This window comes from Variovorax sp. GW458-11-26-14-LB1, assembly GCF_059423965.1.
In genome coordinates, this window is record NZ_JBWKYW010000002.1 from 1 (window position 1) to 57,671 (window position 57,671).

The 57,671-nt window shown below is 67.1% G+C and carries 49 protein-coding genes and 1 tRNA gene (1 of these 50 running past the window's edge); 29 read left to right on the plus strand and 21 right to left on the minus strand.

The genetic code is table 11. The features are described from left to right. The 6 genes from AC07YS_RS01440 to AC07YS_RS01465 form a co-directional block, all read right to left on the minus strand. The coding region (locus AC07YS_RS01440) for an ESPR domain-containing protein (RefSeq protein WP_495275702.1) at positions 1–748 on the minus strand (748 nt) is incomplete at its 3' end. A gap of 351 nt (positions 749–1,099) precedes the next feature. Further along, the gene (locus AC07YS_RS01445; protein WP_495267101.1) at positions 1,100–2,110 is read right to left on the minus strand and encodes a Bug family tripartite tricarboxylate transporter substrate binding protein; all 1,011 of its coding nucleotides are present in this window, start codon (positions 2,108–2,110) and stop codon (positions 1,100–1,102) included. 56 nt (positions 2,111–2,166) lie between these two features. After that, entirely contained in the window at positions 2,167–3,144 is a 978-nt protein-coding gene (locus AC07YS_RS01450; RefSeq protein ID WP_495267100.1) for a Bug family tripartite tricarboxylate transporter substrate binding protein, read from the minus strand. Further along, a complete protein-coding gene (pcaF, locus tag AC07YS_RS01455; RefSeq protein ID WP_062482451.1) occupies positions 3,144–4,349 on the minus strand; it encodes a 3-oxoadipyl-CoA thiolase in 1,206 nt (401 codons plus the stop codon). Before pcaF ends, AC07YS_RS01450 begins: the two co-directional genes overlap by 1 nt. Positions 4,350–4,379: 30 nt before the next feature. Next, on the minus strand, positions 4,380–5,021 hold the full coding sequence (locus AC07YS_RS01460) for a 3-oxoacid CoA-transferase subunit B (RefSeq protein WP_495267099.1): 642 nt from the start codon (positions 5,019–5,021) through the stop codon (positions 4,380–4,382). A gap of 60 nt (positions 5,022–5,081) precedes the next feature. Further along, on the minus strand, positions 5,082–5,783 hold the full coding sequence (locus tag AC07YS_RS01465) for a 3-oxoacid CoA-transferase subunit A (RefSeq protein WP_492686569.1): 702 nt from the start codon (positions 5,781–5,783) through the stop codon (positions 5,082–5,084). Positions 5,784–5,920: 137 nt separating this feature from the next. On the opposite strand from AC07YS_RS01465, the gene AC07YS_RS01470 reads away from it, so the two are divergent. Next, positions 5,921–6,718 (plus strand): IclR family transcriptional regulator domain-containing protein, encoded by a 798-nt coding sequence (locus AC07YS_RS01470; RefSeq protein WP_492697626.1) that lies wholly within the window; start codon positions 5,921–5,923, stop codon positions 6,716–6,718. 27 nt (positions 6,719–6,745) lie between these two features. Here the strand turns inward: AC07YS_RS01470 and AC07YS_RS01475 are convergent, their stop codons facing one another. Then, positions 6,746–7,750 carry a Bug family tripartite tricarboxylate transporter substrate binding protein gene (locus AC07YS_RS01475; RefSeq protein ID WP_307696987.1) on the minus strand — a complete coding sequence of 335 codons (1,005 nt, stop codon included), beginning with the start codon at positions 7,748–7,750 and terminating at the stop codon, positions 6,746–6,748. Positions 7,751–7,955: 205 nt separating this feature from the next. Here AC07YS_RS01475 and AC07YS_RS01480 point away from each other — a divergent pair, with 205 nt between their 5' ends. From AC07YS_RS01480 to AC07YS_RS01555, 16 genes are all read left to right on the plus strand, one after another. Beyond that, complete coding sequence (locus AC07YS_RS01480; protein WP_495267098.1) at positions 7,956–9,128, plus strand: YybH family protein; 1,173 nt, start codon at positions 7,956–7,958, stop codon at positions 9,126–9,128. Continuing rightward, a complete protein-coding gene (locus AC07YS_RS01485; protein ID WP_495267097.1) occupies positions 9,095–10,591 on the plus strand; it encodes a L,D-transpeptidase family protein in 1,497 nt (498 codons plus the stop codon). Before AC07YS_RS01480 ends, AC07YS_RS01485 begins: the two co-directional genes overlap by 34 nt. Positions 10,592–10,964: 373 nt before the next feature. Next, positions 10,965–11,213: a Flp family type IVb pilin gene (locus tag AC07YS_RS01490; RefSeq protein ID WP_493195768.1), complete on the plus strand. Its 249-nt coding sequence runs from the start codon at positions 10,965–10,967 to the stop codon at positions 11,211–11,213. 21 nt (positions 11,214–11,234) lie between these two features. Continuing rightward, positions 11,235–11,735, plus strand: coding sequence for an A24 family peptidase (locus AC07YS_RS01495; protein ID WP_493195767.1), 501 nt, complete (start codon positions 11,235–11,237; stop codon positions 11,733–11,735). A gap of 84 nt (positions 11,736–11,819) precedes the next feature. After that, a complete protein-coding gene (gene cpaB, locus AC07YS_RS01500; protein WP_493195766.1) occupies positions 11,820–12,821 on the plus strand; it encodes a Flp pilus assembly protein CpaB in 1,002 nt (333 codons plus the stop codon). A gap of 47 nt (positions 12,822–12,868) precedes the next feature. Continuing rightward, a complete protein-coding gene (locus AC07YS_RS01505) occupies positions 12,869–14,242 on the plus strand; it encodes a type II and III secretion system protein family protein (protein ID WP_493195765.1) in 1,374 nt (457 codons plus the stop codon). A 41-nt stretch (positions 14,243–14,283) separates the two neighbouring features. Then, positions 14,284–15,567, plus strand: coding sequence for a CpaE/TadZ family protein (locus AC07YS_RS01510; RefSeq protein WP_495267096.1), 1,284 nt, complete (start codon positions 14,284–14,286; stop codon positions 15,565–15,567). A 3-nt stretch (positions 15,568–15,570) separates the two neighbouring features. Next, a complete protein-coding gene (locus AC07YS_RS01515; protein ID WP_495267095.1) occupies positions 15,571–16,887 on the plus strand; it encodes a TadA family conjugal transfer-associated ATPase in 1,317 nt (438 codons plus the stop codon). After that, positions 16,880–17,884 (plus strand): type II secretion system F family protein, encoded by a 1,005-nt coding sequence (locus tag AC07YS_RS01520; RefSeq protein ID WP_495267094.1) that lies wholly within the window; start codon positions 16,880–16,882, stop codon positions 17,882–17,884. The genes AC07YS_RS01515 and AC07YS_RS01520 overlap by 8 nt, the downstream gene beginning before the upstream one ends. After that, a complete protein-coding gene (locus AC07YS_RS01525; RefSeq protein ID WP_495267093.1) occupies positions 17,881–18,846 on the plus strand; it encodes a type II secretion system F family protein in 966 nt (321 codons plus the stop codon). The genes AC07YS_RS01520 and AC07YS_RS01525 overlap by 4 nt, the downstream gene beginning before the upstream one ends. Then, positions 18,843–19,775, plus strand: coding sequence for a tetratricopeptide repeat protein (locus tag AC07YS_RS01530; RefSeq protein ID WP_495267092.1), 933 nt, complete (start codon positions 18,843–18,845; stop codon positions 19,773–19,775). Before AC07YS_RS01525 ends, AC07YS_RS01530 begins: the two co-directional genes overlap by 4 nt. Further along, on the plus strand, positions 19,772–20,191 hold the full coding sequence (locus tag AC07YS_RS01535; protein ID WP_495267091.1) for a DUF3613 domain-containing protein: 420 nt from the start codon (positions 19,772–19,774) through the stop codon (positions 20,189–20,191). The genes AC07YS_RS01530 and AC07YS_RS01535 overlap by 4 nt, the downstream gene beginning before the upstream one ends. Before the next feature lie 9 nt (positions 20,192–20,200). Then, entirely contained in the window at positions 20,201–20,677 is a 477-nt protein-coding gene (locus AC07YS_RS01540; RefSeq protein WP_495267090.1) for a TadE/TadG family type IV pilus assembly protein, read from the plus strand. After that, positions 20,674–21,162 (plus strand): TadE/TadG family type IV pilus assembly protein, encoded by a 489-nt coding sequence (locus AC07YS_RS01545; protein WP_495267089.1) that lies wholly within the window; start codon positions 20,674–20,676, stop codon positions 21,160–21,162. Before AC07YS_RS01540 ends, AC07YS_RS01545 begins: the two co-directional genes overlap by 4 nt. Positions 21,163–21,238: 76 nt before the next feature. Continuing rightward, positions 21,239–23,311 (plus strand): TadG family pilus assembly protein, encoded by a 2,073-nt coding sequence (locus AC07YS_RS01550; RefSeq protein WP_495273939.1) that lies wholly within the window; start codon positions 21,239–21,241, stop codon positions 23,309–23,311. 54 nt (positions 23,312–23,365) lie between these two features. Then, complete coding sequence (locus AC07YS_RS01555; RefSeq protein ID WP_495267087.1) at positions 23,366–24,784, plus strand: sigma 54-interacting transcriptional regulator; 1,419 nt, start codon at positions 23,366–23,368, stop codon at positions 24,782–24,784. A 129-nt stretch (positions 24,785–24,913) separates the two neighbouring features. On the opposite strand, the gene AC07YS_RS01560 is transcribed toward AC07YS_RS01555, so the two are convergent. From AC07YS_RS01560 to AC07YS_RS01590, 7 genes are all read right to left on the minus strand, one after another. Continuing rightward, positions 24,914–26,488, minus strand: coding sequence for a TolC family protein (locus AC07YS_RS01560; protein ID WP_447747066.1), 1,575 nt, complete (start codon positions 26,486–26,488; stop codon positions 24,914–24,916). Further along, positions 26,485–27,780 (minus strand): HlyD family type I secretion periplasmic adaptor subunit, encoded by a 1,296-nt coding sequence (locus tag AC07YS_RS01565; RefSeq protein ID WP_495267107.1) that lies wholly within the window; start codon positions 27,778–27,780, stop codon positions 26,485–26,487. Before AC07YS_RS01565 ends, AC07YS_RS01560 begins: the two co-directional genes overlap by 4 nt. 99 nt (positions 27,781–27,879) lie before the next feature. Then, positions 27,880–29,724 carry a peptidase domain-containing ABC transporter gene (locus AC07YS_RS01570; RefSeq protein ID WP_495267086.1) on the minus strand — a complete coding sequence of 615 codons (1,845 nt, stop codon included), beginning with the start codon at positions 29,722–29,724 and terminating at the stop codon, positions 27,880–27,882. A 91-nt stretch (positions 29,725–29,815) separates the two neighbouring features. After that, a complete protein-coding gene (locus AC07YS_RS01575) occupies positions 29,816–30,109 on the minus strand; it encodes a hypothetical protein (protein ID WP_095948071.1) in 294 nt (97 codons plus the stop codon). Then, complete coding sequence (locus AC07YS_RS01580; protein ID WP_159272919.1) at positions 30,106–33,198, minus strand: glutamate ligase domain-containing protein; 3,093 nt, start codon at positions 33,196–33,198, stop codon at positions 30,106–30,108. The genes AC07YS_RS01575 and AC07YS_RS01580 overlap by 4 nt, the downstream gene beginning before the upstream one ends. 111 nt (positions 33,199–33,309) lie before the next feature. Beyond that, positions 33,310–33,807 carry an OmpA family protein gene (locus tag AC07YS_RS01585; RefSeq protein WP_062479666.1) on the minus strand — a complete coding sequence of 166 codons (498 nt, stop codon included), beginning with the start codon at positions 33,805–33,807 and terminating at the stop codon, positions 33,310–33,312. 89 nt (positions 33,808–33,896) lie between these two features. Next, the gene (locus AC07YS_RS01590; RefSeq protein ID WP_495267085.1) at positions 33,897–38,081 is read right to left on the minus strand and encodes a hypothetical protein; all 4,185 of its coding nucleotides are present in this window, start codon (positions 38,079–38,081) and stop codon (positions 33,897–33,899) included. Between the two features lie 299 nt (positions 38,082–38,380). On the opposite strand from AC07YS_RS01590, the gene AC07YS_RS01595 reads away from it, so the two are divergent. Further along, entirely contained in the window at positions 38,381–38,815 is a 435-nt protein-coding gene (locus AC07YS_RS01595; protein ID WP_062482964.1) for a DUF1841 family protein, read from the plus strand. Between the two features lie 7 nt (positions 38,816–38,822). Here AC07YS_RS01595 and AC07YS_RS01600 read toward each other — a convergent pair whose 3' ends face one another. Beyond that, entirely contained in the window at positions 38,823–39,821 is a 999-nt protein-coding gene (locus AC07YS_RS01600; protein ID WP_495267084.1) for a LysR substrate-binding domain-containing protein, read from the minus strand. 103 nt (positions 39,822–39,924) lie between these two features. On the opposite strand from AC07YS_RS01600, the gene pcaH reads away from it, so the two are divergent. Then, complete coding sequence (gene pcaH, locus AC07YS_RS01605; protein ID WP_062482599.1) at positions 39,925–40,647, plus strand: protocatechuate 3,4-dioxygenase subunit beta; 723 nt, start codon at positions 39,925–39,927, stop codon at positions 40,645–40,647. Between the two features lie 12 nt (positions 40,648–40,659). After that, positions 40,660–41,271, plus strand: coding sequence for a protocatechuate 3,4-dioxygenase subunit alpha (pcaG, locus tag AC07YS_RS01610; protein ID WP_495267083.1), 612 nt, complete (start codon positions 40,660–40,662; stop codon positions 41,269–41,271). Between the two features lie 81 nt (positions 41,272–41,352). Here pcaG and AC07YS_RS01615 read toward each other — a convergent pair whose 3' ends face one another. Then, a complete protein-coding gene (locus AC07YS_RS01615) occupies positions 41,353–42,045 on the minus strand; it encodes a c-type cytochrome (RefSeq protein WP_495267082.1) in 693 nt (230 codons plus the stop codon). Positions 42,046–42,195: 150 nt separating this feature from the next. Here AC07YS_RS01615 and AC07YS_RS01620 point away from each other — a divergent pair, with 150 nt between their 5' ends. From AC07YS_RS01620 to AC07YS_RS01650, 7 genes are all read left to right on the plus strand, one after another. Continuing rightward, entirely contained in the window at positions 42,196–43,050 is an 855-nt protein-coding gene (locus AC07YS_RS01620; RefSeq protein WP_070062691.1) for an AAA family ATPase, read from the plus strand. A gap of 3 nt (positions 43,051–43,053) precedes the next feature. Next, on the plus strand, positions 43,054–43,302 hold the full coding sequence (locus tag AC07YS_RS01625) for a hypothetical protein (RefSeq protein WP_095948065.1): 249 nt from the start codon (positions 43,054–43,056) through the stop codon (positions 43,300–43,302). A 46-nt stretch (positions 43,303–43,348) separates the two neighbouring features. Beyond that, on the plus strand, positions 43,349–43,936 hold the full coding sequence (locus tag AC07YS_RS01630; protein WP_495267081.1) for a GNAT family N-acetyltransferase: 588 nt from the start codon (positions 43,349–43,351) through the stop codon (positions 43,934–43,936). Positions 43,937–43,957: 21 nt separating this feature from the next. After that, the gene (locus AC07YS_RS01635; protein WP_495267080.1) at positions 43,958–45,145 is read left to right on the plus strand and encodes a vWA domain-containing protein; all 1,188 of its coding nucleotides are present in this window, start codon (positions 43,958–43,960) and stop codon (positions 45,143–45,145) included. A gap of 58 nt (positions 45,146–45,203) precedes the next feature. Further along, on the plus strand, positions 45,204–47,135 hold the full coding sequence (locus AC07YS_RS01640) for an autotransporter assembly complex protein TamA (RefSeq protein WP_495267079.1): 1,932 nt from the start codon (positions 45,204–45,206) through the stop codon (positions 47,133–47,135). Between the two features lie 8 nt (positions 47,136–47,143). Further along, positions 47,144–51,250, plus strand: coding sequence for a translocation/assembly module TamB domain-containing protein (locus AC07YS_RS01645; protein WP_495267078.1), 4,107 nt, complete (start codon positions 47,144–47,146; stop codon positions 51,248–51,250). Positions 51,251–51,311: 61 nt separating this feature from the next. Then, positions 51,312–51,386 (plus strand) — tRNA-Arg (locus AC07YS_RS01650). 135 nt (positions 51,387–51,521) lie between these two features. Here AC07YS_RS01650 and AC07YS_RS01655 read toward each other — a convergent pair. Beyond that, the gene (locus tag AC07YS_RS01655; protein WP_492737815.1) at positions 51,522–52,415 is read right to left on the minus strand and encodes an alpha/beta fold hydrolase; all 894 of its coding nucleotides are present in this window, start codon (positions 52,413–52,415) and stop codon (positions 51,522–51,524) included. A 111-nt stretch (positions 52,416–52,526) separates the two neighbouring features. Here AC07YS_RS01655 and AC07YS_RS01660 point away from each other — a divergent pair, with 111 nt between their 5' ends. Then, on the plus strand, positions 52,527–53,411 hold the full coding sequence (locus tag AC07YS_RS01660; RefSeq protein WP_492737813.1) for a LysR family transcriptional regulator: 885 nt from the start codon (positions 52,527–52,529) through the stop codon (positions 53,409–53,411). Positions 53,412–53,731: 320 nt separating this feature from the next. After that, a complete protein-coding gene (locus AC07YS_RS01665) occupies positions 53,732–54,133 on the plus strand; it encodes a hypothetical protein (RefSeq protein WP_206167807.1) in 402 nt (133 codons plus the stop codon). On the opposite strand, the gene AC07YS_RS01670 is transcribed toward AC07YS_RS01665, so the two are convergent. The 4 genes in view from AC07YS_RS01670 to AC07YS_RS01685 are tightly spaced (at most 9 nt apart) and all read right to left on the minus strand, a layout consistent with a single transcriptional unit that may run on beyond the window. Beyond that, complete coding sequence (locus AC07YS_RS01670; protein WP_492737812.1) at positions 54,096–54,815, minus strand: EthD domain-containing protein; 720 nt, start codon at positions 54,813–54,815, stop codon at positions 54,096–54,098. The genes AC07YS_RS01665 and AC07YS_RS01670 overlap by 38 nt on opposite strands. Beyond that, entirely contained in the window at positions 54,812–55,996 is a 1,185-nt protein-coding gene (locus AC07YS_RS01675; protein ID WP_492737811.1) for an NADH:flavin oxidoreductase/NADH oxidase, read from the minus strand. The genes AC07YS_RS01670 and AC07YS_RS01675 overlap by 4 nt, the downstream gene beginning before the upstream one ends. 9 nt (positions 55,997–56,005) lie before the next feature. Beyond that, positions 56,006–56,929 carry a DMT family transporter gene (locus AC07YS_RS01680; protein ID WP_495267077.1) on the minus strand — a complete coding sequence of 308 codons (924 nt, stop codon included), beginning with the start codon at positions 56,927–56,929 and terminating at the stop codon, positions 56,006–56,008. Position 56,930: 1 nt separating this feature from the next. After that, on the minus strand, positions 56,931–57,671 hold the 3' portion of the coding sequence (locus tag AC07YS_RS01685) for an MBL fold metallo-hydrolase (protein ID WP_307637995.1). The gene runs 228 nt beyond the window's last position; only the last 741 of its 969 coding nucleotides appear in the window; its start codon lies off the right edge, out of view; the stop codon is at positions 56,931–56,933.

The following is a 57,671-nucleotide window of genomic DNA, read 5'->3' on the forward strand; positions in this document are numbered from 1 at the left end:
CGGGATCTTCCACGGGGCCGCCGCCACCGCCCTGCGAGAAGGCGTCGCCGCCCTTGCCGCCGGCGCCGCCCGTGGAAGATCCCGTGGCCGTGTAGCTGCCGAGCGGGCCGCTGAGGATCGAACCGTAGCCGCCTGCACCACCGCCGCCCGCTGCCCAGTACCCGTTGCCGCCCGCGCCACCGATGCCGCCGGTGTAGCTGTCGGACGAATTGGCCACGTTGTTGGCGATCGACATGCCCTGGAAGCCACCGCCGCCACCCCCGCCATAGCCGTTCCCGTTGGCCGAGTCACCGGTCTGCGCCTGGCCCGCGCCGCCGGCGTCGCCCTGGAACGCCCCGGGGCCGGTGGGCGTGCTGGCCGCGCCGGCCGCGCCGCCGGTGCCCGGCGTGGCACCACCGAAGCCGCCGATGCTGGCGCTGGCCCCCGCCGTGACGCCGCCCGGCGTGGACGATCCGCCCGCGCCGCCGAAGGCATTGACCGTGGTGTCATTGAGCCCGCCGCTCCCGCCCGTGCCGTCGCTGCCGCCCGTGCCCGCGTTCAGCGACGCGTCACCGACCGGCTGGCCGCCCGCGCCGCCGGCCGCGAGCACCGGCACGACGCAGACCCACAGGGCCGCCGTTGCCGCCGCTGCCGCCACCGCGCGCACGCCGCCCCCACTGCACGATCGCGCGTGGCCGCGCGCGATTTCCGGCGCGGCCACCCAGGTGCCGGCGGTGGGACTCCACAGGGTTCGGAAGATCTTGTTCATGACTCAACTCCCTCTTCGTTCACTGACTGAGCAGGTGGACCTCCGTGTGCAGCAGCAATGGCTTGCTCCTCCCCACGGCGACGATTTCGGATGTGCAAGTCAAAAATGTAAGAACGCGTGCCAGTTACGCGTATCCCTGCAAGGGGCTACCCTGAAACGGGAGCGACCGGCCCCATGCGGGGCCACTCCGCCTCTGTCAGGCCCTTCGGTAGACGGTCTACCCTGTCGCGTATCTATACGTAACATGTGACTTTTGGACAGCACAATCTCTCGCCCTTGATGCAGCGCCCAAAAGAAAAGGCACCCTCGCGGGTGCCTTGTTCGTTGCGGATGCGCCCTGGGCGCGCGCTGTCAGTCCAACGACACGTTCGCCTTGCGGATCACGTCGGTGAAACGCTTCGTTTCGGTCGCCACGAACTGGTCGAACTGCGGGCGCGTGGTGGGGAACGGCTCGTAGCCGAAGCTCTTGAACTTCTCCAGCACGTCGGGTTCGGCCAGGCCCTTCTCGATGTCGCGCTTGATCTTGTCGGTCACCGAAGCCGGCAGGCCCTTCGGCACGGCGATGGCGTTCCAACCGATGACCTCGAAGCCCTTCGGGCCGCCCGATTCGCCCACGGTCGGCACGTCGGGGAAGGCGGCGTTGCGCTGAGGTGCGGCCACGGCCAGGAAGCGCAGCTTGTTGGCGCGCTGCAGCGGGCCGGCGGTGGCGCTGCTGCCCAGTGCAAAGGCCAGCTCGCCGGTGGCGACCGAGGTGTACAGCTGCGTGGTCTCCTTGTAGATCACGTGCTCCATCTGCGTACCGGTGGCCGACTCGAACAGCTCCGAGCCCAGGTGCACCGGGTTGCCGACCGACCACGAGCCGTAGTCGAGCTTGCCGGGGTTGGCCTTGGCGTCGGCGATCAGGTCGCCCACGGTCTTGTACTTGCTGTTGGTCGCGACGGTGAAGAAGAAGTAGGTCTTGAACAGCGGCAGCAGCGCGTCGAAGTCCTTCGATGCGTCGTAGGGCAGCTTCTTGAACAGCGCCGGGTACGCGGCCAGGTGCACGTTGTCGAGCACGATGATGTCGTGGCCGTCTTTCGCACCGCGCTTGAAGGCGTCGATGGCGATGAAGCCGTTGCCGCCCGGACGGTTCTCGACCACCACCGGCTGGCCCCAGGCGCGCGAGAGCTTGTCGGCCACGAGGCGGGCCACGCCGTCCGGGCCACCACCGACCGGGAACGGCGTGATGATGCGCACGGGCTTGGTCGGGAAGGCCGCAGGCTGCTGTGCCGAGGCGGTCAGCGGCAGCAGGCCGCCGGCGGTCAGGGCCAGCACAGCCGCTGCGATGGCGCGGCGCGAAAGCGACGAACGGAAGAAGGACATGAGGGAAGTCTCCGGTTTGATGAATCGTTGATGGGTGGGAAGCGGTGCGTCGCCGCTCAGTCGACCGACGCGCCCGAGGCCTTGACGATGCCGGCCCACAGCGCGCTTTCCTTCGCGATGAGCGCGGCGTACGCGGCCGGCCCGCCGAGCAGCGGCACGGCGCCTTCCACGTCCAGGCGCGACTGGAACTCGGCGCCGCCCGCCACCTGCAGCATCTGCGCCGACAGCGTCTTCACGAACGCATCGGGCGTGCCGCGCGGCGCGAGGATGCCGTAGGTGAGCGTGCTCTCGAAGCCCGCGAGTTCGCGCAGGCCCGACTCGGCCACGGTGGGCACGTCGGGCAGCGACGGCAGGCGCTTCGCACCCGTGACGGCAATGGCGCGCAGGCGCCCGCCCTTGACCAGCGCAAGCGCGGGCGGGATGACGCTGAACATCATCTGCACCTGACCGCCCGCGAGGTCGGTGAGCGCGGGGTTGGTGCCCTTGTAGGGAATGTGATTGATCTTCGTGCCGGTGCGCTGCGCGAAGAGCTCGCCCGTGAGATGGCCGCCTGTGCCGCTGCCGCTCGACGCGTAGTCGAGCAGGCCCGGACGCACCTTGGCCTCCTTGACGAGGTCGGCCACGCTGCGCACCTTCGAGGCTGTGGGCACCACGAGCACGAGCGCGGACGAGGCGAACATGGCCACGGGCACGAGGTCCTTGCGGGCGTCGAACTTCAGGCCCTTGTACAGCGCCGGGTTGATCGACACGGTGCCCGTGTGGCCCAGCAGCAGCGTGCTGCCGTCGGGCGTGCTGCGCACCACCTGCTCGGTGCCGAGGTTGCCGCCCGCGCCGGGCTTGTTGTCGACGATGACGCCCGACTTGCGCACTTCGCCCAGGCCCTTGGCCATCTGGCGCGCGAACACGTCGTTGCCGCCACCGGCCGCGAAGGGCACGACGATGCGGATCGGCTTGGCATCGCTCTGCTGCGCATGCGCAGGCAGGCCCGCTGCGGCCAGCAGGCCCAGCAGCAGCTCGCGTCGGGCGAGCGCCATCAGACGCGTTCCAGGATCACGGCAATGCCCTGCCCCACGCCAATGCACATCGTGCACAGCGCGTAGCGGCCGCCGCCCTTGTGCAGCTGGTTCACCGCGGTGGTGGCCAAGCGTGCGCCGCTGGCGCCGAGCGGGTGGCCCAGCGCGATGGCGCCGCCGTTGATGTTCACGCGGGCGTCGTCGTCCTTCAGGCCCAAGAGGCGCAGCACGGCGAGGCCTTGTGCGGCGAAGGCTTCGTTGAGTTCGATGACGTCGATCTGGTCGAGCGTGAGGCCGGTGAGCGCCAGCACCTTCTGCGTGGCGGGCGCCGGGCCGATGCCCATGATGCGCGGCGCAACGCCGGCCGTGGCCATGCCGACCACGCGGGCGCGCGGCGTGAGGCCGTGCTTGGCGGCGCTGGCTTCGTCGGCCAACAGCAGCGCGCAGGCGCCGTCGTTCACGCCGCTGGCATTGCCGGCGGTGACGGTGCCGTCGGGACGCACGATGGGCTTGAGCTTGGCCAGCGCCTCCAGCGTGGTGTCACGCGGATGCTCGTCCTTGTTGACGATGAGGGCGTCGCCCTTCTTCTGCGGCACGCTCACGGGCACGATCTCGGCGTCGAAGAAGCCGGACTTCTGCGAGGCCACGGCGCGCAGCTGCGAGTTGAGCGCCATCAGGTCTTGCGCCTCGCGCTCGATCTTGTAGTCGGTGGCCACGTTCTCGGCCGTCTCGGGCATCGAGTCGACGCCGTACTGCGCCTTCATGAGCTTGTTGACGAAGCGCCAGCCGATGGTGGTGTCATACACCGCGTTGTTGCGGCTGAAGGCGCTCTCGGCCTTGGGCATGACGAAGGGCGCGCGGCTCATGCTTTCGACGCCGCCGGCGATCATGAGGCCGGCTTCACCGGCGCGGATGGCGCGCGCGGCGGTGCCCAGGGCATCGAGGCCCGAACCGCACAGGCGGTTGATGGTGCCGCCGCCCACTTCGATCGGCAGGCCCGCGAGCAGCGCCGACATGCGGGCGACGTTGCGGTTGTCTTCGCCGGCCTGGTTGGCGCAGCCGTAGAGCACGTCGCTCACGGCCTGCCAGTCGACGTTCTTGTTGCGCTCGATCAGTGCGCGCAGCGGCACGGCGCCGAGGTCGTCGGTGCGCACGCTGCTGAGCGAACCGCCGTAGCGGCCGAAGGGAGTGCGCACGGCGTCGCAGATGAAGGCTTGGGTGGTCATGTGGTGTGTCTCTTGAATGGGTTGAACGGATCAGGCGGCGATCGGAAGGCCGACCAGCGTTTCGAGTTCTTCGCGGCTCAGGCCCTCGACGGCGTCGACGAGCTTCAGGCCCTGCGGCGTGCATTCGAGCGTGGCGAGGTCGGAGTACACGCGCTTGACGCAGCCGATGCCGGTGAGCGGATAGGTGCACTGCTGCACCAGCTTGCTCGCGCCCTGCTTGGTGAGCAGATCCATCATGACCCACGTCTGCTTGGCGCCGATGGCCAGGTCCATCGCGCCGCCGACCGCGGGAATGGCGTCTTTCTCGCCCGTGTGCCAGTTGGCCAGGTCGCCGGTGGCCGACACCTGGAACGCGCCGAGCACGCAGATGTCGAGGTGGCCGCCGCGCATCATCGCGAAGCTGTCCGAGTGGTGGAAGAACGAGCCGCCCGGCAGCAGCGTGACGGGCTGCTTGCCGGCGTTGATGAGGTCGTAGTCTTCTTCGCCGGCCTCGGGCGCGGGGCCCATGCCGAGGATGCCGTTCTCGCTTTGCAGGATGACCTCGCGGCCCTGCGGCAGGTGGTTGGCCACCAGCGTGGGCTGGCCGATGCCGAGGTTGACGACGGCGCCGTCGAAGATGTCTTGTGCGACGCGGGCTGCCAACTGGTCTTTGGTGCGACGGGTGTATGCCATGAGAATTAAGTTCCTCCGCGCTTTCGCGCTACGGTTTTCGCTTTGGGGCGGCCCGGCAGCTCAAGCTGCCTTCTTGAAGCCACCGGCTTGCGTGGCGACACGTTCGATGCGCACCACCTGGTGCACGAAGATGCCCGGGGTCACGATGGTCTCGGGGTCGAGGGTGCCGAGCTCGGCGATGTCGTGCACGGTGGCGATGGTCTTCTTCGCGGCCATGGCCATCACCGGGCCGAAGTTGCGCGCGGCCTTGCGGTAGACCAGGTTGCCCCAGCGGTCGCCGCGCTCGGCCTTGATGAGCGCCACGTCGCCGTGGATGGGGTACTCGAGCACGTACTGCACGCCGTCGATCTCGCGCGTTTCGCGGTTGCCGGCCAGTTGCGTGCCGTAGCCCGTGGGGCAGTAGAAGGCGCCGATGCCGGCACCCGCCGCGCGGATGCGTTCGGCGAGGTTGCCCTGGGGCACGAGCTCGAGTTCGATCTTGCCGCTGCGGTACAGGCCGTCGAACACCTGGCTGTCGGCTTGGCGCGGAAAGCTGCAGATGATCTTGCGCACGCGGCCGGCCTTGAGCAGAGCCGCCAGGCCCGTCTCTCCGTTGCCTGCGTTGTTGTTGACGACCGTGAGGTCCTTGGCGCCCTGCTCGACGAGGCCGTCGATGAGTTCGCCTGGAATGCCGGCGGTGCCGAAACCGCCGATGAGCACCGTGGCGCCGTCTTGGATGCCTGCCAGGGCATCGGCGACCGAGCGCGCGATCTTGTTGATCATGAAGCCTGTCTCCGGGAGTGAAGGAAGAAACCGAACGGTGCGAACACCCTGCCGAATTCACGAACCCTCGCAAACCGCAATTTGTTCGTCTAAAGAACTTTTGTTCGTATAATGAATTTTAAAGAGGATCGCTCGCCATGGCAACCCACCCCGTTTCCGCCAGTTCCGCCACCGACACGCCCGCCCCCGGCGACAGCTACGTGCAGTCTTTTGCGCGCGGCCTGCAGGTGATCCGTTCGTTCAGCGCGAGCGCACCGCACCAGACCCTGAGCGAAGTGGCGGCCGGCAGCGGCCTCACGCGTGCGGGGGCGCGGCGCATTCTTCTCACGCTGCAGACGCTGGGCTACGTGGTGACCGACGGCAAGCTCTTCACGCTCACGCCGCGCATCCTCGACCTGGGCTTTGCCTACCTGTCGTCGATGCCGATCTGGAACCGCGCCGAGCCCGTGATGGAGGCGCTGGTGCAGCAGGTGCAGGAGTCGTGCTCGGCCGCCGTGCTCGACGCGACCGACATCGTCTATGTGCTGCGCGTGCCGACGCAGAAGATCATGCGCATCAGCCTGGGCGTGGGCTCGCGGCTGCCGGCGTACTGCACGTCGCTGGGCCGCCTGCTGCTGGCCGACCTGGACGACGACGAGGTGCGCGCGCGGCTCGAGGCCTCGAACCTCGAGGCACTGACCAAGCACACCGTGACCGACATCGACGCGCTCATGGCCAAGGTGGCCCAGGCGCGCAAGCAGCAGTGGTGCCTGGTGAACCAGGAACTGGAAGAAGGCCTGATCTCCGTGGCCGCGCCCATCGTGAACCGCCAGGGCCGCATGGTGGCCGCGCTGAACATCAGCGGGCAGGCGAACCGCACGAGCGCGAAGGTGATGCAGGAGACGATGCTGCCGGCGCTGATCGATGCGGCACGGCAGGTGTCGGCGCTGCTGTAGCCGCAGCGCGATCGCGCTGGCACTGGCTCAGGCCTCTGAGCGAATGCCCTTCATGAGGATCACGCCGCCCAGCCGCGTGGTGTCGGCGCGCATCCGCTTGGCCAGCGTGTCGGGCGAACCGGGCTGCGCCTGCCAGCCGGTCTTGAGCAGTTCGCCGCTCACCTCGGGCGAACTGATCACCTCGACCAGCGCGGCGTTCAGCTTGGCCACGGCGGCCGGCTTCATGCTCGCGGGCGCGGCGAGCGCGGTCCAGATCTCGAGGTCGGCGCCGCGCACGTCGGCGTCGCGGATCGTCGGCAGCTCGTTGACCAACGGGCTGCGCTCGGGCGAGGTCACGCCGATGGCCTTGAGCTTGCCCGACTTCACGTGCGGCATCGCCAGGCCGGGCGGCAGCAGCGCCAGCTGGATCTCGCCCGCGAGGATGCCGGCGATCACCTGCGGGTTGCCGGTGTAGGGCTTGTGCTGCGCGGTGATGGCCGCGCGGCTCTTGAGCAGTTCCATGCCCAGGTGGCCCACGGTGCCCACGCCCGGCGTGCCGTACTTGCCGGCGCTGCCCAGGTTGCGCACCCACAGCAGCAGGTCGGCTGCAGACTTGCCCGTGGCGCTGCCCGACACCACCAGCACCAGCGGCGCGGTGCCGATCAGGCCGACGGGTGCGAAGTCTTTCTCGGGGTCGAAGTCGAGCGACGGGTTCAGCAGCTTGGCGATCGTGAGGTTGCCGTTGATCAGCGCGCCGATCGTGTGGTCGTCCGTGGCCTTGGCCACTTCGGCGGCCACGAGGTTGCCGCTGGCGCCGGGCTTGTTCTCCACCGTCACCGGCTGGCGCAGGAGCTTCGAGAGCGGCTCCGCGATGGCGCGCGCCGCCAGGTCGGGCGAGGCACCGGCCGGAAAGCCCACGAGGATGCGCACGGGCTTGGTTGGCCAGGCGGCATCGCCGCCTGCTGCGCGCTGGGCCCACGAGGCCGGCGTGAACAGCGAGGTGGCAATGGCTGCAGCGCCGCCTTCGAGCAGGCGGCGTTTGGTGATCTTCAAAACGGACTCCGGAGGGTTGGAAAAATCAGGGTAAACACGTGCATTTTGCTTACGAGACGTTACATGATGATGCTGCAGCGCACAAGTTCGGCACAACTGTGAATAGGGCCATCGCAGGGCTCCGTCAGCTTGGTATCCAGAGGTGACGGGCGCATTTACAATGCCTGCCGCATTCCCCTTCCCCTACCACGAGGTCTTGTCCGCAATGCCCAAGAGCCCCCGGCCTCGCGCCCGCTTCAGCTTCTCCCCCACCGTGCGCGCCCTGTTCCTGGCCGTTGCGGCCTGCGGCGCCGCGCTTCCCGCGCTGGCCGCGACCGAGCACGAAGAGGTCGACCGCCTGATGCAGTCCGGCAAGCTCGACGAGGCCATGACCAAGGCCGAGGCCTTCCTCAAGGACAAGCCGCGCGATCCGCAGATGCGTTTCCTGAAGGGCGTGATCCAGCTCGACACCGGCAAGCGCACCGAGGCCATCGCCGCCTTCACCCAGCTCACGCAAGACGCGCCCGAGCTGCCCGAACCGTTCAACAACCTCGCCGTCATTTACGCGAGCCAGAACCAGTTCGACAAGGCCCGCAACGCCCTCGAAAGCGCCATTCGCACCAACCCCAGCTACGCCACCGCCCAGGAAAACCTCGGCGACGTGTACGCGCGGCTGGCCAGCCAGGCCTACAGCAAGGCGCTGCAGCTCGACCAGAACAACACCGCGGTGCAGCCCAAGCTGGCCGTGATCCGTACGCTCTTCACCGCCCCGCCGGCGGCCGGCTCCAAGGGCTCGACCCTCGTGGCCTCGGCCACGACGACGCCCGCACCGGCACCGGCTGCAAAGCCCGCCCCGGCGCCTGCGCCCGCACCGGTTGCCAAGGCACCCGCTCCGGCACCCGTGCCCGCTCCTGCTCCCGTCGCCAAGGCACCGCCTGCGCCGGCGCCGGCACCTGCCGCCGCGCCTGTTGCGCCGCCCGTCAAGGTGGCCGCAGCGCCCGCGCCGGTCGCCAAGACGCCTGAACCGGCACCGGCACCAGCGCCTGCTGCAGCCCCGGCTTCCAACGCCGAGATCGAATCCGTCGTGCGCGGCTGGGCCTCGGCCTGGGCCAGCCAGGACATGGACCGCTACCTCGCCGCCTACGGCAGCGACTTCGTGCCCGCCGGCGGCCAGAGCCGCAAGGCCTGGGAAGAAGACCGCCGCGCGCGCATCGTCGGCAAGTCCAGCATCAGCGTGAACCTCGAGAACCTCGCGATCAAGGTCGACGGACAGACCGCCACCGCCAAGTTCCGCCAGATCTACCGCGCCGACAACCTCAACATCGCGAGCCGTAAGACGCTCGAGCTGCAACGCTCCGGCAACCAGTGGCACATTCGCAAGGAAAGCGTCGGCGGCTAGTGGCAGACATCGTCCGGCGCGGCCGGCTTCAGACCCTCCCGTTCCCGCTGCGGAGCGGGAAGTTGCTCGCGGCCTTGATGGCCGCTTCTGCGCTCCTGCTGGCCACGCCCGGCGCCGCGCTCGCAGCCAACAACAGCAACAGTTCCAGCAGCAAGTCGGCCACCGCCAAGACCAGCGGCACCAAGGCCGCCAAGGCGGGCGGCAGCCGTGCGTCCGCCAAAGAAGCCAGGGGCGGCAAGGCCAGCAAGACGCAGCTGCAAGCCAAGGGCAAGCGGTCCGCCGTCGCGGCAGACAACGCCGGCGCCACGCGCCCGGCCCGCAAGACCGCCAGAACCGCCGCGCCGCTGCAGGAAGCCAGCGGCGCCGAGGCCCGCCTGATCGGCGTCTACGAACTGTTCGGTCGCGGCAAGACCCGCGAGGCGCTGGCCAAGGCCCAGACCCTCGTGCGCGACCACCCGAACTTCCAACTCGCGCAGCTCGTGTACGGCGACTTGCTCGCAGCGCAGGTGCCGCCGTCGAACGCCATGCCCGACACCGCCGGCATCGCGCGCCTGCGCGGCAACCCGGCCATGGTCGAGCTGCACGAGGAATCGCGCCGCCGCCTGCAGGCCCTGCGCGAACGCCCGCCCGCCGGCACCGTGCCCTCGCAGTTCCTCACCCTCTCGACCCGCAGCCGCTTCGCCATTGCCGTCGACGCCTCGCGCTCGCGGCTGTACCTGTTCGAGAACTCCGACAAGGGCCTGAAGCTCGTTGCCGACTACTACATCTCCGTCGGCAAGTCGGGCACCGACAAGGCCGTCGAAGGCGACGCGCGCACCCCGCTGGGCGTGTACTACATCACCAGCAGCCTCGACCCGCGCTCGCTGAAAGACTTCTACGGCGCCGGCGCCCTGCCCATCAACTACCCCAACCCGTACGACGTGCGGCGCGGCAAGACCGGCAGCGGCATCTGGCTGCATGGCACCCCGCCCCAGCAGTTCGCACGGGCGCCGCTGGCCAGCGACGGCTGCGTCGTCATGGCCAACCCCGACCTCAAGCAGCTGCTGCGCAAGGTCCAGATCGGCGCCACCCCCGTCGTCACCGCACGCAGCCTGCAATGGATTTCGCAGCCGCAGGCCGAAAAAGAAACAAAGAAATTCGCCGATTCAATTGCCGCCTGGAAAGACGCGCGCGCCAGCGGCAATGAAGCGCAATTGAAAAAATTCTATTTGCCGGATTTCCAGCGCGCCAGCCGCAAGCCCGTCGATGCCGATGCGGTACTCCGCGACGAATTGACCTACGCACAAGGTAAACGAGTGCAAATCAAGGACACGTCGTACCTGCACTGGCGCGACACCGAGGACACCATGGTCGCCACCTTCGGCGAGGTGTTCGAGGGCGAGAAGAACGGCCGCACCCGCCGCCAGTACTGGCTGCGCCAGGGCGGCGAGTGGAAGCTCTTCCACGAAGAAATCCTCGGCTGAGCCCACATCACCGAAGGGGTCTCGGCCCCAAAAGTGTGATTTATTGCCCAAACGGAGCCGCCTTGTCGAGTGTTACAAATTGCACTCCTAGGTACCACGCTACGTAACACGTAACGGGCATGTTCCCGTAACGCTCAACGTCCGGACGTTCCCACGCCCGTAACGTGTTCCCCTCGTCCATGCAAGGCTGCATGCGGTTTACAGAGGGAAACGAACATCTCCAGACTGTGAATAAGTGACCTTTTCTGCCCCGTTGTGGGGGCCGAACGAGGCTGGCCGCCTTCCTGCTTTACCCCTCCGAGTAGCACATCCGGGACTCGATCCGGTGTGTTTCTCCTGTTGATACACGGAGTTACGCTGTATAACATCCACCGTGCCAGCCTTTGTTAACACTTCCTTTCAGGAGATCACCATGCTTAGTTCTATTACTCGTTTTCTGCGCGATGAAGAGGGTGCTACCGCAATTGAATATGGAATTATTGCGGGGCTGATTTCTATTGCGATCGTGACTGTTCTGACCACCGCAGATGGCTTGGGCCCACGACTGGCTCGTGTCTTTACGAATATCACCAATGCGCTGCCGGCTGCACCAGCACCGAGCGGCGGAGGTTCTGGCAGCTAATACCCCCCAGAAAAGCGACTGGTGTTCATACAGGCCTGTCTGCTGTGGCTGCTCTTCGTTACTGTCTATGACTTTCGAAAGCGCCGCGTCCCGAATGCTCTTGTGCTGGCCGGGGCTGCTCTGGCCCTGGCAGCCATCGCTTCGGGCTCACAACCTTTTGGTCTCAGTTGGACCGCGGCACTTGTGGGCGCAGCATCAGGCTTCGGATTTCTGCTCCTCTTCTATGCAACCGGACTTATGGGAGCAGGCGACGTGAAATTCGCTGGAGCTCTAGGGTTGTGGGTAGGGTTGCCGGCCCTGATTCCCATTTGGATCGTGGCCAGCTTGCTAGCGGGCGTCCACAGCGTCCTCTGGCTTGTCTTGACACGCTGGCCTCTATTCCCGCGACTTTCCTTGATGCTGGCGGGTCCAGCTCGTATTTCTGATTCCGGCAGCTCACCCGGCCGGCTTCGCATCGTTCCTTATGCGGCCTATCTCGCCTTGGCCGCTGCGGCCTGGATGGTTTGGGAGCGACAGAGTTAGCCAACACCAGTCAACTCTGCCCGTCTCGCAGGCCCTTCATCTCCTTTCCATGATCGCTTGCCCCTCTCATTCAGTTCGCCGCTCATGATCAATCTCACCAAAATCATCGCAGCCGTCTTGGTTCTTCTGGCCATCGCGCTGGGGGTCTACGCTTGGATGCTCGGCCGGCAGCCGGCACCAAAGATCGCCATGACTCCGGCGCCGGCAGCAACGCAGACCCAAAGCCCACCAACGGTCACGCATGCAGTCGTCGTCGCAGCCAAACCGTTGCCGGCAGGTCAGGTCATTCCCGCCGACGGCCTGCGCGTCGAACGCCTTACCGTTAATCCAGTTGGTGCTTTCCAGGATGTGGCAACCGCGGCGGGGCGAGTTCCGGTGCTGGACCTTTCGGAAGGCACGCCTGTGATGGAGAACCAACTGGTTTCGGGCCTGTCACTTCGTTTGGAGGAGGGCCAGCGAGCGGTTGCCATCAAGGCCGACGAGATCATGGGCGTCGGCAACAGGATTCAACCCGGAGACTTCGTCGACGTGTTCATCACCTTGAAGTCGGACGGGAGGGATGTGGACCGCAGCCAGGCACGACTGCTGCTTTCTCGCAAGCGTGTCCTCGCCTATGGCTCTGCCTCGGTTGATGGCCTTCCCTCAAAGGCGATAGACAAGCAGCAAGCACAACAAGCCCAGCGCACCGAGGCCGCTCGCACCGCGGTTCTCGCCGTTCCCGTGGACGACGTCAACCGCCTCACGATCGGTGACGCCACAGGCCGGCTGATGCTGGCGTTGCGTAACCCCAGCGACATGGCAGAACCCGACCCCAAGCTCTTCGCCACACTTCCCACCGCACTACAGCCTGCAACGTCTCGCCCGGGGGAACCTCGCCGCGACCCGCTGGACGGACTCGACCGTGCCCAAGCCGGGCTGACTGCCGTGGACCTTGTCACAGGTGGCAAGGCCTTCGCCAACAGAGCTTTTCCACTTGAAGCGCGTGCCATCTCCAGCGGTCCGCGCTCGCCCCAAACCGGCACCGGTCGCGGCGGCCTCCAAGTCGAAGTTATTCGCGGCGAACGCAGCGAAACCGTCAGCTACTGATCGCGGTGCGCATCGCCGTCACGTCCGTCACACAAGAAAGAAGCCACATGCTCCATACGCCACGCGAACTGTCGAGCAGCCATCCAGGCGCCCCGTCGCTGCTGCGTTCGTCGCTTATCGCGCTCTGTGCGTTGACCCCTGCGGCTTGGCCGCTCACCACCGGCGCCGCGGATGCGCCGCTCGTGCGCACCGTGTCTCCGCGTCCGGTGGTCCTCACCGCCGGCACTCAACAGGAGTTGCTGATTGACAAGGGCATCGAACGAATGGCGATCGCCGATGAGGCTGTAGCAGCTGTCACCATCACGCGCAAGACGCCGAATGCACCGGCGGCACGTCTGATCGTCACCGGCAAGTCGGCCGGTCGCACCACTCTCATGATCTGGGAAAAGGGCAATGCCGCGGCGACCACCTATGCCATCGAAGTACGACGCAGGGCAACCAATCTGACCGGAACATTGGACAGCGTCGCCGCGCATCAGCAAGCGCGCGATACGGCAATGGCCGGTGCAGCGGACAAGACTGAGCTGATAGATCGTTCCGTCGTGGCCGTGCGCAGCAACACCGTTCAAGTTGAAGTGAAGGTCGTTGAGTTCAATCGAAGTGTGCTCAAACAGGCCGGCCTGAATATCTTCAGCACACGTGCGAACTCCAACGGGTTCAGCTTCGGGGTTTTCGGTCCGTCTTCGCTTGGCAGCACCACCTTCGCGCCCAATGGCTCCATCAGCGGCGAATTCGGCAACCCGCTGGCACAAGCGTTCGGCCTGCTGTTCAACTTCGGCAAAGCCGGAATTGGCGTGAATGTCGGCTTCCTCGAAGGCAATGGCATGGCTCGGGTGCTCGCCGAACCCACTCTGGTGGCAATGTCGGGCCAGAGTGCCAGCTTCTTGGCCGGTGGAGAGCTGCCGGTTCCCGCTCCACAAGGCTTGGGTAGCACGAGCATTGAATACAAACCCTTCGGCATCGGCCTCACTGTGACGCCCACCGTGCTGTCCAACGATCGCATCGTGCTCAAGGTGGCGCCCGAAGCCAGCGACCTCGACTACACCAACTCGCTCAGCATCGGCGGCGTCGCCGTACCCGCGATCAGCACCCGGCGCGCCGACACCACGGTAGAACTGGGAGACGGAGAAAGCTTCATCATCGGCGGCCTCGTCAGCCGCACTACCACCTCGAATGTCGACAAGGTCCCGCTTCTTGGCGACCTGCCGATCCTGGGCACCTTCTTCCGCCAGAACAAGTACCAGATGAGCGAGAAGGAACTGGTGATCCTCGTCACCCCGCATCTGGTCAAGCCGATTGCCCGCAACACCGATCTGACGCCCTACCTCCCAGGCGGCGCCGAGCAGCGCGACGGCCCCGTGTGGCGTTCGCATTTCCTCGGCGGCGCAGCCAACACGGCGGTGCCGGGCTTCTCCCGCTGATGGATGACGGTCTTACGAATCGCACATCGCAGAACGGCACCATGAACGCCCCACGCGACAACCTTCCGGAAACTGGCAGCGAAACCTACCTGTTCGCGTCAGCCAACGGCGGCCACATCACCTGGCTGACAGACGCCCTGAGCCACGAAGGCTCAGTCGTCGTCCTGAGCCAGGACACGAAGACGATCGACGAGCGCATTTCCTTGCTCGGCCCCGTGGCTGTGTTCATCGACTTCTCTCCCGAGCAAGCCACCGCAGCCAGCGAGCTCCATCAACGCCTGAAGCGCGACTGGCCCACCCTGCCCGTGCTGGCCGCCGGTGTGTCGTCGCAACCCGCGGCGATGCTGGCCGCCCTTCGCGCCGGTGTGGACGACTTCATCGACCTCTCGGCCACCCCCGATGAAGCCGTGGGCACCCTGCGCGCGCTTCTCGAAAAGCGGCGCTCGCTCCCCGGGGACCTGCGTGGCAGCACGCTGGCCCTGCTGGGCGCGCGTGCCGGCCTGGGCGTCACCACGCTGGCCACGAGCTTGGCGCTCACGCTGTACGACCAACTGGGGCAAGCGCCTGCACGTCCGCCCGGCCGCAATGGGCGCCATGGTGTGGCGCTGCTCGACCTGGGCCTGCCCGCACGCGATGGTCTGCTGTACCTGAACACGCAAAGCGGATTCAGCTTCGTCGATGGCGTGCGCAATCTGCGGCGCCTCGACCAGACCCTGTTGCACACCGCACTGGCGCATCACACCAGCGGCGTCGCCGTGCTGCCGCTGCCGACCAACCTGGCGCAGGTGCGCGAGATCTCGCACGCCGATTCCGTCTCGCTGATCCGTCGGCTGGCCGACTTCTTCGACTTCCAGATCGCCGACCTCGGCGGCTTCTCGACCATCGACTTCATCGCTCAGACCGTGCGCGAAGCACAGAACGCCTGGGTGGTGTGCGACCAAAGCATCGGCGCCATCGTCTCGACGGCCAACATGCTGAAGGAGCTGCGCGCTCGCAACGTCGAGACCGAGCGGATGACTCTGGTCGTGAACAAGTTCGACGCTCGCGTCGGCCTGTCGGCCAAGGACATCGCCGAACGCCTTGAACTGCCGCTGCAGCATGTGCTTCCCGAACGCAACACCCAGCTGCTCGCCGCCGGCTGCCGCGGCGAAATGCTCGTGCGCACCGCCCGCAACGATCCGTATGCGCAGGCCGTCGGCGGCCTGGCCCGCACCCTGCACCAGGAATACATGTCCGTCTCCGGTCAACCGCCTGCCAAGGACCCACGCTGGGTCGCACTGATGGCGCAGATCACGGGGCTCTGGAAGAGAGATAACGAAGGCTGATCCATGTCCACTGATATCGAATTTGCCGACGACGACCAGGCGTTCATCAACTCCCAGCAATTCCAGGACATCAAGAGCTGGACGCACGATCACCTGCTGAGTCGCATCGAAGAGCTGGGCGCGGAGTTCGGCCGCTGGTCGCGCGCGTCTATCCAGCAGTTCGTCGAACTGGAGGTCGACAGCTTCGTGCGCCTGCGCCGCGTGCCGATCAACGACCGCGAGATGCAGCTCATCGCCGATGCGCTGACGAAGGAGCTGGCCGGCTTCGGCCCGCTGGAAGACCTGCTGAACGATCCGACTGTCGAAGACATCCTGATCAACGGCTATGAGAACGTCTACGTGTCGCGTCACGGCATCCTGGAACGCGAAACGCTGCGCTTCATCGATTCCGAGCACGTCATGCGGATCGTGCGCCGCATCCTGGCGCCGCTGGGGCGTCGGCTCGACGAATCGAACCCGATGGTCGATGCGCGCCTGCCCGACGGGGGGCGCATCAACGTCATCATCGAACCGCTAGCCATCGACGGCCTGTCCGTCTCCATCCGCAAGTTCCGCAAGGAGCCCCTCACTCCCGCAGACCTGGTGAAGCTCGGGACCTTCGATGCCGGCATGGCGCAACTGCTCGAGATCGCGGTGCGAGCACGCTGCAATGTGCTGGTGAGCGGCGGAACCAGCTCCGGCAAGACATCATTGCTCAATGCCCTGGCAAGCTTCATTCCCGCGCGGGAGCGCGTGATCACCATCGAAGACACGGCCGAACTTTCACTCAGTACCAGCCACGTGGTACGCCTCGAAAGCCGCCCCGGTGGCTTCGACGGCACGGGGGTTGTATCGATTCGCGACCTGCTGCGCAACAGCCTGCGGATGCGACCGGATCGAATCATCGTCGGCGAGGTGCGCGGCGCCGAAGTCATCGAGATGCTGCAGGCCATGAATACCGGGCACGAAGGTTCCATGGGCACCATCCACGCCAGCTCGCCGCGCGAGTGCCTGTATCGACTGGAAATGCTCGCCGGCTTCGCCGGCTATCAAGGCAGCGAGGTGAGCCTGCGTCGCCAGATTGCCAACGCCATCGATTTCATCGTGCAGATCGGCCGGCTCTCCAACGGGCAGCGGCGCATCATCTCGCTCAGCGAAGTCACAGGCGTGAACGACAACGTGGTGGCAATGCAAGAGCTTTACCGCTACGAGCCTGTCGTGTCGCCGGACGGAGAAGAACGCGATCGCTGGGTCTCACTGGGCATTGCGCCTCATTCGCCGAAGATCACGCGCTTCCGTCAATCCTTCGCCCGCACCCAAAGTGGAGAAGGTCGTGCGTGAAGCACTGCTCATCGTGATCTGCATTGCGCTGCTGCTAGCGGCGAGTGGATTGTTGCTTTGGCAGTGGGCAAGAAATCGGCAGAGCCGCCGCGCAACCGAACGACACCTTGAGCAACAGATTCTGGCGAGCAGCGCTGATGCGACAGCAAATGCCCCGCAGGTGCCGACATCTCTGCGCGCCCCTCCTGCAGAGGCGTTCGTTCCTGGCATCACGTCGGATCCCTGGCTTCAGAACGAGATAGCAGCAACTCCGGCCAGTCGAAAGCTCTCGCTGGAATCCGTTCTTCCCGCGTGGCTCCACGGCATCATCCCGCCTCGGGTTGCCGCACTTTCCGCAATCGGCACCGTCGTGTTGTGCTTGCTGGCGGGCGTCTTTGGAGGTTGGGTCGCTGCCGCTGGTGTGCTCTTTCTTCTCATCGTCGCCTCTGCCTTCGCAACGTGGTTGCGCCTGCAAAAAGTCCGCCGTCAATTGATCAGCCAGTTGCCCGCTTACATCGATGCAATGGTTCGTCTGATCACCATCGGCAACTCGACGCAAGCGGCCTTTCAATTGGCGATCGCCACGACACAGGACCCACTGCGAGGACACATGGAACGCGCTGCGGTCCTGGTACGTGCGGGCGTGGATCTTGACCGCGCGGTGCATCAGATGGCGAACAATGTGCGTGTGGAGGAGATGTTCCTGCTGGCCTCGATCCTGGGACTGAGCGTGCGCTACGGCGGCCGGTCCGACCTCCTCCTGGAGCGAGTTGCCAACTTCATGCGCGACAGCGAGCAGGCCCAGCATGAACTGGTCGCAATGTCTTCCGAAACACGCCTCTCAGCCTGGATTTTGGGACTTCTTCCTCTCGGCGTCGGCGCCTTCCTGATCCTGACCAATCCGTCTTACTTTGTGGGCATGTGGAACGACGGAACAGGGCGAGTACTGATCTTTTCGTCTGCAGGGCTACAAATACTGGGCGCCGTCTTCCTGTATCGATTGGCGAGGCTCGCATGAATCTCACGTCGACCCATCTCGCTACCCTCAGTATTGTGTTTCTGGCACTGGGCTTGCTGGTCGCTGCGGGTGCATTGATTGCAGCAGAGCGTCGCCGCAGCCGCAGCGGTCAGGTAATCGGCCGCGCCCTCCGTCGGGACACGACCACCCAGATCGATCTGAAGACTCCTCCCGAAACCGATTTAGAACCAGGTGCCGCCGCGCGCGCCGACATCGAGCTTCCCTTTCATTGGCTCGACTCGCGAATCGGACGCGCCCTGGTCGCAGACGAAGACCGACGACTTATCGATCAATGTGGACTCGCGTCCAAGCGGGCACAACTGATCTTCTTGGTAACCCGTCTCGCTCTGGCCATCCTCCTTCCAATGATCGTCTACGCCGTCTGGAAGACCAGCCAGAGCGATCGCACCTTTGTGATCGTTCTCGCTGGGGCCTTCGTGGTTGGTTTCATGCTCCCAAAGTGGGTGCTTGGTCGAATCGCGGCCGGCCGCCGTGAGCGCATATCGCGTGAGCTTCCGCTCTTTGTCGATCTCTTGAAACTCCTGCAAGGCGTGGGTCTGAGCCTCGATCAAAGTCTGCAGATCATGGCCGACGATTTTTCACATGTTCTGCGGGTGCTCGGCTACGAACTGACGTTCGCCAACCGCCAATACAGCCAGGGACGAACGCGTGAGCACTCCCTTCAACGCCTCGCCACCCTCCACGGCAACGAGGATCTGCGTGGCTTGGTCTCTCTGCTCGTGCAGGTCGATCGCCATGGGGGAGCGGTGCAAGAACCCTTGCGTATCTTCGGCGAAAGGCTGCGTGAAAGGCGGCGCTCGGAAATGAAGGAACGCATCGGAAAAATCACCGTGAAGATGACTGGCGTCATGGTGACCACGTTGCTACCTGCCTTGGTGATCGTGACGGCCGGTCCCGGGTTCATTGCCATCTTCCGTTCACTGGCAGCAGTCTCCAAATGAGAAACATCAATCTCCTTGGCAAACAATCCCATAGCGCACGAAACCGATTTTCGGTACACGCTGCGATTTGCCTGATGTTCCTTGCGCTTTCCGGGTGCACTACCCCCAAGGATCAGTACGCTGCCAGCGTCGATGCTCAACAACGTATGGCAGCAGAAGCCGTCGCCGAAACCAAAGCGGGAAACTCCATCGATACGAAAGAAACCTACCTCAAGCTCGTCGAACAGATGCAGCGAGAGAACCTGTGGTTTGCTTCACTGGCACACATCGATGCTCTCGAACAACGCTGGGGAACGTCCCCCGAATCCACTCGCCTGCGCGCCGATGCCTTGCGTCAAACTGGCCAAGCAGCGCAGAGCGAAGCGGCCTACAAGCGGTTGATGGGCACTGCACTTGAAGGTGCGGGTTATCGCGGACTGGGTCTCTTGGCTGGTGCGCGTGGAAACTACCAGGAGGCTGTGCAGTTTTTGAAGCAGGCCCAGCGCCACACACCGACTGATGCGCTGCTGTTGAGCGATCTTGGCTATGCCCACCTGCGCGCAGGCTCCATTGAGGAGGCTCGCCTGCCGTTGATGCAAGCTCTTCAGCTTCGCCCCGACAGCACACAGGCACAAGCCAATCTCGCCCTGTATCTCGAACTCACGAATCAGCAGGAACAAGCCGCGGCCATGATGGATGCGAATCGCATGTCCACCGCTGCGCGTTCGGCGGTCAGAGAAGCTGCACAGCGACTCCGTGATGGTGCAGCCGCACCCCATGCACTGGTCGCACCCGCGGGGACATCAGCTGCTCGCGACGAAACCCTTCCGCTTGCACTCAAGACTTCACGGCGGTCGCACTTGACCGGGATACGCACCGCCATTCAAGCAAATCCGGAGGCCATCGCCTCTTCGCCCCCTCCGATCCCGACTTCAAGAGGTACACCATGAAAAAAGAGTGCGATGCCGTGCTCCACGCTCTATCCACATGCGGCCTCTTTGTGGCCCTGCTTGCCTCTTCGCCAGCGGTTCTGGCGCAAGGCGCGGCATCGGCAGAGCCGGCTGCAGTACCTATCGCCGCGAACGTGCAAGCTCCTTCAGTTGCCGGACCATCAGGCGATGCGACCTCTCCCAACGACGAAGGGCAAGACTACGCTCCGCTGCAAGTCGGCGACGCTACCCAGGGCCTGCTGGCTTGGCAGCGCAGCGGTGACATAGCGTCCAAAACGCCGCGCCCAATCGCTGGGAGCATCGCGCAGCGCAGTTACGAACGCTATTTGAAGAGCTTTGAGTTCCCGATCCCGGAACGCTTCAACTCAAGCGTCAAGTCCGGCAGCGCCGGCAATGGCGCCGGCGCAGGCAGATAGGCGCGTGCCATGAAAACATCGCGGCCTTTTGCCTCCCTCCGTGCACAGCGCGGTGCGTATGCGATCGAGTTCGCCGTTGTGTTCTTGATTTTCTTCGCAGTTCTCTACGGGATCATCTGTTACGGGATTCTCTTTGCATTTCGATTTGGACTCCAGAACGCAGCGGAAGATGGGGCGCGCGCCGCACTGCGGTATCAAGTCGACCTACCTCGCCGAAAAGCAGAGGCCGATTTCGTGGCTCGCTTCCAGACCAAGGGATGGCTACCCGTAGCAAGCAGCCAATTGGTCGATGTCCAAATCTGCCAAGTCGAGACCAATATCTGCCTCAATCCACCGTGCCAAATCGCATGGGAAAAGAGATGTCAAGTCACGGTGACTGTGACGGTGAGCGGTATGAAGCAAGTACTGCCACCACTGGCCAACTTTGCCATCCCTGATGTTCTTGTAGGCAAGGCCAGTATGCTTTTAGAGGGAGGGACGCTGTGAGAAATTCTCATGCCCCTTCTCGACGCGCATGCGCGAGTTGCCAGCGCGGCGTAGCAGCCATCGAGTTCGCCTTAATTTTCAGCTTTCTTTTTCTTGTACTTTACGGTGTCGCCACATTCGGCTCGGCCCTTTACACACAGCAAGTGGTCACGCGCGCCGCAGAAGATGGCGCTCGCGCCATATCGATGCTTCCTCCTTTCCCCCCTCTCGTCGAGAACGACGCTCGAATCCAAGCGGTGGTCTTCAACTCCTTGAACACCTCCATGATCGCACCGACAGTCTCTCGCAGTTGGATCGAACAGAAGGTCGATGTGCGCATCAGCAAGCAAGCGGGAAGCCCAACGGGCATACCGCCTGCACAGGCCACTGTCGTTGTGATTTTTCCCTATGACAGCAACAGCAGATTGCTGCCCTCATTGCCCCTCATCGGTAGGTCTCCTGAAAAACTGACAAGCCGAGCCGCCGCCGCGCTTCAATCTTCCTGAGGAGCCTTGAATGAATTTGACTCATGGAAGCACTTCGCACGGCTCCGCGCACCGAACCTCGGGGGTGCATCTGGGAATGGGACGAACCCGAGGGTCCATCCTAGTCAATACAGCCATTGCATTGAGCTTGGTGATCATTACGCTGATCGGCACCGAATTGGGCTACCTCTTCTATCTGAAGCGAGAGCTCCAAAAGACTGCCGACTTGGCCGCACTGGCCGGCGTCCAAGCGATCACGCCGGATACCTGTACCAGCGCCGCAACCGCAGCGATGGCAAATGCCACGCAGAATCTGCCTACTGGTTTTCAACTCGAAGCCACAGATATCACCTGCGGGCGATGGGATCCCGGAAACTTTCCAGCCCCCACGCATTTCGCGGCGGGCTCTCTTCCACTCAACGCAGTACGAATTTCGATTCAGCGGACGCCCTCGCTGCTCCTCCCTAAAATTCCGGGCAATCAGTCCCGCAGCATCGCGGTCCAGGCGGTGGCGACCAAGGCCGACCCTTCTGCCGTCTTTTCTGTAGGCTCCCGGCTGCTGCGCGTGAGCACCGATTCAACGCTGGGCGCACTGCTCAAGAGCATCGGGCTTGATCTCGAAGGGACCACGGTGGCCAGCTACGAGGGGCTCGCCAATGTCTCGATCACGCCTGGTGGTCTGCTGTGCAAACTCGACACCTGCGCAGACGCGAACATCACTGTCGGCGGGCTCAATGATCTGCTCGATGCGCAGGTCACGCTTGGCGCAGTCCTTGACGCTATCGTTAAGGCGGCCGGACGCTCCGATCTCGTGGCCGTCAACGCAGCACTGGTATCGGCGCTGAAGGCGAAGTTGAATGTCACGGATCTCGACTTGCGTCTTGGGTCCACTGGTAGCCCCGCTGGCCTCTTTTCGCATATCACCACTCTGACCGCCAACTCTGCCCTGGATGCGAATATCAATGTGCTTGACTTGATCAAGACAGCTGTCGGAGTCGCTGCGAACGGCCATGCAGTCGACATACCCAGCTTGAACATCTCCCTCCTTGGATTGCTATCCGTCACAAGCAAGGTCGGCATCGTAGAAGCACCTTCTATCGGGATTGGAATCAGAGGTGTAACTGCCTATACCGCACAGATTCGCACGTTCCTCCAAGTTCGCACCGAAGGCTTGATCGCAGCCTTGCTGAAACTCAACTTGCCAATCGTCCTCGACCTGATCGCGGCAAAGGGAACACTCACTGGCCTGTGCACACAAGACCTGCGATCGTCAACGGGACAGCAACGTGCATCGATCAACGTCGAGGGCGCGATCATCAACGGATGCATCGGGAGAATTGCTAACGCATCGGGCTCGCAAGACTGCTCGCTAGCACCGACCGACCCAAAGCACAAAGCCTGCTTCGATCAACTCTTGTTTTCGAAGAAGGACGCCTGCACGGCTTTTCTCAAGAACACAGAACTCGTCAACATCCTTGGACTTCTTCGGGCCGACACCAGCGCACCAGTGAACGGACTTCCCATCACGCAGCCTGCCACTGTCAACCTCGCCGAAGGAGAAACCGGCACCGTAGGTAACGAACTCGCCTTGGGCGCCACCGTCAACAATCTTGTCAACACGATCACGACGCTGCTTTTCTCGGGCACTTCTGGCTCCGGCTCTCCCAGCCCTACGGATATAGCGAACCTCGCAAACCAGATCTGGACTGACACCGGGAAATCAGTGCCTGCGGGTGGTGCCGGGTGCACAGCAGACACAGATGCTTGTCGTAGTCTCCGACTGAAGAACGCGCGTGACTTCATCGATTCGAACGCTACTCAAAGCGGCCTTCTTACTGGCTTACTGAATGGGCTCGGAGACCTGCTCGGTGCAGTCGGCACTCTGCTCACAGGCGATGGGTGCACCTTCAGGGTGCTCGGTCCCGCCACATCCAATGACGGGTGCGTGAAGCTCATCAAGAACACGCTCGAAAAGAAAAGCAATTCAAACTTGAGTGGCGGTGTCTCGAATGCCCTCGCTGTATTGACGGGCCTTCTTCAACCCATACTCGACGCTATTGGAAAAGATGTTCTGACGCCACTGCTTCGCAACCTTCTCGGCGTCCACCTTGGAGAGGTAGACGTCAAGCTGCAAGCCCTGCGTTGCAACAACGCGCAACTCGTCTACTAGCGCCACTTCTTCATTTTTTACCGTGAAGCCCGTATCCAGGCGCACCTGCCCTCGATGAATTCCCCTGCCTCCAACTTCGACGAACTCGACCTCTTTGTCTGGGAAGGCAAAGCCGACATCCTCGACCGCATTGCGCGGTGCATGGCGAGCTTCGACGTGGAAGTCATCCGGGCCGATGGCCTGCCGCCTCCCCAGCAGGACCGCGGTGTCGCGCTGCGCCCTTCCGTCGCGATCATCAGTGTCACCGTGATCGACGGCGGCGGGCTTCCGCATGCGACCGAGCTGCTGCAAGGCATGCCCGTGATCTGGGTCGCTGCGGCCTCGCGCGAGCGCGATTCGCGCACGTATCCGCCCGAGTACCTGCACGTCCTGCCCTACGACTTCACCTGTGCCGAGCTGCGCACGATGGTGGCCAAGCTGGTGCGCCAGCTGCGTGCGCGCGATGTCGCGCCGCAGGCGCCCGACGTGCTGGTGGCGCATTCCGATGCGATGAAAGGGCTGCTCGCCGAAGTGGGCGCCTTTGCGGACTGCAACCATCCGGTGCTGGTGCGCGGCGAGACCGGCGTGGGCAAGGAGCGCATCGCGCAGCAGCTTCACATCGGGCACCAGCAGTACGGCAAGGGCGCGTTCGTGGCGGTGAACTGCGGGGCGATTCCCGACGGACTGTTCGAGTCGCTGTTCTTCGGCCACACGAAGGGCTCGTTCACCGGTGCCGTGCATGCGCACCGCGGGTACTTCGAGCAGGCCACGGGCGGCACGTTGTTCCTCGACGAGATCGGTGACTTGCCGCGCTATCAGCAGGTCAAGCTGCTGCGCGTGCTCGAAGACAGCGCGGTCACGCGGCTGGGTGCAACGTCGCCGATCCGTGTCGACTTCCGGCTCGTGGCGGCGACGAACCGCAACCTGCGCGAGATGGTGGCGAGCGGCGAGTTTCGGGCCGACCTGTTCTACCGGCTCGCGGTCATCGAGCTGCATGTGCCGAGCCTCGAAGAGCGCGGCGAGATCGACAAGATCGCGATCTTCAAGGCGCTGCTGGCGAACGTGCTCGGCGACGAGCTCGAAGCCTTGGGTGAAACGCCGCACTGGCTCAGCGATGCGGTGGCCGAAACCTACTTCCCCGGCAACGTGCGGCAGCTGCGCAATCTGGCGGAGCGCGTGGGCGTGATCGCGCGGCAGTTGCACAGCTGGGACCAGAACCTGATCCAGCGCGCGATCGCGCTCACGCGCGGCACGCCAGCGCCCGCTGCGCTGGCCACCGACCGCAATGGCACGGGGGTCCCGCTCGACGCGAATGGCGATCGCAAGGGCTGGAACAGCAGCGAGCGCAACCGCATCATCGCGGCGCTCGAGATCAACGACTGGAAGCGCCAGGACACCGCACAGCACCTGGGCATCAGCCGCAAGGTGCTGTGGGAAAAGATGCGCAAGTACCAGATCCTCGACGGCGAGCCCGGCATCCCCGAAGAAACTTAGCTCGCCCCCAGGCTGCGCGGCACTTCGTGTCCGCTTCTCCTTCCCCCTACCGGGGGCAACACCTACGGCCCGGCAAAGCCGGTTCCGTGGTGTTTCGCGAAGGGGCTTCGCTGCGCTTGCCGCTGAAGACTATTGAGTTCCGAGGCGCGTTGACCGGCGCAGCGGCGGGTTCGCAATCGATGCGCCCGGTGCGCGGTCGACCAACGGTTCGCTCGCGCAGGTCGTGTTGCTCGAGATGCACAGCGCGCCCAGCAGGCCGTCTTCGGTCAGGACGTTCCGGCTCGGGGGGCCGAAGATGCGGTCGATCCAGTTGTTGGCGCCGATGGGGTCGATGCGCAGTTCGCCGGTGGTGCGCGCCAGGCGCAGCTCCGAAATGCGCAGGTCGAACACGCCGTCGATGTAGTCGAACAGCAGGGTGTAGTAGTCGAGCTGGGCATCGAGCACCTGGGGCAGGGTCTCGCGGCCGAATTCCATGAGGCGGCGGCGGCCGCGGAAGGCCTGGCCCGAGGTGCTGACGGCTTCCATCAACTGGCGCTCGCGTTCGCGGCCGGCCACGGTGCGGGACCACGACGACGCGGTGAGCTCCATCAGGTTGAGCTTCACGCCCTCCATCTTGGCTTCCTGGTTCGCCACTTCGGCCAGGGCGCCCTTGAGCTTGAGCTGGCGGTCGAAGCCGTTGCCGAAGTTCCAGTTGAGTTCGAACGCCGCGCGCGTCGGGTCTTGCGGCGACACGCCGCGCGGGTCCTTGCTCTTCACGACGACGGCGTCGAGCGTGGGGTACAGGCTGGCTTCGGTCTGGTCGACCAGCGCACGCGCACGCGCCACACGGCCCTGGGCTTCGGCCAGTTCGGTGCTGCGCGCTTCGGCGCGGCGCAGCGCTTCTTCCTGCGAGCCGATGCGCCAGTGCGCCGGCGCGGCGAGCACGGGCAGCGATTCGGGCGCGGGCGAGAACTTGAAGTAGTTGCGGAACTTGGCCAGCGCCTCGTCGCGCTGGGCCTCGAAGTCGGACTCGCGCGCGGCGACGAGGGCACGGCGCGAGGCGGCCATGTTGAGGTCGTTGTCGCCGCTCACGCCGAGCGCCACGCGGCGCGCCTCGGCCTTCGACAGGTCGGCCACGACTTCGGTGGCGCGGTGTGCGATCTGCTTTTTCAGGTCGAAGCGCTGCACCTGCAGGTAGGCGGTGAGCGCGTCGAGCACCACTTTCTGCGACGTGGTGGTAACGGCCTCGTCGTCGGCCTGGTTGCCGAATTCGGCGGCGCGCTGCGCCGCGCTCATGGCGCCGCCATCGATCAGGCTCACGCGCGCTTCGGCGGTGAGCACGGTGTAGTTCTCGCTCTTCGCGTCCTTGGCGCCGCTGCTGTAGGTGCCCGACGACGTGCCGACCTTGAAGCGCGGGTAGCGCGCCATGCGGGCCGCGTCGACGCCGAAGCTGCTGGTGTTGGCCGCCGCCTGCGCGGTCAGCACTTCGGGGTATTCCTGCGACAGCGCGATGAGCGCCTGCTTCACGCGCTGCGCGTAGCTCGCGGCGCCGAGGGACGGTGGCGACAGGCGGCGCGACAGTGCCAGCGCCGCGGGCGGCCCCTCCTGCTCCGGCGACGGTTGGGCATACGCGGTGGGCGGCAGCGCCATGCTGACGCACAAGGTCGCGCAAAGCACACCCGGGGCGATGCGCGCGCGCCGGCCCGGCAACACGGGCTTGCTCATGGTTCGCGGAAGGCTTCGCGCCGCAGTTTGAGCACAGGCCGCAGGATGTACCAGATGAAGGGATCGGTCCCCACGCGCAGGTCGACTTCGGACTCCATGCCGGCGGTGACGCGGTTTTCCGGCCGCCCCACGTGCGACTGCGACATGCTGATGAGCAGCCGGTAGTACGGCGCGCCGCTGGCAATGGCGGCGTCGCGGTCGGCGTCGGCCGCCACGAGCTTGACCTTGCCGTCGACGGCGCCGTAGCGCAGGTAGTCGTAGGCGGTGATCTTCACGCGCGCCTCCTGCCCCACTTCGACAAAGCCGCGGTCGTTCGGGTTGAGGCGCGCCTCGACCATGATCTCGTCCTCGTCGGGCACCACCTCCAGGATGGATTCGCCGGGCTTCACGACCCAGCCGGCGCTGGAGCTGCGCAGGCCCTTCACGATGCCGTCGGCCGGCGCCTTCACCACCGTGCGCGAGCGCTGGGTGCGGGCGCGCGCGAGGTCTTCGCTCAGGCTCGCGAACTGGCGCTCGACGGTGGCGAGTTCATCCGATGCGCGGCGGCGAAAGCGGCCCTCGGCCTCGGCCATCTTGGCCTGCGCCTCGGTGATGGCGGCCTGCGCCGAGATCACGCCCTGGCGCGCCACGGCGAGTTCGCTGCGCACGGCTTCGGCCTGGCGGCGCTTCTCGAGCACCTCGACCTGGCCGACGAGTTTTTCGCTCAACAGCTGTTCGGAGATCTCCTGCTCTTTCTGCATCAGCGCGAGCCGGTCGTTCAGGCCCTTGGCCTTGGCTTGCTGTTCGAGCTGCTTGCTGCGCGCCTGCTCCAGGCCCGACACGGCGCCGGCCATGACGCCGCGCTGTTCGAGCGCGCGCGCCTGATAGGCACCGACCTCGCCTTCGAGCACGGCTTCGTCGATGTCGGCATCGAACGAATCACGCTTGAGCGGCTGGCCGCGGCTCTCGGCAATGAGCCGCACGCGTGTGGCCTGCGTGGCGGCATAGCGTGCGGTGAGCTCCTCGAAGTTCAGGCCGCTGCCGCCCAGGTCGATCTCGACCAGCGACTGGCCCTGCTTGACCTTGTCGCCTTCTTTCACGAGCACGTTGCTGACGATGCCGCCTTCCAGATGCTGGATCGACTTCACGCGGTCGGAGGGGATCACGCGGCCCGGTGCGACGACCACGGTTTCCATCGGAAAGCCGAGCCCCACAACCGCCAGCACCGCGACCGCGCCGCCGATGATCCACTGGCGCCGCCGGCCTTGCGGCGTGGTCTGCGCCGCCTGTTTCTCGCTCTCGCCCTGAAGCACCTGCGGCAAGTCTGGTTTCAAAATCCCGTTCCCCTGTCTCTGTCTGTCAGTCGGTCGATCCGTGGCAACCACGAATCACGCATCGCGTGGCCTGCTTGCTCACGCCATCGAGCGCGAGGCGGCCGGGACGCCTGCATTGTTGTTGCTGCTGCCGCTGCCGTCGTCGGTGCTGTCGCCCAGCGCCACCAGCGGCTTCTTCACGCCGAAGAGCTTGGGCACCATGACGGCGGCGGAGCCGATTTCCACGTTGCCCTGGCCGGTGACGTGATAGACGGCGGTGGCCGCCGACACGATGCGCAGCGAGTGCGTGACCACGACCACGGTGCGCACCTTGGCCACCGCGAGCATGGTCGCGAGCAGGTTGCGCTCGCTTTGAAAGTCGAGGTCGTTGCTGGGCTCGTCGAGCACCAGTACCGAGGGCTTGCGCAGGAAGCTCATGGCCAGCGCGAGCTTGCGCCGCTCGCCCACCGAGAAGCCGGTGCCGCCCTCGCCCACCACGGTGCGATAACCGTCGGGCAGGCGCGAGATGAAGTCGTGCGCGCCCGAGAGCTTGCAGGCCGCGACGATCTGCTCGTCGCTCTGGCCCGGCGCGCCGCGGCGCATGGTGTCGACCAGCGGGCCACCAAACCAGTACACCTCTTGCGAGAGATAACTGATCCAGCGCGACAGCTCTTCGCGGCCGAACTGCGACAGGTCGTACTCGCCGATGCTCACCACGCCGTGCGTGGGCGTGTACAGGCCCGACAGCAGCTTCACCAGCGTCGACTTGCCCGCGCCGTTGCGCCCGACGATCACGTGCAGGCCGCCGGGGCCGATGTCGAGGTCGACGTTTTCGAGCACGGGCTGCGGTGCGTCTTCGGTGAAGCTGAAGCTCACGTCTTTCAGCGTGACGCGGCCCAGCGGCTGCGGCAGCGCCATGCCGGTGGGCGCCTTCTCGACCGGCTCGCCGAGCACGGTTTCCAGGCGCTTGGCGGCTTCCTTGGCGGTGGCCAGCGCGCGCCAGTTCGACACCAGCCCGGCCACCGGCTGCAGCGCCTTCAGCGCGAGCATGTTGGAGGCGACGAGGCCGCCCACCGTCATCCACTGCTGCATGACGGCGATGGCGCCGACGGTGACGACGATCACCGAGAACACGGTGAGCAACACGGTGGTGCCGTCGCGCGCGGTTTCGATCTGGCCGTTCTTGCCGAAGCTCTCGCTGAGCCAGGCGTTGTAGGTCTGCTGCCAGACCTCGATGGTCGGGCCGTCGTTCGACTGCGCCTTGAGCGTCTCGCGCGCATGGCAGATTTCGGAGGTGATGCGATCGAGCCCGCGCCCGCGCAGCACTTCTTCGACGCGGCCGGCGCGCACTTCGTCGGCCCACCACCAGGCCAGGAACGCCATGATGGCCAGGAAGGCCGCCACCACGGGCAGCACCGGCAGCGCGACGATGCCGATCACGATCAGCGCGAAGATCGCCATCGGCAGGTCGAAGATCGATTGCGCGAGCCCGCCGGTGACGGTGCCGCGCACCGCGCCCACGTCGCGAAAGAACAGCTGCCAGGACGAAGCCGGCCGCGCCTCGAGCGCGCGCAGCGGGCGCCCGAGCATGGAGTGCAGCAGCGCGCCCGACACGCCGTGGTCGACGGTGGCGCCCGCGTTGCGCAGCAGGCGCGAGCGCCGCGTGCGCAACCAGAACTCGATGCACAGGAAGAACAGGATGCCGCTCACCAGCGCGGCGAGCGTGGAGACGCCGCTGCGCGAGAGCACGCGGTCATACACCTGCAGCAGGAAGATCGAAGGCAGCAGCCCGAACAGGCTGATCGGCAGCGACAGCCAGGCCGCGCTCTTGACGAGCGGGTAGGCCGCGCGAAACGCATCGTTCAGCGCACCGGCATACGGACTGGCGCCGGGGACTTCCGGCCTGTCGGCAACCAGCTGGCTGGGCAAGAGGAACTTGATCATGGAAAAAGACCGATCCGTCGGGCAACGACGCCTGCATCATTATCAACTGTTACCCGACTGTTACAAGGCAAAAATTCGCCTCTGACGCCTCTCAGCATCGGTGGGTGCGAACCTGCGCCGGACCGGTCGTTTCCGTACCGCGCGTTCCTTGCGGCGCGGCGTTTTCCCTGAGCGTGCAATTCATCGTTTTGTGGGTATGGCTGTGGGTCGCGGTGCGGCCGGATGAGCCCGGCAGGCCTTCGGCAAAAACGAGGGCGATGTTGGCGCACAGCAGCATCAGCAGCACCCAGGCGCACAGCAGCTGCAGCCAGCCCAGCCACCAGCGCCGCGGGGGTACCTCGCGTTCGGATTCATAGGGGATGTGGACCAGTGCGTTCCATCTCATGGCAGTGCTTTCAGGACCCGGGCCAGCCGGGAAAGACCGACACCCGCGGAGCTTTTCGCCAGCACCCAGTCGCCTGGTTGCAGCAGCCCGCCGAGTGCGGTGGAGAGGTCGGACACATCGACAAACCAATGGGAGCGGACCTTGGTGCGGATGCGCGTGTGAAGCGCCCGCATCAAAGGTCCGCACAGGAGCACGCGGTCAGGTTGCGACGCCAGCAACTCGGCCTCCAGATCGAGGTGATGGCGTTGCGCCGCGGGCCCCAGCTCCTGCATGTCGCCCAGGATGGCCACCCGGCGCGCAGGCTCGCAGGGGGCTTGTGACAGCAACTCAAGCGCCGCCCGCATCGAACTCGGGTTGGCGTCGTAGGTTTCATCGATCAGCTTGAAGCTTCCGCCGCCGATGTGAATGGTGTGCAGCGCACCGCGTCCGCCCGGCGGCTCGAAGTGCGCAAAGGGTTCGACCGCCGCGGCCAGCGGCAGGCGCAGCGCCTGCAGCGCGGCCAGCGCGGCCACGGCGCTGGCGCCCATGTGGCGGCCCGGCGCATTCAGGCGCAGCTGGAAGGGCTCGCCGGCCACCTCGGCCTGCACCTCGCCGTGGTCGAAGGCGAGCAGGCGCACGTCGGCGTCCTTGTGCTCGCCGTAGGTCACGATCTGCAGCTGGTGCGCCATCGCGGCTTCGGCGAAGGTGGCGAACTCGGGCATGTCGCGGTTGAGCACCACGCGGTCGCCCGCGGCCATGGCCTGGAACATGCGGCAATCGAGCCGCGCGGCGGCCTCCGACGGGCCGCGGTGCTTCTGCGATGCGGCCGACAGCCCCGTCACCACGATGAGCGAGGGCCGCATCAGCTGCGCCGAGGCCGGCATGTGCGAGGTCCCCATCTCGAGCACCCAGTAGGCGGCATGGCGCGGCATGCAGGTGAGGTTCCACGCGATGCCCGACGGCAGGCTGATGTTGCCTTCGGGCTGCGCCACCTCGCCCCACACGGTGAGCGCGCCGGCCAGCATGGCGGCCACGGTGCTGCTGCCCGCGCCGCTGCCGAGCACGCCGCACACGCGGCCGGTGAACTCGGTGCGTGCGTGGTCGCCCAGCTCGAGCACGGCCTGCAGCACGTTGGCCACCTGCAGCACGGGCACGCGCTTGTCCAGGTGCGGCTTGGGGTCGGTGCACAGCACGGCCGCGGCCGGCTGCAGCACGCCCTTGAGCGTGACAGCGGCCAGCGGCGTCTTCGAGGGCCGGGCCTGGTGTTCGAACACGACGCGGCCCTTGCGCATGAAGGTGCGCTGGGTCACGCCGGTGGCGCGCCAGCCGTCCTCGGGCTTGACCACCCATTCGCCACCGGTCACGCGCGCCATCTCGCTGGCCGTCCAGACCGCGCCATCGTCGCGCACGCCGCCACCGCCGCCCCCGGGGCCGGCGCCGCCGGGCTGGCTGCGCCGGTCGAGCAGGTAGCGGTGGTAGGCCGCGAAGCCCGTCACGTACTGCTCGACGTCGTCGATGCGCACGCGGAACGAGTGATGCCGCACGAAGAAGGCACCGACGACCGTGGACGGCCGGCGGAAGTACATCGCCATCTCGGGCCAGAAGAAGCCGTTGAGCAGGTAGTGCGCGCGGTAGTCGAGCGCGCGGTAGAACTTCTCGGTGTCCAGCTCGTCGAGCAGGTGCCGCATGGCGGGCATGCTCTCCAGCCGCTGCAGCATCTGCTGCGCCGCCAGCATGAGGCTGAGCAGCGTGGGAAAGGTGGTCTTGCGGTCGAGCACGAAGTCCAGGTAGCCCGCCACGTTCTGCAGCCCGAAGCGGAAGTAGCGCTCCTGCGGGCTCCACTGCGTGAGCTCGTTCACGCAGCCGCTGAGCCAGTGGTCGTGCGACTGCCAGTGCTGGCTCGCAATGAAGTGGTCGAAGGCCTTCTCGACCGCGGCCAGCCAGCGCGGATCGCGCGTGAGGCCGTACAGGCGCATGAGGCCGAAGGCCGCTTCGCCGTCGTAGAAGATGACGCGCGAGGCCTGCTTGAGCGACAGGTCGGCCGCGTGCAGCACGTGGTCGAAGCGCCCGCTGGCCGGGTCCTGCAGCGCCACGATGCCCAGCGCGAGCTTCTCCAGCAGCGGCAGCCAGTGGCGCGTTTCCATCAGCTCGCAGTAGCGCACGAACATGCGCACGCAGGCCGCATTGCCGCCCAGGCGGATCTCACCGCCGGTGTCGACCAGGTAGGCCACCTCTCGGCCGTCGGGCAGCGTGTAGTCGCGGATCAGCGCGTCGGTGAGGTGGTCGATGGCGCGGTCGATGGCCGCGCGCAGCGTGTCGTCGCGCGTGAGCTCCCAGGCCTCGAGCATGGCGTGCACGGTGCCCGCGTGGCGCATCGCGTCGTAGGTCGGGATGCGGCGGTCGAAGCACGGGAAGTAGCCGTACACGAACAGGCCGTCGCTTTGCATCTGGCGCGCCAGGTACGACGAGCCGCTGCGCACCAGCTCGAGCACGGCCTGCGGGTTGAGCGCCGGCAGCTGGCGGCGGCCCGCGTCGAGCCCCGTGCCCACGAGCTTGTGCACCACGCCGTCGGGCTGGCAGAACACGCCGACCGTGGCCAGCAGGTACACGGTGCGCTCCGACGACTCTTCCAGCGGCAGCGTGCGCTCGAAGCGCGCCTGCGCATAGACGTCGAAGTTGCGCACGTTCACCACCGAATGCGCGATGGTCGAATCGCCGCACAGCATGGCGTTGGCGTTGAGTTCCTGCTCGGTGAAGGCGAAGCCGAAGTCCTGGTCGAAGGCCAGGCCGAGCCGGAAGTAGTTGCGCTTGACCGCGGTGAGCTGGGTCTTGAACTGCGTCCAGTCCATGGGACTGGCGCCCTCGACCCAGTCGATGCGCAGCCAGGGCGAGACGATGCCGCGCTCGCGCACCCATCGCTCGACGAGGTCGGCGCCTTCGCGCCAGGCGGTCTCGAAGTCGTCGGCCCGCGCATGCACGACGTGCGCACGCTGGGAGCCGTCGCTCACCGAGAAGAAGAGCGTGAAGGCCGGGTACGGGGCAGGCAACGCCGCGCACACGGACACCAGGCGCTCGTGGCAGGCGTGGAGCTGGTCTGAGAAGGACATCATTCGGCCCCGGTCGAATGCGGGCGAAGGCCGGTCGCGTCCGTCATCTGCTCTCGCTTGAATGACGTGATCGCGGACCGGAAACCGCCCGTGAAATCATCGCGTGCTCCCGATTCAGCGGTAGCTGAACTCGGCGCGACGATTGAGCTGATGGCCCTCCTCGGTGGTGGCAAGCGATGCGGGCTTTTCAATGCCCCAGCTGACGGCTTCGATGCGTTCGCCCGGCACGCCCATCTGCGTGAGCATGCGCTGCACGGCCTCGGCGCGGCGCTGGCCGAGCGCGAGGTTGTACTCGCGGCCGCCGCGCAGGTCGGTGTGGCCTTCGATCACGACCCGGCTCGCCGGCCGGTTGCGCATGTAGCCCGCGTGCGCCTCGACGATGCTGCGGTCGCCCGTCCTGACGTCGTACCGGTCGAAGTCGAAGTAGACGATCTTGGCCGGTGTATTCGGCGGCGGCGGCGGAGGTGCCGGCTCCACCTTGGGCACTTCGCGCACGCTCTTGTTGGAGTAGTAGTAGGTCGCGTCGTCGCGACCGCCCTTGGGCGGCACACCGCAGGCAGCGAGGCTTGCGCCCATTGCCACGAGGGCCAGTATCCGGAAATTCTTGTTCATGACGGTCCTTTCGCGGGACGGGCCGCTGACGGCCCGTCCCTGTCTGCTTGCTATCGAGGTTTCCCTTCCTCCTTCTTCGTGTCCTTGGATCAGCCCAGCAGGCCGTGCAGGATGTTCGTCACGGGTGCCAGGGCACCGCCGGCCGGGCTCTGGTCGAGCAGGCTGGTGATCGGGGTGAGCACGTTGTCGAGCACCGGGGCCACCGTGTGTTCGACGGTGTCCAGCACACCGGTCACGACCGCGGCCACCGGGGCTGCCGGGGTGCCGGCGAGGATGTCGGTCACCGGTTCGACTGCGTTGGTCACGGTTTCGACCACCGTCGAGACCACCGAGCCGGCCGAGCCGTCGAGGATGCTCGTCACCGGTTCCAGGATGCCGGCCACCGGTTCGGCGCCACCCGTCAGGCCACCGAGCAGGCCGCCCACGAGGCCATCGGCACCGAGCAGGCTGCCGACCAGGCCGTCGTCACCGAGGACGCCGCCGAGCAGACCGCCTTCGCCGCCGCCGAGCACGCCGCCCAGGAGGCCGCCGTCACCGCCGAGGACACCACCGAGCAGGCCGTCATCGCCCAGCACGCCGTCGAGCAGGCCGCCGGCGTCACCACCGGTCACGCCGCCGAGGACACCGCCCAGCAGGCCGTCGTCACCGAGGACGCCGTCGAGCAGGCCACCGGCGTCGCCACCGGTCACACCGCCGAGGACACCGCCCAGCAGGCCGTCGTCGCCGAGGATGCCGTCGAGCAGGCCGCCGGCGTCGCCGCCGGTCACGCCGCCGAGGACACCACCGAGCAGGCCGTCGTCGCCGAGGATGCCGTCGAGCAGGCCGCCAGCGTCGCCGCCGGTCACGCCACCGAGGACACCGCCCAGCAGGCCGTCGTCGCCGAGGATGCCGCCGAGCAAGCCGCCGTCACCGCCGAGGACGCCACCCAGGAGGCCGTCATCACCCAGCACACCGCCGAGCAGACCACCGTCGCCGCCGAGGACACCACCCAGAAGGCCGTCGTCGCCGAGGATGCCGCCGAGCAGGCCGCCGTCGCCACCGAGGACGCCACCCAGAAGGCCGTCGTCACCCAGCACGCCGCCGAGCAGACCGCCGTCGCCACCGAGGACGCCGCCCAGGAGGCCGTCGTCACCCAGCACACCGCCGAGCAGACCACCGTCACCGCCGAGGACGCCACCGAGCAGACCGCCTTCGCCGCCGAGCAAGCCGCCCAGCAGGCCGTCGTCGCCCAGCACGCCACCGAGCAGACCACCTTCGCCGCCGAGGACACCACCCAGGAGGCCGCCCTCGCCGAGCACGCCACCGAGCAGACCGCCTTCGCCGCCGAGCAAGCCGCCCAGCAGGCCGTCATCACCCAGCACGCCGCCGAGCAGGCCACCGTCGCCGCCGAGGACACCGCCCAGCAGGCCGCCGTCGCCACCCAGCACGCCACCCAGCAGGCCATCGCCACCGATCAGGTTGGCCACGCCGTCGGTCACGAAGTCGACCTGCGTGTCCACCGCGTTCAGCAGGCCGTTCGTCGCGCCGGCGCCGAGCAGTTGGTCGACCACCGGGCTGACCAGGCCGCCCACGCCGTCCGTCACGTCGTCGACGAGGCTGTCGGCCGGGTCGAGCACGTTCGGGTCGTTCGGCGTGAAGCTGGAACCGAGCACCGGGGCCAGCAGGCCGTCGACCGTGTCGGTCAGGCTGTCGGTCAGTTGCGAGACCGGGGCCAGCACGTCGCCCAGGCCGAGGTCGCCGAGCACGCCGTTGTTCAGGCCGTTCACCAGGCCGGCCACCACGCTGTCGGCCGGGTCGAGCAGGGCCGCGCCGGTGCCGGGGGTGCCGCCACCGCCGATGCCGCCGAGCACGCCGCCCAGCAGACCGCCGACGAGGCCTTCTTCACCGAGCAGGCCGCCCACGGGGCCGTCTTCGCCCAGCAGGCCACCGACCACGCCGTCCGGTCCGAGCAGGCCGCCGACGCCGTCGCCGCCGAGCAGGCCACCCAGCGGGCCGTTATCGCCCAGCAGGCCACCGAGCAGGCCGTCGTCGCCGAGCAGGCCACCGATGGGGCCGGTGCCGCCGAGCAGACCGCCGACCAGGCCGTTGTCGCCGAGCACGCCGCCCAGCACGCCGTCGCCGCCGAGCAGACCGCCGATGGGGCCGGCATCGCCGAGCAGGCCACCGACCAGGCCGTCGTCACCCAGCAGGCCGCCCAACGGGCCGTCGCTGCCGAGCACACCGCCCAGCAAGCCGTCGTCGCTCAGCAGGCCGCCGACCAGGCCGTCGTTGCCGAGCAGGCCGCCGATGGGGCCGCCTTCGCCGATGACACCGCCGAGCAGGCCGCCCAGCAGGCCGTCGTCGCCGCCAAGCAGGCCGCCCAGCGGGCTGTCGGCGAGCAGGCCGGAGATCGCGCCGTCCTGGCCAAGCAGGTTGTCGATGAGGCCGCCCTGGCCGAGCAGTTCGCCGGTGAGGCCTTCCGAACCGGCCAGGCCGGCCAGTGCGCCGTCTCCACCGAGCAGGCCGCCCACGAGGCCGTCGTCACCCAGCAGGCCGCCCAGGGCGCTGTCGTCGCCGAGCAGGCCACCCAGCAGGCCCTCTGCACCGAGCAGGCCGCCGGTGAGGTTGCCAAGGGCGCCGTCGCCGAGCAGGCCGCCGACCAGGCCGTCTTCGCCGAGCACGGTGTCGAGCAGGCCGCCGACGGCGGTGTCTTCACCCAGCAGGCCGCCGACCAGGCCGTCCGGTGCCAGCAGGCCACCGACCAGGCCGTCTTCGGCCAGCACGCCAGCCACGAGGCTGCCTTCGCCGAGCACGTTCTCGAGCAGGCCGCCGAGCGCGCCGTCGTCGCCCAGCAGCTGGTCGGTGACGCCGCCCAGGCCGAGGGCGTCGGTGAGGCCGCTGACGATGCCGTTGTCGCCGACGAGGTTCTCGAGCCCGTTGTTGAGCGCGTCGGTCACGTAGTCGACCTGGCCGAGCAGGCCGTCCAGGATGGCACCGGCGGCGCCGGCACCGAGCAGCGGATCGAGCACCGGGCTGAGCGCTTCGCCGAGCGGGTCGGTGATGCTGCCGACGGTGTCGTCGATCGGGTCGAGCTGGTTCGGGTTGTTGGCCTGGAACTCTTCGCCGAGCAGCGGAGCGAGCACGTCGTCGACGACGTCGGTCAGGTCATCCACCACCCCCGCCACCGGGGTCAGCGAGCCACCAAGGCCGAGCGCGTCATCCAGGCCGTCGACCACGCCACCCACGATACCGTCGGCTGGGTCGAGGAGGTGGTCGGCGTCTGCGTCGGAGTCGGAATCGCTGTCCGAGTCGGAGTCAGAGTCGGAGTCGGAGTCGCTGTCCGAGTCAGAGTCTGAATCCGAGTCACTGTCCGAGTCGGAATCAGAGTCGCTATCCGAGTCGGAGTCGCTGTCCGAATCCGAGTCAGAGTCCGAATCAGAGTCGCTGTCCGAATCCGAGTCGCTATCGCTGTCGGAGTCGCTGTCCGAGTCGGAGTCAGAGTCAGAGTCCGAATCCGAATCGCTGTCCGAGTCCGAATCGGAATCCGAGTCGCTATCCGAATCCGAATCCGAATCCGAATCCGAATCCGAGTCAGAGTCGCTGTCCGAATCCGAGTCGCTGTCAGAGTCCGAGTCGGAATCCGAGTCCGAGTCCGAATCAGCGTCCGCATCGGACTCACCGCCCGGGCCGCCCACGAACAGCGGGAAGCCGGTGGTGCCACCGTCGCCGCCACCGCCGCTCAGTGCAGCACCCAGCGCCGCGGCGCCCAGGGCGCCCAGCGCGAATTCACCGAGGCCGATGCCGCTGCCGGCCGCGGTCTTCTTGGTCACTGCCAGGGCGGCCGCATCGGCGTCGCTGTCCGGCGGGGTCACCTGCAGGTCGCCCGAGGCGACGTCCACATTCACTTGTTCGAGGCCGCCGGGCAGCTTGGTCGAGCCGATGGTCGCATCGGTGCCGCCGGTGAAGACGCCGGCCAGCGGCGCCTTGTTGGAGGCCGATCCGGGGAACAGCACGTTGGCCTGGCCGCCGTCCGGCACGATCACGCGGTCGCCGGCCATCAGGGTCTGATTGCCGTCCACCGGAATGCGGACACCCTCGCGCATCACTGCAACGCCGGGCGTAGCATTGGACAATGTGCCCACGCTGGGCGACGCCACGGCCGCAGGCGCGGCGGAGGCGCCGGCGCTGATGCCCGGCGTGCCGAGCGGCGTGACGGTGGCTTGGGCGAGAACCACGGGCGCGCCAGTGGCGGCGAGCCCTTCGGTCGAAACGGTCGATGCTTGTGGAGCGGTCATGGCAGCCTCTGTGACAAAAGATGCATCTACAGGGGCAACTTGCGTGCCGCTTTTCCGCCGCCGTGCCAACGCCGCGCCATCGGCGCTTCAAGTGATTGATTTGTATGGATATTTTTCTGAAAACCGCGCAACGCACCGACTTCCGAAACAGCCCGTAAGGAGGTCAATTCGCGATTCGTTACGTAACGATGTAACGCCTCGTACCCGGAACGCCGGGCGTGTCACGCGCACTTTCCACAGCCTTGGCGCCCACGCCGCGCCACCCGCTTTTTCTCTTTTCCTTCTTCTCTCTTCTATATATGTTCAATCCCTCCCAGGAAGACGTGCGCCGCTTCTTCTGCGACGTGTACGCCAAGCACCGGCAGGGCCTGCCGATGGAGCCGCTGGAGACCATCGCGGCCGGCTGGATCGACGAGCACCCCGAGTACCACGAGGACCTGATCGACGCCGACGCGGCCGTGGCGCGGGTCTACGACGGATCGAACGGCCGCGAGAACCCGTTCCTGCATCTGTCGATGCACCTGTCGATCAGCGAGCAGTGCTCCATCGACCAGCCGCGCGGCATCCGCCAGGCCGTCGAGCTGCTGGCCGCGCGCCGCGGCTCGCTGCTGCATGCGCACCACGAGGCGATGGATTGCCTGGGCCAGATGATGTGGGAAAGCCAGCGCGCGGGGCGTCCGCCGGACGGCGATGGCTATGTGGCCTGCGTGCAGCGCCGGGCCACGAAGGACTGACGAACCCTCAGCCGGTCGCGCGCGGGGTGGTTCCTTTTCGCGCCGGCAACGCGCCCTGCGCCTTCGCCGCTTCGCGCAGCAGCCCCGCCATCGCGGCACGCAGCGGCGACGGCTCGGCCTCGCTGCGCTGCAGGAGGCCGACCGGCTCCTCGGTGCCGGTGGTGTCGATCGGTAGCCGCACCAGGCGGCCGTCAGCCAGCTCGCTGCGCGCGGCGCCCAGCGGCGTGATCCACACCGCGTCCGACACCCCCACCAGCGCGCGCGCCACCGCCACGTCGAGCGTCTGCAGGGCATTGCGCGGCAGCGCCAGGCCGCGCGCCGACAAAAAGCTCTCGGTGTTGTGGCGCGGGATCGTGCCCTCGCCGTACACGACCAGCGGATAGTCGAGCACCGCCTGCACCGGCGCCGGCTTGAGCGCGAGTGGATGGCCAGCGCGCACGGCGAACACCAGCGGCTCGGTGTGCAGCAGCTCGAAGCTCAGGCCGCCCATGAGGCGCGGGTCGCTCATGCGACCGACCACGATGTCGAGCTCGCCGGCGCGCAGCTCGTCGAGCAGCACGGCGTTGGCCGCGCTCTTCACCAGGATCTGCACCGCCGGCCAGCCCTCGCGCAGCCGCGCCAGCGCCACCGGCAGCAGCGCGGGCGCCACGCTGGGCAAGGCGCCGATGCGCAGGCGCTCGATGCGCCCGCCCGCGGCTGGCGCCACGGCCTGGGCGCTGGCGTCGAGCGCTTCGAGCACGCGCAGGGCGTGGGCCAGCAGCTGTTCGCCCGCCGGCGTGAGGCCCTGCACGCCGCGGCGCCCGGCCTGGCTGCGCTCGACCAGCCGGGTGCCGACCACGGCCTCGAGCTCCGACAGCGTCTTGGACACCGCCGGCTGGCTCAGTGCCAGCCGCTCGGCCGCGCGCGCCAGGTGGCGCTCCTGCGCGACCGCGACGAAGGCGCGCAGGTGCCGCAGCTGCACGTTGCGCACGAAATCCTGGCGAAGCTCGGTGGGAGACTTTTTCAATGCCTTCTGGTTATTGAAACTGGAACAATCTTCAATTTACATCATTGATCGCGACTTCTACAGTGCGGGCTTCGGATTCGTCCCACGACAGGAGACAACGTACATGACCAAGACCAGCGGCGTTCAGCCCACCCTCACCCCGCGCGACTGGGACGCCCATCCCAGCTACATCTACCCCGGCTACAAGTCGACCGGCAAGCGCGGCCCGCAGAAGCCGCTCATTCCGCTGAAGGCCTCGCTCGGCGAGCTGCAGCAGCCGGTGTACGGCCACGACAGCATCGGCGAGTTCGACCACGACCTCACGCGCAACGCGCGCGTCAACGGCGAGCCGCTGGGCGAACGCATGATCCTCACCGGCCAGGTGCTCGACGAGCGCCGCCGCCCGGTGGCCAACACGCTGGTCGAACTGTGGCAGGCCAACGCCTCGGGCCGCTACGTGCACAAGGTCGACCAGCACGACGCCCCGCTGGACCCCAACTTCCTGGGCGCGGGCCGCTGCCTGACCGACAGCGAAGGCCGTTACCGCTTCCTCACCATCAAGCCCGGCGCGTATCCCTGGGGCAACCACCCGAACGCCTGGCGCCCGCAGCACATCCACCTGTCGCTGTTCGGCCAGAGCTTCGCCAGCCGCCTCGTGACGCAGATGTACTTCCCCGGCGACCCGCTGCTGCAGTACGACCCGATGGTCACCGGCACGCCCGAGCGCTACCGCAACCGCCTCATTGCCGACTTCAGCCTCGACATCACCGAGGAAGGCTACGCCCTGGGCTACCAGTTCGACATGGTGCTGCGCGGCGCCGATGAAACGCCGTTCGAGAACCGCTGAAAGGAATTCCCCATGCCATTGATGACCGCACAGGAAGCCGACTTCGGCCAAACGCCCTCGCAGACCGTGGGCCCCTACTTCGCGTACGGCCTCACCGCCACGCAATACGGCTACAACTTCAACCAGCCCTTCGACGCCGTGCTGGCGCTGGACACCGCCAGCGGCCAGCGCATCCGCCTCGAAGGCCGCGTGATCGACGGCGACGGCAACCCGATCAACGACGCGCTGGTCGAGATCAGCCAGCCCGACGGCGAAGGCCGCTACCCGCAGACGCCCGACGAGGCGCGCGCCCTGGGCTTTCGCGCCTTCGGCCGCGTCGGCACGGGCACCGACGCGCAGAACCGCTTCGTGTTCCACACTGTCAAGCCCGGCGCCGAAACGCCCGGCGAAGCCCCGCACATCAACGTGATCGTGCTCATGCGCGGCCTGCTGCTGCATGCCTTCACGCGCGTGTACTTCAGCGACGAGGCCGAAGCCAATGCGAAGGACGCCGTGCTGCAGAGCGTGCCGGCCGAGCGCCGCCACACGCTGATCGCCGAGCGCGTGGAACAAGGCGGCGCGGTGACGTACCGCTTCGACATCCGCATGCAAGGCTCGGACGAGACGGCCTTCTTCGACGTCTGACCCCCGGGAAAATCCGGACGAAAAAAAGCCCGCATCAGCGGGCTTTTTCTTTGGAGCACCAGTCTTGCGGACTGGCCTGGCTTACTGAGGCGCGTGATGCAGGCGCGATTCAGGCACGACCTTCAGTTCGCCGGGCAGCGTGCTGATGTAGGTGGCCAGCGTCTTCAGCTCGGCGTTGGTGAACTTCTTGGGTTCGACCTGTGCGGCCATCACGGCGTTCGAGCGGCCCAGGTGGGGGTTGTTCTTCACGCGGTACGACTTCAGCGCCACGAACAGGTAGTCGGCGTGCTGGCCGGCCAGCTTGGGCACGGTGCCGTCGTTCGGCGTGTTGAAGTTGGCACCGTGGCACTTGGTGCAGCTGTTGTCCTTGTCGCGCGCGATGAGCGCCTGGACGTTCTCGGACGCGGCCTTGGCCGGTGCGGCCGGGGGCGCGTCGCCTTCCTTCACGCCCAGCTGGCTGTAGTAGGCCGAGAGGTCGGCGATGTCCTGTTCGGTGAGGCTGTCGGCGATGGCACGCATCGTCGGGTGCTTGCGGTCACCGCCCTTGTATGCGGTGAGCGCGGCCGAGATGTAGGTGGCGCTCTGGCCCGCGATCATCGGGACCTTGTGGATCTCGGGGAAGCTCGCCTGGTAGCCGATGATGCCGTGGCAACCCACGCACATCTGGACCTTCTTGGCTCCGTCCTGGGCCTTGCCAGTGACTTGTTGGGCTTGGGCCGAGACCGTCACGCAAGCGACAGCAAGGGCAAACATCGTGGTCAACAACTTGTTCATTTTGCGCGCACAATCTCGTGGAGATACAGTTTTTCGAATCAACATTCGATTATATGCAAGGGTCCCACGGGAACCTCGCGCGGGCTGCACAAGAGACTGCGCAATGCAGATCGAGTGTGTTCTTTTCTCCACCCTGCCTCCGCTCCACTCATGAAATTCAAGGGCTCAGACAACTACGTCGCCACTCAGGACCTGATGCTGGCGGTCAATGCGGCCATCACACTCCAGCGCCCCCTGCTCGTCAAGGGCGAGCCCGGCACCGGCAAGACCATGCTGGCCGAGGAAGTGGCGCAAGCGCTCGACATGCCGCTGCTGCAGTGGCACATCAAGTCGACCACCAAGGCGCAACAGGGCCTGTATGAATACGACGCCGTGAGCCGCCTGCGCGACTCGCAACTGGCCGACGTGGACGGCGGCCAGCGTGTGAAGGACATCCAGAACTACATCGTCAAGGGCGTGCTGTGGCAGGCCTTCACGGCCGACAAGCCGGTCGCGCTGCTGATCGACGAGATCGACAAGGCCGACATCGAATTCCCGAACGACCTGCTGCGCGAAATCGACCGCATGGAGTTCTACTGCTACGAGACGCGCGAACTCATCCGCGCCAAGCACCGTCCGCTGGTGTTCATCACCTCGAACAACGAGAAGGAACTGCCCGACGCCTTCCTGCGCCGCTGCTTCTTCCACTACATCAAGTTCCCCGATGCCGAGACGATGAAGCACATCGTCGCCGTGCACTTCCCGAACCTGAAGCAGGAGCTGCTCACGTCGGCGATGAAGACCTTCTACGACGTGCGCAACCTGCCCGGCCTGAAGAAGAAGCCCTCGACCTCCGAGCTGCTCGACTGGCTCAAGCTGCTGGTGGCCGAAGACATTCCGCTCGAAGCCCTGCAGAGCAAGGACGACAAGGTCGCCGTGCCGCCGCTGGTGGGCGCGCTGCTCAAGAACGAGCAGGACGTGACCCTGTTCGAGAAGCTCGTCTTCATGCAACGCAACAACCGCTAGGCCATGAGCCGGCAACCGCATTCCACCAAACAGCTGATGAAGCTGGGCATCGCCCAGGCGGTGCTGTTCGTGGTGGGCGCGCTGATCGGGCGCGGGATCGGGCTCTTGCTCGGGCTCGACGCCTTCGGCACCGACAGCAAGTACGGCACGCGCGAGATCGTCGGCATTGCGCTGATCGGCCTGGGCGGCGGCGCCGGTGCGCAGGCCGCGCGCGCGTGGTACGTGCACAAGTACGGCGACCCGCGCGCCTGAGCCCCAGATCCATCGAGACCTGCACGGAGACACGGAGAGTTTGCACATGGCGTTCGTCGAACCCGTCACGCTGAAGGCCCGCGGCATCGCGCTGGTGCCGCTGGCACTCACCCACGAAGACGGCCTGCGCGCCGCGGCCGCCGACGGCGAGCTGTGGAAGCTGCGCGTCACCTCCGTGCCCGAGCCGCAGGACACTCGCGCCTACATCGAGACCGCCCTGAAGACGGCCGACCGCTTCGCCTTCGCCGTGACCGACGAAGCCAGCGGCACCGTGCTGGGCAGCACGAGCTTTCACGACATCCTGCCGGGCGTGAAGCGCGTCGAGATCGGCTACACCTGGTACGCCGAGCGCTGCCAGCGCACCCACGTCAACACCACCTGCAAGCTCTTGATGCTCACGCACGCGTTCGACGCGCTGGGCTGCAACGTGGTGGGCTGGCGCACCGACAACTTCAACTTCGCCTCGCAGCGCGCCATCGAGCGCCTGGGCGCGAAGAAAGACGGCGTGATCCGCGGCCACGTGATGCGCCGCGACGGCACCATCCGCGACACCGTCATGTACAGCCTGCGCGCGGGCGAATGGCCCGAGGTGAAGGCCCAGCTGCTGTACCTGCTCGACAAGCCGCGCGGCTGAACGAAACACAAGGAGCGCTCCATGCTCATCGACTTCTTCTACACCCTGCGTTCGGCCAAGCTGCCGGTGTCGGTCAAGGAATACCTCACGCTGCTCGAGGCGCTCAAGTCCGACGTGGTGGGCCCGAACTCCGATGGCGCCTACGGCATCGACGACTTCTACTACCTCTCGCGCACCGCGCTCGTGAAGGACGAGAAGCACTACGACAAGTTCGACCGTGCCTTCGCCGCCTACTTCAAGGGCGTGGAGATGCTCACCGACTTCACCAAGGAAGTGCCGCTCGACTGGCTCAAGAAGACGCTGGAGCGCGAGTTCACGGCCGAAGAAAAGGCCAAGATCGAGAAGATGGGCTGGGACGAGCTCATGGAAACGCTCAAGAAGCGCTTCGAAGAGCAGAAGGAACGCCACGAAGGCGGCAGCAAGTGGATCGGCACCGGCGGCACTTCGCCCTTCGGCAACGGCGGCTACAACCCGCAGGGCATCCGCATCGGCGGCGCCGGCAAGAACCGCAGTGCCGTGAAGGTGTGGGACCAGCGCGCCTACAAGGACTACGACGACACGCAGGAACTGGGCACGCGCAACATCAAGGTCGCGCTGCGCCGGCTGCGCAAGTTCGCGCGCGAAGGCCACGAGGAAGAGCTGGACCTGGACAACACCATCCACTCGACCGCCGCCAACGCCGGCTACCTCGACATCAAGATGCGGCCCGAGCGCCACAACAACGTCAAGGTGCTGCTGCTGATGGACGTGGGCGGCACGATGGACGAGCACATCCAGCGCGTCGAAGAACTGTTCTCGGCCGTGAAGACCGAGTTCAAGCACCTGGAGTTCTACTACTTCCACAACTGCGTCTACGACTTCATGTGGAAGAACAACAAGCGCCGCTTCTCCGAGAAGTTCGCGACCTGGGACATCCTGCGCAAGTACAACAAAGACTACAAGCTGATCTTCGTAGGCGACGCCACGATGAGTCCTTACGAAATCTTGCAACCTGGCGGCAGCGTCGAATACAACAACGAAGAGGCCGGCGCCGAGTGGATCCAGCGCCTCACGCACACCTTCCCCAAGTTCGCCTGGATCAACCCCGAGCCCCAGGGCGTGTGGCAGTACCGCCAGAGCATCGCGGTGATGCAGCAGCTCATGTCCTACCGCATGTACCCGCTCACGCTGCGCGGCCTCGAAGAGGCGATGCGCATGCTGTCCAAGTAACCCGCGGCCCCGCACAAGTGGGGGGCAGCCGCCACACGGGTGCTGTCAGAATGCCCCCATGGTCAGGGTGGCATCCGTTCTTTCGCCGGCGTTGTGGCCGGCTTTGCTTTTTTCCGGCGTCCTGCTTTTGCAAGGCTGCAGCCTGCTGCCTAAAAAAGAGGCGGCGGACACCGGTGCGTCCACCGCGGGCGTGGTGCGCAGCGGCGACAGCAACGGAGACACCGCCAAGGACGACGACAAGGCCAAGGCCGACGGCCGGCGCAACGCCTTCACCGTCGACGTGCGCGGCCCCGAGACCGAGCGCGACTACCTGGCGCGCCACCTCGAAATCCAGCGCTACCGCGAGCTCGACGACCTGGGCGTGACCGAGGTCTCGCGCCTCATGGTCGCGGCCGAGGCCAATGCGCGCGAGCTGCTGGGCACACTGGGCTACTTCACGCCCACGCTCACGCTCGAACTCAACGAAACGCCCGACAGCACCGAGGCCCCTCGCGAGGTCGTCATCACCGTGGCGCCCGGCGAGCGCACCAAAGTGTCGACCGTGCAGATCCGCTACGCCGGCCAGATCGCCAACGACCCCACTGCCGAAGCGCAGCGCGACGCCATCCGCACCGGCTGGGCGCTGCGCGCCGGAGAACCCTTCACGCAAGGCGCGTGGGACGACGCCAAGACCACCGCGTTGCGCAGCCTCACGGCCAAGCGCTTTCCCACCGGCAGCGTGGAAATCAGCCGCGCCGAGATCGACGCCGACCGCCACGAGGCCCGGCTCGGCGTGACCTACCAGTCGGGCCCGGCCTACAAGTTCGGCCCGCTGGTGCTGCGCGGCGTGGAGCGCTACGACGCCGACGCCGCGCGCCGCATCGCGCGCCTGCCCACCGGCACCGACTACGACCAGCAGAAGCTGCTCGACGCCCAGCAGCGCCTGGCCAGCAGCGGCTACTACGACTCGGTGTTCCTCACGCTCGACACCGACAGCAACACACCACTGGCCGCGCCCGTGATCGCGCAGCTGCGCGAGGCGCCGCTGCAGAAGGTGGTGATGGGCGTGGGCTTCACCACCGACAACGGCCCGCGCCTGTCGATCGATCACACCCACAACCGCATGCCGCTGCTCGGCTGGCGCGCGGTGTCGCGGCTCTCGCTGGACAACGACATCCAGTCGCTGGGCACCGAGTGGAACGCCGTGCCCGACGACCGGGGCTGGCGCTGGTTCGCCGGCGGCGAACTCAAGAGCGAGCAGTCGGGCAGCTACGTGGTCGACAGCGGCCGGCTGCGCGGCGGGCGCAACAAGTCCAGCGACCACATCGACCGCAGCTACTTCCTGCAGTACGACTACGCCCACAACCGCGGCACCGACGCGCCGCCCTCGGCCTCGGCCGTCACCGCCAACTGGGGCTGGACCGGGCGCTACTTCGACGACAACTCGGCGCCCTCGCGCGGCTACGGGCTGGCGCTCGAAATGGCCGCGGGCTACACGCTCACCGGCCAGCAGGTGCCCTTCACCCGCACCTACGCGCGCTTTCTCGGCGTGCTGCCGCTGGGCGCGGCCGACGACAGGAACGCCCGCGCGCGCCGCAGCCGGCTGCAGATGCGCCTGGAGGCCGGTGCCGTCGCGGCCAAGGACAGCGCGCAGATCCCCTCCACGTTGATGTTCCTCACCGGCGGCGACACCACCGTGCGCGGCTACAGCTACAAGCAGATCGGCACCGTGCGCGCCGACGGCAAGACCGTGGCGGGCCGCTACCTCGGCGTGGCCAGCCTCGAATGGCAGCGCCCCTTCGTCTACAAGGACAAGCTCACCGAATGGGAGAGCGTGGTGTTCGTGGATGCCGGCGCCGTGGCCGACAAGCCCGGCGAGCTCAAGCCCAAGGTCGGCGTGGGCGTCGGCGCGCGCTGGCGCAGCCCGGTCGGCCCGGTGCAGGCCGACCTGGCCTACGGCGTCGACTCGAAGAAATTCCGCCTGCACTTCCGTCTCGGCTTCACCTTCTGACCCGCTTCATGCCGTCCACGCCCGCCACAGCCACGCCCCGTCCCCGCTCGCGCACCCGCCGCGTGCTGCGCGGGCTGGGCTGGACGCTGGTCGGGTTGCTGCTGGCCGTGCTGCTGCTCGCCGCAGGCATGTGGTGGTGGCTCGGTTCGAACAAATCATTGGCCTTCGCGCTCGCCCAGGCCGCGCAGCGCCTCCCCGCAGGCCAGACGCTCGAGAGCCGCGACGTCACCGGCTCGCTGCGCACCGGCGGACGCATCGGCTGGCTCAAGTGGCAAAGCGAGAGCCTCGCGGTCGAGGTGAACGACGCCACGCTCGGCTGGCAGCTCGCGCCGCTGTTCCAGCGCAAGGTGCAGCTCGGCGAGATCCACGCGGCGAGCCTGTCGATCGAACGCCGCGGCCCGCCCAGCGACACGCCGACCGAGCCGCTCACGCAGGTCACGCTGCCCGTCGAAGTGGCCGAGGTGCCCTTCCGCATCGACGAGGTGCGCTGGGCCGGACCGCCCGCGCTGGAAGCCAAAGGCCTCGCAGGCCGCTACAGCTACCTCGGCGCGCAGCACGCGCTGGACATCGAAGGCGTCGACATCGCCGACGGCCACTACAGCGCCCGCGTGCGGCTGCAGGGCCCGGCGCCGATGGCGCTCGACGCCACGCTCGACGGCCGCGTGAAAGCCCCGCTCGCCGAAGACCGCCACATCGAAGTGCAGGCCAAGGCCTCGGTGAAGGGCACGCTGGCCGGCCCCGAGGCGCGCCTGCAGGTCGCCGCCGACCTGGAGCCCACCGAGCCCACCGAGCCCGACGCCGAAGCGCCCATGGCTGCCCAGCTGCGCGCGCAGATCGCGCCCTGGCTGCCGCAACCCGTGGTCGACGCCAAGGCCGACCTGCGCAACGTCGACGCCGCCAGCCTCTGGCCTGGCGCGCCCCGGACCCGGCTCACCGGCACCGTCGAACTCGCGCCCGATGCTGCCACCGGCCCCGCCGCATGGAAGGCCTCGGCCGACATCCGCAACGCCGTCGCCGGCCCGTGGGACCAACAGAAGCTGCCGGTCGAGCAGGTCGAGGCGCAGGTCGGCTTCGACGGCACGACCTGGACCGTGCCCGAAGCCACCGTGCGCGCGGGCGGCGGCCGCATCGACGCCGAAGGCAGCTGGAGCCCCGCGCCCTCGCCCTGGCAGGTGCGCGCCACCGTGCGCGGCGTGCGGCCCGGCGCGCTGTACAGCGAGCTGTCGGGCGCGCCCGTCGGCGGGCAGATCAGCGCACGGCAGGCCGAAGACTCCGACACCCTCGTCTTCGACGTGGCCCTCCGCGCCGAAGGCAACGGCGGCGCCGGCAGCAAGGCGCTGCCCGGCTTCGGCCTGGACCGCGCACTGGCGCAAGGCCAATGGAAAGACCAGGTGCTCGACCTGCGCACGCTGCGCGTCGAAGCGATGCGCGCCAGCATCGACGGCAAGCTGCAGGTGCGCGTGGCCGACCAGGCCGCCAGCGGCAAGCTCGCCCTCACCCTGCCGGGCGGCAGCGCGCAGCTCGACGGCCGCATCGCGCCCACCACCGGCGGTGGCGACCTCCAGGCGCGCATCGACGACGCCGAGGCCCTGCAGCGCTGGGTGCAAGGCCTGCCGGGCCTCGCGGCCGTGTTCGCGAACGCCAGCGCCAAGGGCAGCGCCCGACTCGACGCCAGCTGGCAAGGCGGCTGGCAGACCGTGCAGCGCCGCATCGAGAACCCCGGCGCCCCGGCTGCTCGCGGCAACGCCGAGCCCAGCCTCAAGGCCGCGCTCGCTGTACCGCGCCTCGACCTGAACCTGCCCGCCGCCCAGCCCGGCGGCGCGGCCACCAGCGTGCAACTGCGCGCGCTGCAGGCCGACCTCGCCGGCAGCATCGCCCAGGCCACGCTGACGCTCAAGGGCGAAGCCACCACCGGCACGCAGAAGCTGGCGCTCGACACCCGCGCCAGCGGCGGCCTCGCCAGCGCCAACCAGTGGCGCGCCACCCTCGCCAACCTGCGCCTGCAGGCCCAAGACACCGTCACCGCGCGCCCCGGCCAGGGCCCTTGGGTGCTGGAGCTGGGCCGCGAGGTCACGGCCACCGTGCGCGCCGCCGACAACCGCCTCGACGTCGAAGCCTCCGCCGCCGACGCCACCCTGCGCGGCCCGCTGCCCGGCACCGTGCGCATCGACTGGCAGCCGCTGCGCTTCAACCAGAGCGGCGCCGCACCCAACCGCGTGTTCCGCCTGCAGTCCAAGGGCCAGATGCAGGGCCTGCCAATGGCCTGGGCCGGCGCGTTCGGCGCCAACGCCACGCTGAGCGAACTCGGCATCAGCGGCGACCTGCTGTTCAACGGCGACTGGGACATCGACGCCGGCGACACCCTGCGCGCCAAGGCCCGCCTCGCGCGCCAGAGCGGCGACATCCGCGTGCAGGCCGGCGAGGCCGCGCTCGTCACCCGCATCACCAGCACCGGAACCGGCACCGCGAGCGAACGCACGATGAGCTCGGCCAGCGGCAAGAACGAGGTCAACGGCGTCGATGTCACCGCCACCCCGGCCGGCCTGCGCCGCGCCGAACTGCAGCTCGACGCGCAAGGCGACGCCGTGCGCGCCACCCTGGCCTGGGACAGCGAACGCGCCGGCCGCCTCGACGCCGAACTCGGCACCCGCATGCAGCAGCGCAGCGGCGGCTGGCAGTGGGCGCCCGACGCGCCCCTGAACGGCACGCTGCGCGCCGCGCTGCCCAACCTCGGTGTGTGGTCGATGCTCGCGCCGCCCGGCTGGCGCATCGCCGGCACGCTCGACGCCAACGCGACCCTGTCGGGCAACCGCACCGCGCCGCGCTGGAACGGCACGCTCGGCGCCGACCAGCTCGCGCTGCGCGCCCCCGTCGAAGGCCTCGACCTGCGCGACGGCCGCCTGCGCGCCTCGCTCACCGGCGACCGTTTGGAAATTGCCGAGTTCACGCTCAAGGGCGGCGCCGGCAGCAACGCGCGCATCGGCGGCCAGAGCGGCAACCGCAGCACCGCCGCCAGCGAAGCGCGCACCGACGGCGGCTCGCTCACCGCGCGCGGCGACCTCAGCTGGGGCAGCAACAACAGCGCGACCAGCACCGGCATCCGCATGGCCCTGCAGGCCGAGCTGCGCGCCCTGCGCGTGCTGGTGCGCACCGACCGCCAGGTGTCGCTGTCGGGCAACCTGCAGGCGCGGCTGGACGACGGCCAGTTCAACGTGCGCGGCAAGCTCAAGACCGACCGCGCCGTCATCATCCTGCCCGACGAGACTGCGCCCAGCCTGGGCAGCGACGTCGTCGTGCGCTCGGCCGCCAAGGACAAGGCCGCCGCCGAGGCCGCGCAGCGCGAATCCGCCAAGGCCGACGCCCAGGCGGCCAAGGCCGCCAAGCCCCAGACCGCCAAGCCGCCCGACATCGTCGTCACCTTCGACCTCGGCGACGACTTCGCCGTGCAGGGCCGCGGCATCACCACGCGGCTCGAGGGCGAACTCGAAATCCGCAGCACCCGCCTCGATGCCCCGCCGCGCATCACCGGCGAAGTGAAGACCGTCAAGGGCCAGTACCGCGCCTACGGCCAGCAGCTCGACGTCGAGACCGGCATCGCGCGCTTCAACGGCCCCTTCGACAACCCCGCGCTCGACATCCTGGCCATCCGCCCGAACATCGCGCAGCGCGCCGGCGTGCAGATCACCGGCTCCGCGCAGTCGCCGCGCGTGAAGCTCTATGCGGAGCCCGCGCTGTCCGACGCCGAGACGCTGTCATGGGTCATCCTGGGCCGCGCCTCGGCCACCAGCGGCGGCGAGTCGGCCCTCTTGCAGCAGGCCGCCCTGTCACTGCTCGGCAAGATCGGCGGCACCACCACCGGCGGCAGCCTGGCCAGCCGTTTCGGCCTGGACGAACTCGGCTTCAAAGGCCCCGGCAACGGCGGCGACCTGCGCGAGTCGGCCGTGACGCTGGGCAAGCGGTTGTCCAAAGATTTCTACATCACCTACGAACGCAGCCTGGGCGGCACCTTCGGCACCCTCTTCATCTTCTACGACCTGACCAAGCGCCTCACGCTGCGGGGCCAGGCGGGGCAGACGAGTGGGGTGGACCTGATCTATACGGTGAAGTACGACTGAGGGCCGGGACACCCCAAGCTGGTAAAGTGCGGGCCGCGCTGCAGCAGCAGCGGCGCACACCGTCTTCGTAGTTCAATGGATAGAACGGGGTCCTCCTAAGACTCAGATACAGGTTCGATTCCTGTCGAAGGCACCAAGGGCCCCGGTTCACGGCGTCTCACCCGCCAGCGTGCCATTGGCGAGCAGCACACGACAGGCCGTACCTTCTCCTCCTTGAGCGCCGCCGCGGGCTAGCGGAGCTCGACTTGAACTTCTTCGAGCGTCTGCCTGATCACGCCGACTTACCGCAGAAGCCCAGAATTGCGGCGGCAACATCCGCAGCAGCTTCGCGTTGGGGAAAGTGTCCCACCCCCGGGAGCACGATGCGCTCATAGCGCCCCTGGAAGAACCTCTCCTTGCCAACGGATGTGTCCGGGTGATTGCATCTATCGGCTCCGCCATGCAGCACCAACGTCGGCAGCGAGAGCAAGGGCGCCGGATTCAGCACCTGCTGATCAGCTAGATAGGCTGGGGCACCGTCAGCAAAACCCCAACGATGCCGGTAGGAATGCAGAACTACAGCGCTCCAGTCTGGATTCTCGAATGCCGCGACAGCTTCCTCGAACTCCGGGTCGCTATACCAGCCCTCTGGAGACCATGTGTCCCACATCAGCCGAGTGAACGCGCGTGCATCTTGCTCGACCGCCTGCTGTCCACGAGGGGTTGCCATGAACCAGTGATACCAATAGTTCTGCGCCTGCGTGTAGCTGATCGTTTGCTTCGGATCGTTGGTGCCGTAGCCAACGGAAAGCAGCACCATCTCCGATGCGGCGTCAGCGCGCAGACCGCAGGCATTGGCCACGGCGCGTGCGCCCCAATCGTGGCCCACGAGTACAGGACGATCGACGCCGAGCGCGTCAATAAAGTCCAACAGATCTCGACCAAGTGCCGCAAGCTCGCCGCTGCGCTGCGTCTCCGGATCCAGGAAGCGCGTTGGACCGAATCCGCGTAGAGCGGGACAGAGAACGCGAAAGCCTTTATCGGCGAGCCGTTTGGCCACGATGGACCAAGTCTCTGGACAGTCGGGCCATCCGTGCACAAGCACGGCGGTTCGACTGCCAGCAGGGTTCCACTCTAAAAACCCGATTTCCAGCGTTGGCGTTCTAACCAGTGAGTATCTGTTCATCTTGCGTGTCCTGTGGGGTGGCGAAGCCCAAGGCTAGTTCCTCCTGACTTTCTGATTTGCAAATAATCATCTGGTATTGATCAAGATTTGCGATGAATCTAAAGTGCCGCAATGAACAACACTGCGCCCGTTTTCGACATCACGCTGCTCCGAACCTTCCTCGAGGTTGTCGACTGCGGCGGGTTTGGGTTGGCGGCCGAACAGCTGTCCTTGACACCCTCCGCCGTTAGTGGACACATCAAGCGTCTGGAGGTCTCGGCGTCAAGCTTGCTCCTCAAGCGCACCACCCGCAGCCTTCAGCTCACTCCTTCGGGGCATCTTCTCCATGCCTATGCTCGAAGCATCGTAGGTTTGGAGCGTGAAGTCCGAGCGAGGTTGAGCAGCCCCGCGGCTGGGAGGTTGAGGGTCGGGGCCAGCGAGGACTTCGCAGGCACCTGGCTAGCGGACGTGCTCCAGACCTACAAGCGTTGGAATCCCGGTTCATCGATCGAGCTGAAGGTCGGCATTACTTCGGACCTTGTGAAGTTGCTCAATCGAGGACGCCTCGACGTTGTATTCGGCAAGCAATGTGCCGACATCGGGGAGACGGGTAGCTTGCTGTGGGAAGAGGAACTCGTTTGGGCGTACTCATCGGATGAAGTGTTCGACTCCGAGCTCGACCTGGTGCTGGCCATGTTTCCCGAACCATGTGTGTATCGCGATGCCGCGATCACTGCCCTTACCAAGGCGGGGAAGACCTGGAGCGTGGGGTTTGAAAGCAGCAGCATGGCTGGGTGCCTCTCTGCCGCAAAGGCGGGATTCGCGGTGACGCCCGTTGCACTCAGCCAACTCCAAGACGGCCTACGCGCGTTGGGCGGTCCAGACGGTCTTCCCGCGCTCCCGCAAGTCCAGTTCTACGCCTTCACAAGGGCTGCGTCATCGGTTGCCGATGACCTGATCGCCTCGGTCACCTCGACCGGCAAGCGCCACCGCTTCTCTTCGTCTTTTCGACGGTAACGAGTGAGTCAGAGTTCGTCGGTGCTCCTGCGGAGGTAGCGTCAGGAAGCTTCCAGCCCGGCTTTCCTACGCGGTCGGCAACGCAGTGGCGGCGATGGCGAATGCGTACGAGCGAATGGCTCTGGGTGACATGGTCCGGTGTTCCCTGGTCTTGTGGTGGTGCCGCGCGATGCCAAGGCAGCAGCGCACTGCGTACGCCCCGCCCCGCGCAGGAAAAAGGCGCCCCTCTACGCCCCAACGGCGCGCCGGACTACTTTTGGATGCACCGTGTAACGGCATGCTGTCCTTCGTAGCAAGAGACAAGCAACAGGGGGCAAGCGATGAACAAGACCGAGGCCTTGGCGGCCATGGTGGAAGTGGCACGGATCGGGCGCGGCATGACGCCTGCCGATGCACTCACGCAGCTGGGCGAGCTGATCGCGCAGGAGTCGCCGGACGATCCGGCGCATGACGTGAAGGTCGAGAAGCTGCTGCGCCTCGGCGCCTGCATCTGGTCGCTGCGGCGCGGGGTGTTCCTGCCCGAGCCGCCCGGGCGCAGCGACGAAGCGGAGGCTGCGCCGGTGCCACGACCCCGCGAGATCGCACCCATCGGCACGGTGCCCGCGCGCGCATCGCACCCTGTCTCGCACCACCCGGTGATCCCGGCCCTGAGCACCTCGGTGCACTACGGGCTCGCGTCGGCCTTCACACCACCCGAAACTCCTCCACCACAAAGGCCGTGATCTCCGCCAGGAAGGTCTTGGCGTGCGCCATCGTGCGCTGGCCTTCGGGCGAGGCGAACGCGGCGTTCAGCGTGTCGGGGTTCTCGAACCACAGCTCGACGATGCCGTCGATCGGCAACTCGGCGTAGCCGCAGGGCGTGCCCTTCTCGAACTCGCGCGCAACCACCACGTTCTGGCGGTAGCCGGCCACGCCGGGCATGCGGCGCACGTGGTCGGCGTGCACCTTCCATTCGCGGCGGAAGTCTTCTTCCGACTGCGCGACCGGGCGTCGCAGGGTCGAGATGCGCTTGAGCATCGCCGGCCCCGCCGACGATGCGGGCGACGGCGGCGCGATGACCTCGGTCTGCTCGACCGTCACGATGTGCAGCCCGCCCAGGAAGTGGCGCTCGTCGGCGCGAATCTCCGCCGCCAGCTCGCCGGTGTTGAAGGCCGCGTCGGCCTGCGCCGCCGCATCGAACTGCAGCTGCGAGAAACCATCGAAGTCCCACGGTCCGCGTGCGAAGTCGATGCCGCGCTGCAAGCGGTCGGTCACGCGGTTCTGGCGGTAGGCGCGCAGCGTGGGCAGCCGCGCGACGAGCGGGCCGTGGCGTTCGCGCCAGTGGCGGCTGAAGGCCTCGTCGGTCCAGCCGGGCTGCTTGCGGATCAGGCCCATGCGCAGGGTCGTCGTCGTGGGTTCGGTCATCGGTCGGTCTCCTTGTGGGGTTGCGCGGTCTGCGCTTCGGCGCGCGCACGCGCCAGGCCGGGCGCACGCTTGGCGAGCCACACGCCGTGGCGCACGGGCCAGCGCTGGTACTGCGGATCGGCGCCGAGCGCGGCGGCCGCGTGGTGCGGCCAGTAAGGGTCGAACAGGGCTTCGCGGCCGAGCGCGACGAGGTCGGCCTGCCCGGCGGCGAGCACGGCCTCGGCCTGTTGCGCGTCGACGATCATCCCGACGGCCTGCGTGACCACGCCGGCCTCGCGCCGGATGCGTTCAGAGAAGGGCACCTGGAAGCCCAGGCCGCGCGGCACGGGCAGCGCGCGCGTCTCTTCGGTGAGGCCGCCGGACGAGCAATCGATCACGTCGACGCCGCAGCGCTTCAGCTCGCGCGCAAGCACCACCGAGTCGTCGAGACTCCAGCCGTCGAGCGTGCCGTCCACGGCCGAGAGGCGGCAGAACAGCGGCTTGCCGGTGGGCCATGCGGCGCGCACGCGCTGCGCGATCTCCAGTGCGAGCGACATGCGGTTCTCGCGGCTGCCGCCGAGCGCGTCGTCGCGGTGGTTGGCGTTGGGCGACAGGAAGCTCGCCACCAGGTAGCCGTGGCCGAAGTGCAGCTCGACCACGTCGAAGCCGGCCTGGTCGGCGCGCACGGTCGCATCGACAAAGCGTTGCACGACCTCGGCCATGTCCGCCGCATCGAGTGCGCGCGGGGCCGACCAGCCGGGGCCGGCCGCGAGCGCGCTGGGGCCCAGGCGCTCCCAGGGCTCTTCATCGGCCGCCATGCGCGCCGGGTCGATGGCCGCCCCGCCCTCCCACAGCGGCTCGCTGCCGGCCTTGCGGCCCGCGTGCGCGAGCTGCACGCCGATGGCGCTGCCTTGCGCGTGGACGAAGTCGACCACGGCCTTCAGCGGCGCGATCTGGCTGTCGTTCCACAGGCCGAGGTCGGCGGTGCCGATGCGCCCGCGCGGATCGACGGCGGTGCTCTCGGTGAGGATCAGGCCCGCGCCGCCGAGCGCGAACTTGCCCAGGTGCACCAGGTGCCACGGCGTGGCATGGCCGCGCTCGGCGGCGTGCTGGCACATGGGCGAGATGACGATGCGGTTGGCCAGCGTGAGCTCGCGCAGCTGCAAGGGCTGGAACAGCAGGGGAAGAGAAGAGTCAGGCATGTGAAGGAATCAAGGGGCCGGCGCAGCCACGGGCCGCGTGCCGAGCCAGGTGCCGCTCATCACCGCGGCAAAGCCGAACAGGTGCCACCAGGTGAGCACCTCGCCCAGCAGCAGCGCCGCGAACAGCACGCCGAACACCGGCACCCAGTAGAGAAAGACGGCCGTGCGCGCCACGCCGATGACGGAGATCGCACGGTTCCAGATGAGGTTGCCCGCGGCGGTGGCCGCGATGCCCGAGAACAGCACCAGTGCCCACGGCCACAGGCCGGGAAAGAGCTGCGCCGCGCCGAGCCGCGATGGTCCCAGCAGGGTGTGCACCACGAGCATGAACGTGCCGATGAGGTAGATGACCCAGCTGATCGACAGCGGATCGACCTGCCGCGCCAGCCGCTGCACGCCCACGCCGCCGACCGCGAAGCTCACCACCGACAGCGCGAGCATCAGGTCGCCGATGCCGGCGCTCGACAGCCCCGCGCCCGGGTGGCTGAGCACCACCGCCGCCACGCCCGCGAAGCCCAGCGCCACGCCCACCATGCGGCGCGCCGTGAAGCGCTCGCCGAAGACCAGCGCGGCCATCAGCGCCGACACCAGCGGACTCAGCGCCATGATGAGCGCGCCGTTGGTGGCGGTGGAGCGCAGCAGCCCCTGCGCGAACAGGATCTGGTTGCCGTAGACCATGAGGAACGCGCAGCCCGCCATCACCGCGAGTTGCCGCACCGTGAGCTTGGGGATGCCGCCGCGCCGCCACAGCACGATGGCACTGAGCGCGATGCACGCCACGCCCATGCGCAGCGCCGCCAGCGGCAGCGTCTCGAAGGAGCCGGTGAGCGCCTTCACGGCCGAGACGTTCACGCCCCACACCAGCATCGCGAGCAGCATCCAGCCCTGCACGGACACGGGCGTGGCGCCGTGCGAGGGCACGGGTTGGTTCACCTTAGCTTTCGAGCGCGTTCCACATCTCGATGTCGCGCTCGGCCGTCCAGATGCGCGGGTGCACGTGGCCCGTGGCTTCGTCGTAGGCACGGGTCACGTCGAAGGGCATGCAGTGGTCGAAGATCACCCAGTGGCCGTAGGTCGGGCGCAGCGCGGCCACGGTTTCCTTGTAGATCACGTTGAGCGACTTGCCCTCGGCCACGCCGTTGTTCACCAGCGTGTAGACGTCGGAGATGAAGGCGCGCGTGGAGGCAATCGCCTTGCGCACGTCGGCGGCGTTTTCCAGCGCGGCGCCGCGGCCGGGCACCAGCTTCTCGAAGCCGAAGCCGGCCAGGCGGTCCAGCGTGGCGGGCCAGTCGCGGAAGTAGCAGTCGCCCGCGTAGGCGGTGCTCTGGTATTCGACGAGGTCGCCCGCGAAGCAGATCTTCTGGTCTTCGAGGTAGGCGATGGTGTCGCCCTTGGTGTGGCCGCGGCCGACCTGCGCGATCTTCACTTCGAGCTTCTTGCCCAGCCACACGCTCATGGTGCCGTCGAAGGTCATGGTGGGCCAGGTAAGGCCAGCGGGCACCGACTCGACGTTGCGGAACAGGCGCGGGAAGCGGCCGATCTCGCTGGCCTTGTCCTGCTCGCCGCGCTCGACGATCAGGTCGTAGGTGTCGCGGCTGGCCAGGATCTGCTCGGCGCCTTCCTTGAAGTACGCCGACGCGCCCAGCACGCGCACCGCGTGGTAGTGGCTCAGCAG

Bases quoted from the DNA above. Each gene is read 5' to 3' on its own strand.
- AC07YS_RS01445 (WP_495267101.1), bottom strand. From the start codon at position 2,110: ATGTCCTTCTTCCGTTCGTCGCTTTCGCGCCGCGCCATCGCAGCGGCT.
- AC07YS_RS01450 (WP_495267100.1), bottom strand. From the start codon at position 3,144: ATGGCGCTCGCCCGACGCGAGCTGCTGCTGGGCCTGCTGGCCGCAGCG.
- pcaF (WP_062482451.1), bottom strand. From the start codon at position 4,349: ATGACCACCCAAGCCTTCATCTGCGACGCCGTGCGCACTCCCTTCGGC.
- AC07YS_RS01460 (WP_495267099.1), bottom strand. From the start codon at position 5,021: ATGGCATACACCCGTCGCACCAAAGACCAGTTGGCAGCCCGCGTCGCA.
- AC07YS_RS01465 (WP_492686569.1), bottom strand. From the start codon at position 5,783: ATGATCAACAAGATCGCGCGCTCGGTCGCCGATGCCCTGGCAGGCATC.
- AC07YS_RS01470 (WP_492697626.1), top strand. From the start codon at position 5,921: ATGGCAACCCACCCCGTTTCCGCCAGTTCCGCCACCGACACGCCCGCC.
- AC07YS_RS01480 (WP_495267098.1), top strand. From the start codon at position 7,956: ATGCCCAAGAGCCCCCGGCCTCGCGCCCGCTTCAGCTTCTCCCCCACC.
- cpaB (WP_493195766.1), top strand. From the start codon at position 11,820: ATGATCAATCTCACCAAAATCATCGCAGCCGTCTTGGTTCTTCTGGCC.
- AC07YS_RS01505 (WP_493195765.1), top strand. From the start codon at position 12,869: ATGCTCCATACGCCACGCGAACTGTCGAGCAGCCATCCAGGCGCCCCG.
- AC07YS_RS01510 (WP_495267096.1), top strand. From the start codon at position 14,284: ATGAACGCCCCACGCGACAACCTTCCGGAAACTGGCAGCGAAACCTAC.
- AC07YS_RS01515 (WP_495267095.1), top strand. From the start codon at position 15,571: ATGTCCACTGATATCGAATTTGCCGACGACGACCAGGCGTTCATCAAC.
- AC07YS_RS01525 (WP_495267093.1), top strand. From the start codon at position 17,881: ATGAATCTCACGTCGACCCATCTCGCTACCCTCAGTATTGTGTTTCTG.
- AC07YS_RS01530 (WP_495267092.1), top strand. From the start codon at position 18,843: ATGAGAAACATCAATCTCCTTGGCAAACAATCCCATAGCGCACGAAAC.
- AC07YS_RS01535 (WP_495267091.1), top strand. From the start codon at position 19,772: ATGAAAAAAGAGTGCGATGCCGTGCTCCACGCTCTATCCACATGCGGC.
- AC07YS_RS01540 (WP_495267090.1), top strand. From the start codon at position 20,201: ATGAAAACATCGCGGCCTTTTGCCTCCCTCCGTGCACAGCGCGGTGCG.
- AC07YS_RS01550 (WP_495273939.1), top strand. From the start codon at position 21,239: ATGGGACGAACCCGAGGGTCCATCCTAGTCAATACAGCCATTGCATTG.
- AC07YS_RS01555 (WP_495267087.1), top strand. From the start codon at position 23,366: ATGAATTCCCCTGCCTCCAACTTCGACGAACTCGACCTCTTTGTCTGG.
- AC07YS_RS01560 (WP_447747066.1), bottom strand. From the start codon at position 26,488: ATGAGCAAGCCCGTGTTGCCGGGCCGGCGCGCGCGCATCGCCCCGGGT.
- AC07YS_RS01570 (WP_495267086.1), bottom strand. From the start codon at position 29,724: ATGATCAAGTTCCTCTTGCCCAGCCAGCTGGTTGCCGACAGGCCGGAA.
- AC07YS_RS01575 (WP_095948071.1), bottom strand. From the start codon at position 30,109: ATGAGATGGAACGCACTGGTCCACATCCCCTATGAATCCGAACGCGAG.
- AC07YS_RS01580 (WP_159272919.1), bottom strand. From the start codon at position 33,198: ATGATGTCCTTCTCAGACCAGCTCCACGCCTGCCACGAGCGCCTGGTG.
- AC07YS_RS01585 (WP_062479666.1), bottom strand. From the start codon at position 33,807: ATGAACAAGAATTTCCGGATACTGGCCCTCGTGGCAATGGGCGCAAGC.
- AC07YS_RS01590 (WP_495267085.1), bottom strand. From the start codon at position 38,081: ATGACCGCTCCACAAGCATCGACCGTTTCGACCGAAGGGCTCGCCGCC.
- AC07YS_RS01595 (WP_062482964.1), top strand. From the start codon at position 38,381: ATGTTCAATCCCTCCCAGGAAGACGTGCGCCGCTTCTTCTGCGACGTG.
- pcaH (WP_062482599.1), top strand. From the start codon at position 39,925: ATGACCAAGACCAGCGGCGTTCAGCCCACCCTCACCCCGCGCGACTGG.
- pcaG (WP_495267083.1), top strand. From the start codon at position 40,660: ATGCCATTGATGACCGCACAGGAAGCCGACTTCGGCCAAACGCCCTCG.
- AC07YS_RS01615 (WP_495267082.1), bottom strand. From the start codon at position 42,045: ATGAACAAGTTGTTGACCACGATGTTTGCCCTTGCTGTCGCTTGCGTG.
- AC07YS_RS01620 (WP_070062691.1), top strand. From the start codon at position 42,196: ATGAAATTCAAGGGCTCAGACAACTACGTCGCCACTCAGGACCTGATG.
- AC07YS_RS01625 (WP_095948065.1), top strand. From the start codon at position 43,054: ATGAGCCGGCAACCGCATTCCACCAAACAGCTGATGAAGCTGGGCATC.
- AC07YS_RS01630 (WP_495267081.1), top strand. From the start codon at position 43,349: ATGGCGTTCGTCGAACCCGTCACGCTGAAGGCCCGCGGCATCGCGCTG.
- AC07YS_RS01635 (WP_495267080.1), top strand. From the start codon at position 43,958: ATGCTCATCGACTTCTTCTACACCCTGCGTTCGGCCAAGCTGCCGGTG.
- AC07YS_RS01640 (WP_495267079.1), top strand. From the start codon at position 45,204: ATGGTCAGGGTGGCATCCGTTCTTTCGCCGGCGTTGTGGCCGGCTTTG.
- AC07YS_RS01645 (WP_495267078.1), top strand. From the start codon at position 47,144: ATGCCGTCCACGCCCGCCACAGCCACGCCCCGTCCCCGCTCGCGCACC.
- AC07YS_RS01655 (WP_492737815.1), bottom strand. From the start codon at position 52,415: ATGAACAGATACTCACTGGTTAGAACGCCAACGCTGGAAATCGGGTTT.
- AC07YS_RS01660 (WP_492737813.1), top strand. From the start codon at position 52,527: ATGAACAACACTGCGCCCGTTTTCGACATCACGCTGCTCCGAACCTTC.
- AC07YS_RS01665 (WP_206167807.1), top strand. From the start codon at position 53,732: ATGAACAAGACCGAGGCCTTGGCGGCCATGGTGGAAGTGGCACGGATC.
- AC07YS_RS01670 (WP_492737812.1), bottom strand. From the start codon at position 54,815: ATGACCGAACCCACGACGACGACCCTGCGCATGGGCCTGATCCGCAAG.
- AC07YS_RS01675 (WP_492737811.1), bottom strand. From the start codon at position 55,996: ATGCCTGACTCTTCTCTTCCCCTGCTGTTCCAGCCCTTGCAGCTGCGC.